Source organism: Variovorax atrisoli (genome assembly GCF_014195185.1).
Classification (GTDB): domain Bacteria; phylum Pseudomonadota; class Gammaproteobacteria; order Burkholderiales; family Burkholderiaceae_C; genus Variovorax; species Variovorax atrisoli.
The window spans coordinates 333,454-387,730 of sequence record NZ_JACIBG010000006.1; the positions used below are offsets into that span (position 1 = coordinate 333,454).

The following is a 54,277-nucleotide window of genomic DNA, read 5'->3' on the forward strand; positions in this document are numbered from 1 at the left end:
TGAAGGCAATGTCTGAGAACGCCCGGTATGTCAAAACTTGCTCAGCTAAGTCAGGGTGTTTGTGTAGTTCGTTGGCGTATCCCGCGGCGACTAGCGTGTCTCGCAGCACCAAGCCGCGAGCCATGATCGAGTCCAGATTGGCGACGAGAGTGAAATGCATCAAAGAATTGATGCCTCGTTCGGCCACGTACTCTTGTACTGTTGTTGCCATGAAGCCTCCTGCAAGGCCAATGCTACTGGATGTTTCATCTCAGACGAGCCATCGATTTCCCTTGTGACCCGCAACTCGGGTTCGGATCGGAAAGGATCCTGTTTCCAAAGCGGTGAATATCCGCTTCGCGCCGACTTCTGCCTGCCTCGGCTCGGACTGAGTGACCGAGTTCAGTCTGAACTGCCATGCGAGAGAGGGCTTGGTGACTTGTGCTTGATCGCAAATCTAGGCCCTCGTCGCCGGTGACAACGCAGTACGCTTGATTTCTATGGCCTAACGTTCGCTTTGGCCTGCTTTCGCAGAAATAGCTATGAACCAATCTCAGAAAAGTTTATTCATTGACAGCGGATACCAGCGACTGGAAGTCTTCTATTCAAAGAAGGCGGTTGCTGGCATCGGGGCGAAGGTGCTCGATGAGTTCAAACTACTGAGTTCACAACGAGGAGGACTAGCTTCGGCGAGCTCTCTTCAAAAGCTCCCCGTCTTTCAGCAGATCGGAAAGCTATCCGCGCGGATCAAAGTTCCGGGCCTGCACGAATCGCTGTCCACGCCTGAACTGATCGCCTGCATCACTCGTCTAGCCGGCCGCCCTCCATCAGCGATTCAAGACACCCAATTGCTTCTGTCCCCACCCAACCAAGGCGCTTCGACCCTCGAAAACCTGAACTGGCACGTCGACATCGCCGCAAACCCTAAAGGCCCGCTCCCCGGAATCCAGGCCTTCTTCCTCATCGACGACGTAGCCCCAGGAGGCGGCGCAACGCTGGCACTGGCCGGCTCGCATCGCGTCAACACGCAGGGCATGCCCACGTCCTCACAACTGCGCGAAGCGCTGAAGACCCCCGGCGACCTGAGGGGCAACCTGCATCGGCTAGGCATCGAAATCATCGAAATGTCCGGCCGCGCAGGCGATGTGTTCCTAATGGACTTGCGCGTGCTGCACACCCCATCGGTCAACTCGACGAAGAACGTGCGGATGATGGCCACGACGCGCTTTTTCTTCGACGGGTCTTCGCGCTAGGCCCTTCCGCATCACGACGTTGAACAGGGCACGCCCGCTCTGGCGGCCCTCTCAACCCCAACCCTCAATACCCCCGCCCCGGATCAACCACATCCATCGGCTCTTCCCCCTCCGCCACACGCAAGATATTCGCCGCAATCTGCCGCGCAGACGAGGAGGGAATCGCAACCGAAGCCAGATGCGGCGTGATCAGCACCTGCGGCATGCCCCACAGCGGATCATTGGCCGGCAGCGGCTCGCGCTCGAACACATCGAGCGTCGCGCTGCCGATATGCCCGCTCTGCAGCAGTGCCGTCAGCGTCGCCTGATCGACCAGCGCCCCCCGGGCCACGTTCACGAAGGCGGCACCGGGCCGCAGGCGCTCCAGCCGCGCGCGGTCGAAAAGGCCCTTGGTCTGCGGCGTGAGCGGCAGCATCAGCACGACGATGTCGGCCTGGCCGAGCACGGTGTCCAGCGTCTCCATGCCCGAGAAGCATTCCACGCCTTCGATCAGCCGCTGGCTGCGCGACCAGCCCAGCGTTCTGAAGCCCTGGCGCTGCACTTCGGTTGCGGCCATGGCGCCGAGGTGGCCCAGGCCGAGCACGGCCACCGTGATTTCCTCGGGCGAGCGCGGGTGGCGGTAGGCCCATTCGCCGCGCCGTTGGGCCTGCTCGAAGTGGGGAATGTCGCGCGCATGGCGCAGCACAGCGAACAGCACGTAGCCGGCCATCATGCGAGACATGTTCGGATCGGTGATGCGCGTGATGGGGATGCCTGCCGGCAGGTCGCTGCGCGAGACCAGCGCGTCGACGCCGGCGCCCAGGTTGACGATGAGCCGCAGGTTCGGCATCTGCTGGAAGAAGCCCTCTGGCGGCTTCCACACCATCGCGTAGTGCACGTCCTCGGGCCGCTCGAGGGCGCTGGAGTGGACCACCTGCAGGTCGGGCAGTTGCGCCTGCAGTGCCTTCTGCCATGCACCGAAATCGTCGAAGTCGCTGTAGAAGACCAGAGTGCCGAGGCGCTGCTGCTGTGCCATCTTCAGGCGCTCTTCTGCTGCTGTTCGCTGGCACTGCGAACCAGGCGGGTCACGGCCTCGATCGCGAACTCGTAGCCGTCGCCGCCCAGGCCTGCGATCACGCCATGGGCCGCCTTGGAAATGAAGGAGTGGTGGCGGAAGGGCTCGCGCTTCCAGATGTTGCTCATGTGGGCCTCGATGATCTTGCCGGGGAAGGCCAGCAGTGCGTCGAGTATGGCGATCGATGTGTAGGTGAGGCCGGCCGCGTTGATGACGATGCCGTCGGCCACGCCGCGCGCCTCCTGGATCCAGTCGATCAGCTGGCCTTCGTGGTTGCTCTGCAGAAAGCGCAGGTCCACGCCCAGCGAGGCGGCCTTCTGCTCGCAGCGCGACTGCAGCACCGGAAAGCTGTCGCTGCCGTAGGTCTTGTTGGCGTCCAGGCCATAGAGGTTGGCGTTGGGCCCGTTGAGGAACCAGACCGTGAGGGGAGGAAGCGTGGTGGTGTTGCTCATCGTGGGTGCTCTCAGGCTTCGTGGGGAATGGTGGCCTGCATGGCGGGCAGCTGCGCGAACCCGGCATACCAGCGCGTTGCGGCGGGATGGCTGGCGCGCCAGTCCAGTTCGGGAAAACGGAAGTCGAGGTAGCCCAGGCCGCATCCGATGGCGACTTCGCCAATGGTGGGGCCGGCGGTTGCCAGCTCCGGCGCGATGGCCTCGATGGAGTCAAGGCAGGCCATGACCTTGGTCAACAGTGCCTGGCGCCAGACGGGCCACTGCATTTCGGTAGGCCGCGCCGTGAGTTCGTAGCGCGCAAGCAGCGCGGCGTCGAGCAGGCCGTCGCCCATCGACTGTCGAGTGAGCGCCTTCCAGCGCGCGGGGCCGACCGGCGGAAAGATGCCGGCGCTGCCCAGGCTGTCGATGTATTCGCAGATCACGCGGCTGTCGTAGAGCGACTCGCCGTCGTCCAGTATCAGCGTCGGCACCTTGGCCAGCGGGTTGTGCGCCGCGATGCGGTTGTCGCGGCGCACCGGATGCGCGGCGCTGTCGAGCCACTCGATGCGTTCGGCCTGGCCGCTCAGGTGGGCGCAGACCATGACCTTGCGCACGAAGGGCGAGGTGGGGGCATACAGCAGTCGCATGATGCTCAAGGCTCCAGGACGAGTTTGCCGAACACCTGGCCGCTCTCCAGCAGTGCATGGGCCTGTGCGGCCTGGGCCAGCGGCAGCCGCGCGTGCAGGCGCGGCGCGATGCGTCCGCTGGCGAGCAGCGGCAGCACGTGGCGCGAGATGGCCTGCGCCATGCGTGCCTTCTCGGCATGCGTCTGCGGGCGCATGGTGGACGAATGCAGGCTCAGCTGTCGCTGCATCAGCGTAAGCAGTTCGACCGTAACGGCGGAGCCCTGCATGAAAGACAGGCTCACGTGCCGGCCGCCGAAGGCCATGGCCTGCAGGTTGCGGCGCACATAGTCGCCGCCGACGATGTCCAGCACCACGTCCACGCCGCGCCCGCCGGTGAAGTCGAGGCAGGCCTGAACGAAGTCGGTGGTGGGCCAGCAGATAGCGAGGTCCGCGCCCATGGTTTTCAGATCGGCGAAGCGGGCCTCGTCGCTTGCGGTCGCGACGACGGTGCAGCCGGCCGCATGCGCCATCTGCACCGCGAGCGAGCCGATGCCGCCCGTGGCGCCGTGAATCAGCACGGTCTCGCCCATGGCCAGCCGGCCCAGTTCGAAGAGGTTGTGCCAGACGGTGAACAGCCCTTCAGGCAGGGCCGCGGCCTCTGCGTCGGACAGGCGGGCCGGCACTGCGAACGAATGGTCCACCGCGGCCACGCACCAGGGCGCATAGCCGCCGCCGGGCACGAGCGCCATGCGCCGCGTGCCGCGCAGCGCAGGGTCGACACCCGGTCCGCAGGCGACGACCTCGCCGCAGACTTCAAGCCCCAGCACGTCGGTGACGCCAGGCGCAGGCTTGGCGATGCCCTGGCGCTGCATGATGTCGGGCCGGTTGATGCCGCCGGCCAGCACGCGCAGCAGCACCTCGCCGGGGCGCGGTTGCGGCACGGGCCGCTCGGCCAGAACGAGCACGCTGGCGTCGCCCGGTTCGCGGGCCACGATGGCCTGCATGGTGGAGGGCAGCGCTTCGGTCATGGCGTTCATGGCTGGGGGCTGAAGACGCTCACGCCTTCAGGTGCGAGCGCCAGTCCTGCCACAGAGCCGACCGGCCATTGCCGCATGGCCGTGAGGCCCGGGCTGCGCACGGTGACGATCTGGCGTGCCGTCATCGGCAGGTCGACGTCGACGAAGGTGTTGATGTGGTCACCCTGGAACACGTGGTTGACCACGGTGCCGCTGAGCACCGAGGCCGGGTGCAGGTTTTCCAGCCGCAGGTGCTCGGGCCGCACGTAGACGTCGAGCCGCTCGCCTTCATGCGAGGCGTGCACGAGCCGGTCCTGCGACAGGCTGATGAGGCCCGAGCCCAGGCGCAGCTGCACGTCGCCCGCGCCCTTGCCGTGGTAGTAGGCCGGCAGGATGTTCACGTCGCCCAGGAAGGACGCGACGAAGGGGTCCTGCGGGCTCTGGTAGAGCTCGGCCGGCGGCGCGATCTGGCGGATCACGCCCGCCGACATCACCGCGATGCGGTCGGACATGGCCAGCGCCTCGCCCTGGTCGTGCGTGACGAACACGGTGGTCAGGCCCAGGCGGCGCTGGATTTCGCGGATCTCCACCTGCATGGAGCCGCGCAGGCTCTTGTCGAGGGCCGAGAAGGGTTCGTCGAGCAGCAGCACCTTGGGCTGGATGACGAGCGCGCGCGCCAGTGCCACGCGCTGCTGCTGGCCGCCTGAGAGTTCGCGCGGCTTGCGGTGGCCGAGGCCGTCGAGCTTGACCATGGCCATGGCATCGCGAATGCGCCTTGCCGCTTCGTCGTTGGGCACGCCTTGCATGCGCAGGCCGTAGCCGATGTTGCGCTCCACCGTCATGTGCGGGAACAGCGCGTAGTTCTGGAACACGAGGCCGATCTTGCGCAGGTGCGGCGGGTCGCTGGTGACGGGGCGGCCGTCGATGAAGACCTCGCCGCTGTCGGCCTCGGCGAAGCCTGCGATCAGGTTCAGCAGCGTGGTCTTGCCGCAGCCCGAAGGCCCCAGCAGTGTGAGGAACTCGCCGCGCCGGATCTTCAGCGAGACCTCGCGCAGCACGGTCTGGTCGTGGTACTTCTTGACCACGCCTTCGATGCTGACGGCCACATCGGCCGCATTGGGGCCGAGCTCGGGAGGGACAGGATTCATGGCCGAAACGATAAGTCAATCGGCTGCCATCGGGCATTTGCAGATATTGAGCCGGCCCCTCGGAAAAAACGAAACAGGCGCTTTCTCCAGCGTTGCGCAACGTCTTGCGGGCGTCGCGGCCGCGCTTCGCTTTTTCCTAAGCCTTGCGTCTGAAAAACATGATTTTCAAACGCCATGCCCTTCATCAGACTCGGCCCCCAATCGGTGTGTGGCAGCGCCGGCCTGCCCGGCCGAAACAGCCCCGTCGATCATCCTGAGGAACATCAAATGTCTGTGGAGAAAATCAATACCCTGGTGGTTGGCGCGGGCCAGGCCGGTATCGCGATGAGCGAGCATCTGGCGGCCATGGGTGTTTCACACCTCGTGCTTGAACGCAATCGCATCGCGGAGCGCTGGCGTTCGGAGCGCTGGGATTCGCTGGTCGCCAACGGCCCGGCCTGGCACGACCGCTTTCCGGGGCTGAAGTTCGAGGGCATCTCGCCCGAAGCCTTTCCGCCCAAGGAACGCATGGCGCAGTACTTCGAGGACTACGCAGCCATGCTGAAGGCCCCCGTTCGCACCGGCGTGGAGGTGCAGCGCGTCGAGCGCCATGTCGGCCGACCGGGCTTCAAGGTGAGCACTTCGCAAGGCGTGATCGAGGCGATGAACGTGGTCGCGGCCACCGGCCCGTTCCAGATCCCGGCCTATCCCGCCATCGTGCCGGCCGATGCGCCGGTCGCTCAGCTGCATTCATCGGCCTACAAGAACCCGGGCCAGCTGGCCGACGGCGCGGTGCTGGTGGTCGGGGCGGGCGCTTCGGGCTCGCAGATCGCCGAAGAGCTGCGCCAGGCCGGCCGCAAGGTGTACCTGTCGGTGGGCGAGCATTACCGTCCGCCGCGCTCATACCGCGGCCGCGACTATTGCTGGTGGCTTGGCGCGCTCGGCCTGTGGGACGAAGTCCGCATCAAGCCGAAGAAGAAGCACGTGGCCTTTGCCGTGAGCGGCTACGAGGGCGGCCGCACGGTGGACTTCCGGCGCCTTGCCCACGCGGGCATCGAACTGGTGGGCCTGACCGAGTCCTACGAGGGCGGCGTGATGCGCTTCGCCGAAGGCCTGGCCCGCAACGTGGCCGAGGGTGACCAGGCTTACTTCGACGTGCTGCGCGAAGCCGACGCGTACATCGAGCAGAACGGCCTGCCGTTCCCGCCCGAGCCCGAGGCCTGGGAGCTTCTGCCCGACCCCGCATGCCTGACCGAGCCCACGCTGAGCCTGGACCTGCGCGAGGCCGGCATCACGACCGTGCTGTGGGCCACGGGCTTCAAGTTCGACTACAGCTGGCTGCAGGTCAACGCCTTCCACGAGAACGGCGAGCCGTACCACAAGCGCGGCATCTCGGCCGAAAGCGGCATCTACTTCCTGGGGCTGCCGAACCTGGTGAACCGTGCCTCGTCGTTCATCTACGGCGTGTGGCATGACGCCAAGTACATCGCCGACCACATCCTTTTGCAGCAGGGCTACATGTCCTACGAGAAGAGCTGAGCGCGCACGGTGCGTGAATGGCGGAGGCCGCCGGATCCTGCGATCCGGCGGCCTTCGTCATTCGATGCGCGCCATGGGCTGCGGCATCCCGCGACCCGGCTGCTCTATCTATCCGATCAGCGGCAGAGGAAGTCGACGAGCCCGGCCAGCATGCGGTCGCAGGCCTGCAGCTGCGACAGCTCCACGTATTCGTCGGCCTTGTGCGCCACCGTGATGCTGCCGGGGCCGCATACCAGCACGGGCGTCTGCTGCCAGCTCTGCTGGAACAGGCCGCCCTCGCTGCCGTAGTCGACCTTGGTGGTGGGCGTGCCCTCGGGCAGCAGCCCGCGCAGCAGGCCGACGGCCGGCGCGTCTTCCGGTGTCGACAGGCTGGGGTAGCTGTTCTGCAGCGTGACCTCGGGCAGCGGCGCGTCGGCGTGCTGGGCCTCGCGCTTCACGCGCGCGGCCAGGTTCTGCAGGATGCGTTCGAGGATCTGCGCCGGCTCGTCCTGCGCGACGTTGCGGATCTCGAAGTTCAGCGTGCATTCGCTGGGCACGATGTTGAGTGCGCGGCCGCCCTGGATGGTGCCGACGTGCACGGTGGAGTAGGGCACGCCGTAGCCTTCTTCGCGCGGGCCGCTCTCGGCCAGCTCGCGCTGCACTTCGCGCGCCGAGGCCACGAGGTCGCTGGCCATGTGGATGGCATTGACGAACTGCGGCGCGAGGCCCGAATGACCGGCCTCGCCGCAGCAGACCGCGCGGTAGGCGGCCTTGCCCTTGTGGCCGGTGCCGATGCGCATCAGCGTGGGCTCGCCGACGATGCACAGGTACGGCGCCGGCAGATGGCCTTCGAGCCGGCGCAGCAGATGGCGCACGCCGACGCAGCCGATCTCCTCGTCGAAAGACAGCGCCAGCTGCAGCGGCCTTTTCAGCGGCCGTCCGGCGGCAGCCACCATGGCGGTGACTGCGCAGGCGACGAAGCCCTTCATGTCGGCCGCGCCGCGTCCGTAGATGCGGCCGTCCCTGTGGGTTGCCTCGAAAGGCGGCGATGTCCAGGGCTGCCCTTCCACGGGCACCACGTCGGTGTGGCCTGACAGCAGCACGCCGGGCACGCCCTCGGGTCCGACCGAGGCGAACAGGTTGGTGCGGCGCGGGTCCTCGGGGTCCGGCGCTCGCGTGGAGGCGATGCCGGCGGCCGAGAGGATGTCTTGCACCGCGGCGATGAGCCCGTCGTTGGGTTGCAGCGAGACGGAGGGAAAGGCGATCAGCGTCTCCAGCAGGGAGACGCTGGAGACGCTGGTGGAGCGTTCAGTGGTCATGGTTTTTGCGCGGGTGGCGCGTCTCGCGAGTCTGGCGTTTCTTGCGTCTCGGGCGCCACGGGATGGGGATCGAAGAAGCTGGCCGCGCTCATACCGGGGATGTACTGGTCGGAGATGTAGGCGCGGCAGCGGTCCATGAAGGCCTGGGTCAGTCGCGACTGCTTCATGGGCTTGTACGTGGCCAGCCCCAGGAGCATGGGGCGGTGCTTGCCGGCCAGGCGCACGCGCACCATGCGCTTGCCGTCCAGCGACAGGTTGGACTTGGGCCGAACGTTGAAGAGCGCATAGCCGATGCCGTTGGCGGCCATGGAGCGCACCACCTCTTCCGAACGCGAACGCGCCACGATGTTGGGTGTCAGCCCGACGCTGGCGAACAGCGAGGTGAAGTAGTCGCGGCTCATGGGCAAATCGAGCAGCACGAAGGGCTGCGGGGCGAGCTCCTCGAAGGTGACGGCCTTCTGCTGCGCCAGCGGATGCAGTTCGCTCACCAGCACGTAGGGCGGCAGCGTGGCCAGGCTCTCGAACTCGATGTCGTCGTCCAGGCGCAGGTCATACGTCAGGGCCACGTCGATCTCCAGCGACCGCAGCTTGTTCATGAGCACTTCCTGGTCGCCCTCCACCATCTGCATCTCGACCCGCTCGAAGGCGCGCGCGAAGCGGAAGATGACCTCGGGCGCGATCATGGCCGTCAGCGACTGGAAGCTGCCCACGCGCAGCGGGCCCTGCATCACGTCGCCGGAGTCGGAAGCGATCTCGTAGAGGCGGGAGGAGCGTTCGAGCACGTCCTGGCACTGGTTCAGCACCAGGGTGCCGATGGCGGTGAGCCCCAGTCCCTTGGAGGGATGGCGCACGAACAGCTGGACATTGAGTTCGCTCTCGATGTGCGCGATGGCCGCGGAGATCGAAGGGGAGGAGATGTGGATCTGCGCGGAGGCCGCGGCGATGCTGCCGTACTTGGCCGTCGCGACGAAGTACTCCATCTGGCGCAGGGAGACGCGGTTGAGCATATCGGAACAGGAAGGCGCGCCACGCGCGGCGCGGAAGCGACCGCACCAGTGTAGCGACACCCCTGCGTCAGGGATTGCCCGGCACACCGAAGCTGGGTGCCGCGCGCGGGTCGATCGCCCGCGTGATGTAGGCCTCCTGCTGCGGCGCATAGACCTGCCAGGTGGCGTACAGCGCCTGCACCGGGTCGGCTTCCACCCAGTCCAGCCGCAGGTCGACCACGGGCCAGTTCTGCGTGCCGTAGACCAGCAATCCCGCTGAATGCACGGGGCCTTCCTCACCGCCGGCCGCCTGGCCGGCGAGCATGGCCTGCATCAGGCGCTCGGCGAGCGCGCCCTCGGCCTTCTCGAAGGCCGCCAGCATGGCCGCCGGCACCTCGCGGTTGCGCAGCATGTTGCCGGCGCAGGCCGCGTGCGTGCCCACCACGCTCGCCAGGGTACCCAGTGCGTTGGCCCCGGTGAACACCACCGGCGGGTTGTGCGCGTCGATGGCCATGAGCTGGCGGTAGTCGATGAAGGGGCGCTGCTGCTGCAGCTGCGCCACGGCCTGCGCGGGCGTGTTGCCGGCGGCCATCAGGTCGAGCAGCATCGGTCCCAGGTCGGGGTCGGTGATGTTCTGGCTGGCGGCGGCGCCCACGCCACGGCGGCCGCGCACGCAGCGCGACGCCACGGCGGGCGACGAGGAGGCCACGGCCGCGCCGAACTGGCCGGTGGCGGGGCAGCGCGCAACGATGGAGAAGGTCATGGCGTTCAGTCGGGGATGACGGCGGTGGCGTCGATCTCCACCAGCCATTCGGGGCGGGCCAGGGCCGAGACCACGATGCCGGTGGACACCGGGAACACGCCCTTGAGCCAGCGGCCGACCACGAGGTAGACGGCCTCGCGGTAGCGCGGGTCGATGATGTAGATGGTGATCTTGCAGATGTCCTGCAGTTCGCCGCCGGCTTCCTCCAGCAGCATGGCGATGTTGGACATGGCCTGTTCGGCCTGTCCGGCGACGTCGCCGATGCACACGCTCTCGGAGGTTTCCAGGTTCTGGCCGATCTGCCCGCGCAGGAACACGGTGCGGCCGCGGGCGACGACGGCCTGGCAGAGGTCGTTGTCCAGCTTCTGTTCCGGGTAGGTGACCTTGGTGTTGAAAGGACGGATGCGGGTGTGCTTCATGGTCGCTGCAGGGGAGGCTGGGGGCATGAGACGCCGATGGCGCCGGGACCGGCATGGTCGTCGGCGCCGGCCGTTGGCGCCATTTGTTTTTTCCGTGCGACCGTTTAGGAATTTCCGAGCGGCGGGCGCGCCGGGGCCCTCGGAAAATTTGAGCCACCTCTACGTAAAAGGCGATTAGGCCGCGACGTAAGCCATTCCTATGATCCGGCCCCGTGATGCAGGTGCTGCACGTGCCGAAGGTTTTGCAGGGCGCCCCGCAATCGCAGTACCGGCAGATGTTCAACTTTTACGATCGAGGTTCAATCAATGATTCGCAAGCTTCTGACTTTGTGCGCGCTCTCCGTCACTCTGGGCGGCACCACCGCCTGGGCACAGGACAACGCGCTCGTGGTGAGCACCTGGGGCGGCAGCTTCCGTGACCTCATCGACGACAACATCGGCAAGGAATTCACCCGCCAGACCGGCGTGCCCGTGAAGTACGTGACCGGCGGCACCATCGATCGCCTGAACAAGGCCAAGCTGGCTTCCAAGCCCGAGAGCGACATCACCTTCACGACCTCGCACGTGGGCTGGCTGTATGTGAACAGCAACCTGTTCGAGCAGATCGACACCGCCAAGATCCCGAACTACGCCAACCTGGTGGACCGCGCCAAGATCAGCCCGTACCACATCGGCAGCTGGGCGTACGTCTACTCCATCGGCTACCGCCCCGACCTGGTGCCCGCCAGCATCAAGCTCGAGAGCTGGAACGACCTGTGGAACCCGGCGCTCAAGGGCAAGCTCAGCGCGCCCGACTTCGACCCCAGCCACATCATCGCGGTGTCGGCCATGCTCTCGGGCGGCGACGCCGCCACCTGGGAGAAGGGCCAGGAAAAGCTCAAGGCGCTCAAGCCCAACTTCAAGGCCTTCTACACCAACGACGCCAACGCCCAGCAGCTGATCGCCACCGGCGAGACGCCCGTGGAGGTGATCCTGTCGATGAACGCGTACCACATGGCCAGCCAGGGCGTGCCGATCAAGGTCGTGATGCCCAAGGAAGGCGCCGTGCTCGGCGTGGACACGATGGCCATCATGAAGGGCACGACCAAGGCCGACCTGGCCTACAAGTTCCTGAACATCGCGCTGTCGGCCGACGTGCAGTCGAAGATCGTCGCTTCCAAGAAGGCCAGCCCGGTCGTCACCAATGCCAAGGTCTCGGCCGAGGACGCCAAGCTGCCCGGCGTGTTCACCACCAAGGAGCAGTGGGACACCCAGGCCATCGTGATCGACAACAAGCTGCGCGCCGAAAAGACCGCCGAATGGCGCAAGTGGTTCACCGAGAACATCATGAACTGATCCCGCGCTGGAGCATGCAAGCCGGGGAGACCGGCGCGGCCCTCGCTGCGCCGGTCTCCCCGCGACGATCGAGCATCTGAAGAAGTTGTTGTTGTTGGGAAGGGCAGGAATGCGTTCCGATCTACGGGCCTGGCTGGTGTCCCCGGCCGTCATTGTTGCGGCGGGCATCGCCGTGTCGCTGCTGGCCGTGCTGCAGTTCAGCTTCCGCGCCTTCGTGCCCGGCTCGCTGGACGTGGGCGGCCTCACGCTGGAGAACTTCAGCGGACTGACCAAGTCGATCTATCTCGCCGCTTTCGCCAACACCTTGCTGCTGAGCGTGGAGACGACGGTGTTCTCGCTGCTCGTCGCCTATCCGCTGGCCTATGCGCTGGTGCGCGTGCGCAACCGTGCGCTCAAGTCGTTCATCCTCGTGGTGTCGATCACGCCGCTGTTCCTGGGCGAGATCGTGCGCACCTACTCGTGGATCGCGGTGCTGGGCAGCAACGGCTTCATCAACGGCGTGCTGCGCCATCTCGGCCTCATCGAATGGCCGCTGGAGCTCATGTTCACCCACCTGGGCGTGCTCGTGGCGCTGGTGCACGTGACCATTCCGGTGGTGGTGCTGATGCTGGCCACGGCCATCTCCCATATCGACCGCGACTACGAGAAGGCCGCGCAAAGCCTGGGCGCGGGTCCGGTCAAGACCTTCCTCACGGTCACGCTGCCGCTGTCCATGCCCGGCATCCTGGCCAGCATCACCACGGCCTTCGCCTGGACCTTCAGCGCCTTCGCCACGCCGCAGATGATCGGCGGCGGCCGCGTGCCGACGGTGTCCACGCTGGTCTACCAGCTCGGCTTCTCGTCGATGAATTTCCCGCTGGCCGCGAGCCTGAGCGTGGTCGGCCTGCTGCTGACCGCTGCCGCGCTGCTCGCCCTGGGCCAGTTGACCAGGCGGCTGAAGGCCATCGGAGGCCACTGACATCATGAAGATCAAGAGCGCCCTGCCGCTTCCGCTGCGCATCGCCGGCCCCCTGCTGATCGCCATCCTGCTGGGCTTCGTGCTGCTGCCGGTGGTGGTGGTCACCATCGCCGCGTTCAACGAGAAGGCCATCCTCACCTTCCCGCCCGAGTCGTACTCGCTCCAATGGTTCGCGCGGGTGTTCAGCTATCCCGACTTCCAGCATGGCTTCAAGGCCAGCCTGGTCATCACCGGCTGGTCGTCGTTTCTGGCGCTGGTGATCGGCACCTGCCTGGCCATCGCGGCGAAGCGGATGGAGTTCAAGGGCAAGCAGACCCTGCTGGCCATCCTGCATTCGCCGCTGGTGGTGCCGCACTTTACGCTGGGGCTGGGCCTGCTGATCCTGGTGTCGCAGGCCTCGGTGCAGCGCGGCTGGGGCATCGCCATCCTGTGCCACGTGATGCTGGTGCTGCCCTTCGTGATGCGCAGCGTCTACGTGTCGATGGAGAACCTGGACGAGCGCCTGGAGCAGGCCGCGGCCAGCCTCGGCGCCTCGCCGCTCAAGGTGCTGCTGACCGTGACTGTGCCGCTGCTGGCGCCAGGGCTTTTCGGCGGCTGGCTGTTCGCGGCCATCATGTCGTTCAGCGAGTTCACGGCGTCGCTGTTCGTGACCACGCAGGACACGCAGACACTGCCCGTGGCCATGTACAACTACGTTCGCGAGTTCGCCGACCCGACGCTGGCGGCGCTGTCGGTGGTCTACATCGCGGTCACGGCCACTGTGCTGGCCCTGGCCAACTACTTCCTCGGCCTGGGCAAGATCCTGAACATCGAAGATCGATGAGGGGCCTTGCGCACGTGGCCGGGCGCCGCCGCGAGCGCTCCAGGTCGCGGCGTTGACGGGGCCTGCGAACAGGGCCACCATCGCACAGCGTCACCAATGCCCGATACGGCGGCGCGCCTGTAGAGGCCGCCCGGCTCGCATGCGAGCTGGGTAACTCGAACAGGGCACCCAAGGGCTCTCCAGGGCGCTCCAGTGCGCTCCAGGGCATCCTGGGTACCAGGCAGGTCCAGATTTCAAGGAGCCATCCCATGACCGAAAGCGACAAGCTCTTCGCAGGCTCGATCCCCCGGCTCTACGACACGCTCATGGTCCCCTTGATCTTCGAGGCCTACGCTGCCGACACGGCCGAGCTGGTCGCAGGCTTCTCCCCCGGCGCCGTGCTCGAGACGGCCGCAGGCAGCGGTGTTGTCACGCGGGCCCTGGCGCCAAGGCTGGGCACGGGTACGCGCTACGTGGTGACCGACCTCAACCAGCCCATGCTCGACTACGCCGCCACCCGTCAGGGCAGCAGCAACATCGACATCGAATGGCGGCAGGCCGACGCGCTCAGGCTGCCGTTCGAAGACGCCTCGTTCGACGTCGTCTTCTGCCAGTTCGGCGCGATGTTCTTCCCCGACCGCACCGCCGGCTATGCCGAGGCGCGCCGCGTGCTGAGGCCGGGCGGGCGTTTCGTGTTCACCGTGTGGGACCGCATCGAGGACAACGCCTTTGCGGACGAGGTCACCAGCGCCGTCGCGGAGATCTTTCCGCAAGACCCTCCGCGCTTTCTGGCGCGCACGCCGCACGGCTACCACGACGTGGCGCTGATCCGCCGCGATGTGAGCCGCGCGGGCTTCACGAGCATCGAGATCGAGACGCGCGAGAAGACGAGCCGCTCACCATCGGCGCGCGACGTTGCCACCGCCTATTGCCAGGGAACGCCGCTGCGCAACGAGATCGAGGCGCGCGATGCCGGCGCGCTGCAGGCGGCGACGGACCGGGCGGCGCAGGTCATCGCCAGCCGCCACGGCGAAGGCCCGGTGGCCGGCAAGATCCAGGCGCATGTGATCGTGGCGTCGGGGTAGCCGGGCAGGGCAGGAGGCGAGGGCGCTGTCTTCAGCGCCCGATCGGCCCTTCGATCAAAGCGTCGTGACGACGATGGGCGCGCCCTTGGTGATGATCATCGTGTGCTCGTACTGCGCAGACAGGTTGCCTTTCACGCCCGCAAGCGTCCAGCCGTCGGAAGCCTCGGTGACGATGCGGCTCTTGGTCGACAGGAAGGGCTCGATGGTGATGACCATGCCCTCGTGCAGCGTGCGCGTGTCCGAGGGATCGAAGTAGCCCGGAATGTGCTCGGGCTCCTCGTGCAGCGCGCGGCCGACACCGTGGCTCGCGAGGTTCTCGATGACCTTGAAGCCATAGGCCTTGGCCGTGCGCTCGATGGCGGCGCCGATGCGGTTGATCGGCTGCCCGGCCCTGGCGGTCTTCATCGCTTCGGCCAGCGCGGTGCGGGTGGCGTGGCACAGGCGGGTCTTCTGCGGGTTGGTGGGCGGCACCACCGTGGTTCCGCCGGTGTCGGCGAAGTAGCCGCCGAGCTCGGCCGACACGTCGACGTTCAGCACGTCTCCGGCGCGGATGACGCGGTCACCGGGGATGCCGTGCGCGGCCTCTTCGTTGATGCTGATACAGGTCGCGCCCGGAAAGTTGTAGGTGAGCTTCGGCGCCGACCGCGCACCGTGCTCCTCCAGCAGCCGCTGGCCGATCAGGTCGAGCTCGCGCGTGGTCATGCCGGGCTCCGCTGCATCGAGCATGCGCTGCAGCGTCAGCGAGACGATGCGGCCGATGCGCTGGAGGGCTACCACGTCGTCCTGGGTTTCGATGGTCATGTCTGTCGGTCCTTGAGAAAGAGGGGCGCGGGGCGACGGATGGCCCGCCGGGCAGGCGCCCTTCAATGCAATGGAACGGCGCGGATGGAGTGCATTGTCATATGCACATCGAATTTCCGGGCATCTTTACCGGCCATTCGAATATTCTTGCTGTGGCGCAGCCGCTCCCACTCATCCCTCGTCACCCCTCATTCAGGTGCCGCACCCATGCCCGACCTTCCCCACAGCCCCGCCGCCGAACGCAACAAGCAGCCCATCCTCGACGCATTGACCGGCATCCTCGGCGAAGAAGGCGCGATGCTGGAGATCGCCTCCGGCACCGGCCAGCATGCCGTCTGGTTCGCCACCGCGCTGGGCAGATGGACCTTGCAGCCCACCGACGGGGATGAGCGCGCCTTGCCCGGCATTGCCACGCGTATCGCCCGGGCTGCACTGCCCAACCTTCGGCCGCCGATCCTGCTCGATGTCACGGCGCCTCAATGGCCTTCGCAAGGCTCATCTTTCCCGCAAGGGCAGGACAAGTTCGACGCGATCTACTGCGCCAACATGATCCACATCGCACCCTGGGGCGCTTGCGTCGGGCTGATGCAGGGCGCGGCGCGGCATCTGCGTTCAGGCGGTGTGCTCGTCACCTACGGCCCCTATTTCGAGGACGACGTGCCGACGGCGCCGAGCAATCTGGCCTTCGACGAAGACCTGCGCGGGCGCAATCCTGCGTGGGGGATACGGCGGCTGGAGGATGTGGCGGCGGAGGCGCAGCGGGCGGGGCTTGTGTTGCGGGAGAGGCATGGGATGCCGGCGAACAATATGTTGTTGGTCTTTGGCTTGACTTGAACGCTCCACTGACAGGTCTTGGAAGGCGGGTAGCTTGCCGATCAGCGCGCGGGGCCTCGGAAGAATGGAAGCTCAAACAAATCAAGGGAGGACTCAATGTCGACATCCATGCAGGCGCGTGCCACGCACGCGGGGGTTCGAATTCTTTTCATCGCCGCGGGCGCATTGCTGTTCGGCCTCGTCTCCAATTTCGTCTTGACCGCGATTGGCCATTGGTACGAGATGAACATGGCGCGCAGCGAGTACGACCTCTCCGATTCCTTCATGATCGCCTTGCTGGTCCAGGCCCTTTGTGTTGTTGCCGGTGGAGTGACAGGCAACTGGCTGTATCGGCGCTCGCGCATCAAGAAGGGTGTCGAGCGCTGAAGGGCAATGGGCCTGTTGCACGCGGCGGGCAATGCCTTCGCGTTGCTCGCCCCGATGCCCGATTTCTGCGCACCCCCGTGCATCGATCACGATGTTTCACTTTTGAAACGCATCGGCGCTCCACCGCTTCCCGCGAGCGCGATTACATTCAAGCCCGGTGCGCATTCGCGCCACCGTTTTTTTCCACCATCGATTCAAGCAAGAAAGAACATCCGTTTTGAACAAGACCGACCTCATCGCCGCCGTCGCCACGGACACCAACCTCAGCAAGGCCGATGCCGCTCGCGCGCTCGATTCCGTCATCGACAACCTGTCGCGCGCCCTGGCAAAGGGCGACACGGTGCAACTGATCGGCTTCGGCACCTTCGCCGTGGCTGCCCGTCCCGAGCGTGAAGGGCGCAATCCCTCGACCGGCGAGAAGATGACCATCAAGGCCAGCAAGGCGCCGAAGTTCACCGCCGGCAAGGCGCTGAAGGACGCGGTCAACGCGCCCGCTGCCGAGTAAGCAGCCAGGAAAATAGACCCCAAAGAACGCGCAAGGGGCATGCACAGGCCCCTTGCCCGCAACCCCTCCGTGGCGTCCGCGCCGCAGTGCAGGCCGCGGAGGGCGGCCATCTTCAGGAAACCGTCGCATTCCGCGCTAGAGTTCGTGCAGGTTCACGAGCCCAGCCATCCGACATGTACGACGCGCCTGTGCCGACACCCTCATCCCCCACCACATCGCAGCAGTGGCTGCTTCGGCTTCTTTCGATAGCAGCCTGCCTCCTGTTCATCGGCTGTGCCAGCAGCCCGCCCGGGCCCCGGCAAGGCGGCAGCCCCGGCGCCGTGATCGGCGGCACGAGCCTGCTGACGCCCGAGCAGTCGAACAGCGTCGCGATCCACGCCCTGGGCCTCGTCGGCACGCCGTACCGCTACGGCGGCAACACGCCCGACGGCGGCTTCGACTGCAGCGGGCTCATCGGCTACGTGTATCTCAACAGCGTCGGCGAGGCTCCGCCGCGCACGGTGGCGCGCATGGTGGGCTTCGGCGCCCCGGTACCGATGTCGGAGCTTCGCACCGGCGACCTCGTCCTGTTCGGCGCCTCCACGCCTTCGCATGCGGGCATCTACGTGGGCAATGGCCGCTTCGTGCATGCGCCTTCGACGGGCGGCGTTGTGCGGCTCGACCGGCTCGACGGCGTGTACTGGTCGCGCCAGGTGGTGCAGGCGCGGCGGCCATAGACGCAAGCGCGTCGGCTCAGCCCGGCCTGCTTCTGCCGCTCTTCTTCGCGGGTGAGCCTGCGGCACCTGCAGGTGCTGCTGCACCGGCATTCCCCCCCGCATTCAACTGATCGACCCACGACAGCGCATCGACATACGCCATGAACCGGTTGAGGTACTCCGGCGAGATGTCGCGCATCAGCGTGAGCGAGCGGTGCACGAGGTGGTGCGAGTTGAGCGGGCCGGCGTTCTCGGGCACCTTCGACAGCGACTGCGTCAGGCGCCGGTCGGCACTGAGCCGGGACCACGTGCTCTGGAAGTAGCGGATCGACTTGAGCTCGGGCGGGGGCGCTGCGGGCAAGGCTGCAGCCGCGGCGCCGGCCTTTGCGGGTGCCGGTGCGACCGGGGCATTGCCCGGCACCGGCGCATGTTGCGCGATGTGCTCGACGAGTTCCGCAAGCGCACTCTGTTCCACGGTCGCCGTTTGCTCTTGCGGTTCCGGGCTTGCGGATTGCGACTTCGTCCGATCCTCCTCGTACGCCGCAAGAAGCGCCGCCACCTTGTCGTCCAGCATCTGCCGTGCCTCGCCGCCGTGCGCGGCGGCGCGCCTGGCCATCGCCTCTATGAAGCGGAAGCGCACGGGATCGAAGCGCTGGTCGCCGCGCGCGAGGGCGGCGGCGACCAGCGCGCCGATGTCGCGTGCGGCTTCGTTGCCTTCGGTTTCAGTCACGGGGCTTGGCGTTGGCGTTGGCGTTGCTGGTGCCGCCGTTCGACGGGCGCGGCGTGGGCGCCATTTCCACGCGGCGGTTCTTCGAGCGGCCATCGGCATCGGCGTTCGACGCAACGGGCTGCTCGGAGCCGAATGCCGCCGCGAAGATCGACGACGACGGAACGCCCGATTCGATCAGCGCGCGCGTCACGGTGAGCGCGCGCTGTGCCGAGAGCTCCCAGTTGTCGGCGAACTGGCGCGCGTTGTCGCGCATCTGCCGGTCGTCGGTGAAGCCGCTCACCATCAGGATCTCGTCGCGCGACTTGAGGTAGGCGGTCAGCGGCGCCGCAAGGCTCCTGAGCAGCTGGCGGCCTTCGGGCTGCAGCTCCGCTGAGTTGAAGGCGAACAGCACGTTGCCGCTGATGCCGATGCGACCGTTGGTCAGCGTCACGCGGCCGGCGGCCAGCGGTGCAGCCAATGCCTGTTCGAGCGTCTGCAATCGCTTGGCCTCGGCCTGCCGTTGCTTGACTTCGGTTTCCAGCTTCGACGCGAGCTCGAGCTGCATGCCGATCGCGCAAACGAGGATGAGCACGAAGGCGCCGAGCAGGCCGGCCATGAGGTCGCCGAAGACGGCCCACACGGGCACGCCCGGTTCGTCGAAGCCGGCCTCGATGTCGTCGCGGATCATGCTTCGCTGTCCGCGGGCGCCTGCTGCGGCAGCTGGCGCTGCCGGTCGGCGATCTGCTGCATGTCTTCGACGATCTGCTTCTGCGACATGATGCTCAGGTCGATCACCTCGCGCGCCTGCGCGACGTAGTAGGCCAGCTGCTCGTCGCTGCGCGCGATGGACTTGCCCAGCGCGCCTTCGATGCGCTGCAGGTGGGCCGCAAGCTTGTCGTTCGACTGGCTGAAGAGCTGCACCGCGAGGCCGAAGGCCTCGCCCAGGCTGGCCACTTCGACGGCGCTGCCGGTGATCTGAGCGGCGACCGAGGCCATCTTCTCGGACTCGGCATCGGCCCGCTCGGTGAAGCGGCTGCCCACGCGCTCCAGCATCTCGGCCGACGCCGACACCAGCGTGTCGATGGCGGTGCGCTGCTCGGTGGAGGCGTGGTTCACCGCATCGAGCAGGGTGGAGAGCGTCTCGAGGATGCGGCTGCGCTCCTCCAGCATCGCGTTGTCGCGCGCCATGCCGTCGGCCAGCTTCTGGCGCAGCTCGGTCACCACCTCGGCCGCGGCGCGCGGCGCTTCGGCCGCCGCCTGCAGCAGCTGGGCGATCTCGGCGACGGTGCTCCTGGCATGCGCCTCGGTCTGCGCGGACATATCGCGCGCAGTCTGCGCCATGGTGTCGATGAGCTGCTTCTGCTGGCTCGCGCTGTGCTCGCCGGCCTGCTGCCATTCCTGGCGCAGCGCGGCGGCCATGTCGGTGAGCGACTGCGTCCAGGCCGAGAGGCGCTGCTCGTCGCGCGAGGTCATCTGCGACACGATCTCGGCCGCGGCGCGCGGTGCCTCGGATGCGGCCTGCAGCAGCTTCTCGATCTCGGCGACGGTGTTCTTCGCATGCGCTTCGTTCTGGGCCGACATCTCGTGCGCGGTCTGCGTCATGGCGTCGAGAAGCTGCTTCTGCTGGCTGCTGGTGTGCTCGCCGGCCTGCTGCCATTCCTGGCGCAGCGCGGCGGCCATGTCGGTGAGCGACTGCGTCCAGGCCGAGAGGCGCTGTTCGTCGCGCGAGGCCATCTGCGACACGATCTCTGCCGCGGCGCGCGGTGCCTCGGATGCGGCCTGCAGCAGCTTCTCGATCTCGGCGATGGTGTTCTTCGCGTGCGCCTCGGTCTGGGCCAGCATCTCGCGTGCGGTCTGCGCCATGGTGTCGAGCAGCTGTTGCTGCTGGCTCGCGTTGTGCGCGCCGGCCTGCTGCCATTCCTGCTGCAGCGAGGCGGCCATGGCGGTGATCGATTGCGTCCAGGCGGCAAGGCGCTGTTCGTCGCGCGATGCCAGCTCGGTCTGCAGCGAGGCGTGCGACTTGTCGATGGACTGGAGCAGCGATGCGGAGTGCTGTTCGAAGGCCGCCGCAGCGGTCGACAGGGCCTGGTGCGCGTCACCCGAGAGCTTCTCGCTCACGCGCTGGTGCTGTGCGAGCGCACTGCTCCAGCTGTCGGACACATTGCCGACGGCGCTTTCGAGGCGGGCGGAGACGCTCTCCACCAGCGCGGCGGAGCGCTGCTCGAAGGTCTGCGCGAAGTTGTCGTGGGAGCCGCGCATGTCGCCGGCCAGGGCTTCGCTGGTGCGCTGGTGTTCCGCGAGCGCGCTCTTCCAGGTGTCCGCCACGCGGGTGGTGCTGGCCTCGAAGCGGCTGGAGAGGCCGTCGAGCTGCTGCTGGACCGTCTTCGAGATGGTGTCGTGCAGTGCGACCGTCTCGCGCGCGATGCCGGCCATGGTGGCTTCGACCACGGGCTGGATCGCCGCGCCCGCGACGCGCGCGCTTTCGGTGAGGCTGTGCTTGAGCGACTGGTCGACCGAAGCGGCAAGGTTGCCGTAGACGGCCTCGGCCTTGCTGTGGAAGCTGTCCTGCCCGGCCACGAGACGCTCGTTCAGCGCCTGGCTCTGCCGTTCCATCGCCAGCATCATGGCCTGCAGCTGGCCGACCAGTTCGGGCATGGCATGGGCCTGCTGCTGCAGCAGCCTGAACGATTCTTCGCGCTGGTGGGTCTGCGAGAAGGGGCGCAGCACGGTGGCGATCCTGGTGTCAAGCAGTTGCGCCGCCTGCAGCCTCTCGCGGCGGCTCAGCGCGGAGGCCAGGCCCAGCATGGCCGATGCGGCCACGCCCGCCACCGAGGTGCCGAAAGCCAGGCCCAGGCCCTTGACGGGGGCCGAGAGCGAATCGCGGATGGTCTGCAGGTCGGTCGAGCTTTCGAGCGCGATGCCGGTGCCGCGTAGCGTGACCACCATGCCGATGAAGGTGCCCAGCATGCCCAGCAGCACCAGGAAGCCGGCGAGGTAGGGCGTCAGCGCCGGGCCCGGCAGGCCCACGCGCTCACCCTCGATGCGCAGGCGCACCGGGTTGCGCAGCGAAGGGTGAAGGCCGTCGAGCCACGCGCCGAGGTTCTGGGGCGGCGCGGAGAGGCTGGACACGGCCTGCGTCAGCGTGCCGGTGGCTTGCTGGAAGCGGTGCAGCTCCAGCGCGCCGAGGATGTAGAAGGCACCGACGATCAGGGTGACGGCCAGCGCCAGCGAGTTGGTGCCGATGTAGCCGGCGCCCACCCAGCCGACGACGGCCAGGCCGGCGGCAAACACAGCGTATTGAAGGAATCGGGTCATGGGGTCCTGGTGGCCTGGGTGCGAAGGGCATCGAGCAGCCCTTCGACCGGTTGAAATCGAAAATCAAGTTCGGCGAGCAGCACGTCCTGCGCGTCCTTGCGGAAGGTGTCGAGCCATGCGTCGGAGGGCGGGGCGGCAGGCTGCGCCTCGTCTTCCTCGCTCGCCGCCTCGGCGGCGGCCGCCTTGCGCAGCCGCTCGAAATGCCGCTCCAGCAGCCCCGGAACGGCCGACAGCAGGCTGTGCTCGCGTGCTTCCAGCACCTGCGCCATCACCACGTCGACCGAGGCCAGCCGCGCCATCGCGGGCGACCTGGCGGCCATGGCGGAGCGCAGCCTGCTGCGCAGCGAGCCCACGCCGGCTTCCATGGCCTGCTGCCGGGCGAGGTAGCGGCGGCGGTAGGGGGCGAAGTCGGAGGCTGCGTCCTTGCCGGCGCCGAAGGTGTTGTCTTCGACGATGGCATTGGCCAGCGCGGTACGCACGCGGCTGCATTCGTTTTCTTCGGTGTCGCGGGGAGCCCGGATGCCTGCCTGCGCCATCGCGGGCGCGCCGTCGAGCGCGGCCGACAGCGAGATCGCGTCGGTCCAGCCGAACCATTGGCTCAGCCGGTCGGCGGTGGGATTTGCGGGTTCGCGGACATCAGCCTCGGCCAGTCGGGAAAGCAAGCGAATGAGCGCCGAGCCGTTGAAACTTGTGCGCCTGAAAACTTGCCCCATAACCTCCTGGACGCGTCTGACGGCGCCTGACCGAAAAACCCGGCAGTCTACAACAGCACCCTCAGTCCGAGGCTCTCCGGGCGCCTGTGCGGGGCGCTGGCTGTGTAACGAAATGCCTGTTTTCCATCGCCGAGACCGCTGCCGGAATCAACGCCTGGCGTCCGGCGACCGGACGTGCTCCGGCCGCACCCCCAGCCCCACGGCCCGGGCCGGCAGCCTGCGCAGCAGCGGCCAGCGCGCCAAGAGCTTCAAGGGCAAGGGCAGGGGCAAGGGCAGCGGCGCCTGGCGGTCCGGCGGCTCGCGGTCGAGCACGGCCATGAGCACGTTGTCCTGGATGAAGCGCTGCACGGCCTGGGTGACCTGCACGGGCCACTCACGGCGGCGCTGCAGCTGGGGCAGCAGGGCGTCGATCTCCTTGTCGCTCGCGTCGCCGGCCAGCGCGGCCCACAGCAGGTTGGCGGCGGCCACCGCGTCCTGCACCGCGAGGTTGATGCCGACGCCGCCCACCGGCGACATCGCATGCGCGGCATCGCCGATGCACAGCAGCCCGCGGCAGGACCAGCTCTCGAGCCGGTCGACCGTCACTTCGAGCAGCTTGACCGAGTCCCAGTCGGGCAGCGCCGCGGGCAGCCTGTCGACCAGGAAGGGCGCGATGCGGCCGATCTCCCGGTGGAAGGCGCCGATGCCCCGTGCCTTGAGCGCATCGTGGCCGCCCTTGGGTATGACGAAGGCGCACTGCCAGTAGTCGCCGCGGTTCAGCGTCACGAGGATGCGGCCCCCCGCGATGTGGCCGCCGGTGGACGCCGGGTCTTCCTCGCGGCGCGGAATTGCCATCCAGAGCACGTCGATGGGCGCGCCGTAGCTGATGTGCGGCAGCGCCGCCGCATCGCGCAGCGCCGAGTGCCGTCCGTCGGCGGCCACCACCAGCGAGGCGTGCAGCTCGACCTCGCGCGGCTGGCCGGCGCGGCGGTCGCGTCGCACCTTCACGCCGTTGACGCGGCCCTTTTCCTGCAGCAGGCCGATGGCCTCGGCATCGGTCCAGAGCTCGAAGCCCGGATAGCGCCGCGCCTCGTCGTACATGAAGTCCAGGAACTCCCACTGCGGCATCAGCACCAGGAACCTGCTGTGCGAGGGCAGGTGGGTGAAGTCGGCCACCGGCACGGTGCGGCCCTCGTAGCTGGCGCGCAGCTCGTCGACGCGGTCGTGGGGGCGCTGCAGGAAGGCGTCGAGCAGGCCCAGCTCGTGCAGCACCTCCAGCGTGGACGGGTGCACCGTGTCGCCGCGGAAGTCGCGCAGGAAGTCGAGATGCTTCTCCAGCACGACCACCGGCACGCCGGCACGGGCGAGCAGCAGGCCCAGCACCATGCCGGCAGGGCCGCCGCCTGCGATGCAGCAGCGCGGCGTCGGGGATTCGCTCGCTTGGGCGGTTGGCGTTTCCATGGCTCCGATCGATCGATCCGGTCGCGCCGCGGACGACGTGGCCTGTGTTGCACGGCACCGCCCGATGCGGGGGCTGGGCCCCCGGGGCTCAGGGTTGCGCGAAGGTGACGCTCTGGGCGATGAGCACGCCGTCGACCACGCGGTCTCCGACGACTGTCACGCGCTTGCCGTTGCCCAGGTCCGTGGCGGTGCCGTTGACGAACATGGTAGCGGAGCCGCCGGCATTCACGCGCTGGCCGCGCACGATGAAGTCGGAAGCCGACTGGTAATTGCCTATGGCGCCGATCACCGTGAAGGAAGCCGGCCCGCCCGTGCCCGGCACGTAGCGCACGCGCAGCTTCTTCGCCACCAGTACCTGGCCAGAGAGGAAACCGTCGACCTCGACCTTGACGCCGTTGCCGATGGAGCCGGCTTGGCCGCCGGGTATCTGTGCATTGCGCGCGTCGACTCTGTTGCCGAGCACGCGGAAGTCGCCGAGCGATGCGAAGTCGGTCACGACGCCCGCGAGCTGCAGTGCGATGCCGTCGGCGGTGGGAATGGCGTACCAGCCCTGAACCCTGGTGGCGGTGAAGCGGCCGGCCACCGGCGCCGCGGTGCCGCGCACGCGGACGATGGCGCCGTCGGCCAGGCTGGCGGCGTCGACGCCGGGGTCGAAGGTCGCGCCGCCGAAGTCGACCGTGAGCAGGCCGAGGGTGAATTGCCGGCCGACGCGGTCGAGGTTCTGAACGGTGCCGGTCACCAGCGGTTCGGTGGAGGCAGGCGTGACCTGCACGCGCGTGGCGCGCAGCGTGCCCGGTGCGGCGGGCAGGCCCCAGACCTGGATCACCGCGCCGTCGCGCAGGTCGGCGGGGCCGTTGGCGTCGCCCCAGACGGTGGCGGTGTCGGTGGTCACGCGGCTGCCCATCACGGTGAAGCTGCCGCTCGGCAGGTCGATGGCGGAGACGGCGCCGCGCAGCTCGGCGGCCGAGACCACCTGCGCGGCCAAGCCGCTGGTGAAGTTGGCATCGACCTTGCCGGCCACGCGCGCACTCATGCCGATCTGCAGCTCGGTCGTGTCTTCGAGGCTGAAGGTGGCGCTGTCGGTGTTGTAGCGCAGCCCGTTGAGGATGATGCTGCCCAAGCCGTCCGCCGCGCCGATGCCGGCCGCGTCCGCAGTCACGCCGGTGCCGCCGGAACCCACGCCGGAGCCGTCGCCGTTCGTGTTGCCGGCGGTGGTGGTGCCGTCGCTGCCGCCGGTTCCCGCACCGGTGCCGTTTCCGGTGCTTCCTGAGCCGTCGGCCCCGCCGGTGCCGCCGCCGCTGTTGTCGGCGCCGCCGCTCGCCCCCGTGCCGGTGGAGGTGCCGGAGATGCCGGCCACGCCGGCGCCCGATGTGCCGCCGCCACCGCCGCCGCAGGAAAGAAGCATGGCGATGCCGCCGGCGAGCAGGAGGCTGCGCAGCAGCCCGCGCAGAGGGGCGCGCGTGGGCCGGAGGGAGTGCACCGTGGTGAGGATCGTGTTCATCGTGAGGGCGGCCCGCTCTTCTTCGGCGCGGCTTCGTCGTCTTCGTAGTAGGTATAGATGCCGACGCGGATGCGGGCCTTGCTGTCGGCGGGGGCGCGCTCGACGGCCTCGGTCATCTCGCGGGCCAGTTCGTGGTGCAGCCCGGTCCAGCGCTCGCGTGCGAGGCGCTGGATTTTTTCGCAGTCTTCCAGCGTGAGGCCGCGCGCGTACACCGAGCGCTCCAGCATGCGGGGCGTTTCGCCCAGCGTGTTGGAGACGGCGGCCAGCAGGTGGTCGCGGCCGTTGTCGCCCAGGAAGGCGAGCATCGACTGCAGGTCTTCGACCGGCACGAAACCGTCGGCCATGAGCTCGGCGGTGCCGTTGTCCTCGGCCACCATGTTCAGGCGCACCAGTTCATCCAGGATGGTGCGATGGTGGATGTTGCCGCGGCTGGCCAGCCGGGCCACGCGCTCGAAGGAGGGGGCCTCGTCCTCAGTGGAGACGGGGATGCGGCGAAGGTCCTCGTTCTCGACCGTCATCTGCAGCCAGAGCGTGAAGGTCTTGGCGGCGGCCGACAGCTCGGTGTGCGGCAGCGGGTCGGCGGTGGCGCGGACCTTGGCGGTGACCGCCTTGCGGTTCAGGCCGGTGGTGACCGAGATCTGGCTGAGGTTGGGCCGCTTCACGCCCTGCTGGCGCCAGGAGCGCTGGGCCTCCTCGATGAGCAGGTCGCGCAGGAGTTCTTCCAGGTGCGGGTGCTTGACGCCCATGGCGAGCGCCAGCCGGACTACCGGACGCAGGATGCGAGCGCAGGCGGCGAGGGCCCAATCCAGCCGTTGTTCCATGGGTGCGGTCGTTGCTCCTGGTTCTTTGCGTCCGAGACAAGAAGGGAGAAGGGGCCCGGGCTTCCAGCCGTGCCGGAGCGGATTCCAGCCCCCTTCGCAGCGGGGTATTGTCGTTCGTCCGCGAAGGCCGCCCCGGCCGTGTGCCCGCGGGGAAGGCTAGGTGGCGGTGCAGGTGCCGTCGTTCGACCTCGTGACGTTGGTGCGCCCGGTGGCGCTGATGTTCACGGCGCGCGACTGGTTGGCGCTCGGTGCGCTGCGGCAGATGGTGATCCGGCTCTGGCTGGCGCCCACGCCGGTGGCCTGGAACACGATGGCGCTCGCGCCGCCCGCCTCGCGCAGCAGGTAGCCGGAGGCCGCCGCACTTTCCACGCGCAGCACCTGCGTGCCGCTCAGCACGATCCAGCCGGCTTCCCACTGGCCGTTGGTGCTGCAGCTGGTGCCGTCGGCCGAGGCGCAGAGGGTGACCGGCGCGTTGCGCTTGATGGCCTCGCTGCGCGCGAGTTGGCTGCCCGCCACCAGCGAGGTGGCATAGCTGCTCAGTCGCATGGAAAGCCGGATGCCGTCGAACGAGGGCACGGCGATGGCGACGAGCACCACCAGCACGGCCACCGTGACCATCAGCTCCACCAGCGTGAAGCCGGGGGCGTGGGCAGTGCGGGGCCGGTAGCGCATGTTGCCGGTGCTGCGCATGCTCACTTCTGGATGAACCAGTAGACCCGGCCCTTGGGCTGCTTGAACGCGGCCTTGGGTGCGGTGCCCTTGGGGCTCAGGAACGAGTCGGGGTTGGCGCCGATCACCACGTCGCGCATGCTGCCGTCGTCGAGCTGGACGCGGCCCACCACCGGCGAGGGCGCGAGGCCGCCGCCCACCACGTTCTGGAAGCGGCCGCCGGGGCCCTGGGGTGCGGCGTTGACGTACGACACGTTGTAGACGCGCGCGGTGCCGAGGTCGGCGCGGCACATCTGCGCGTTCGGGTTGCTCGGCGTGTGGGTGTTGAAGGTGGTGGTGCCGTAGGCGGTGACCGAGCTGGTCACCACCTGCTCGCCCGCGGCGAGGGCGAGGTACCAGCCCTTCTTCGTCGCGAGGTCGGAGGAGGTCGGCGTGGAGGTGTCGGTGATGGGCAGCAGCGAAGCCTGGCACAGCAGGCCGTTGCCGGCGCCGCAGTTGCTGGTCTCGCTGCTCAGCCAGGTGCTGTCGGTGGGCTTGTCGACCAGCATGTAGAAGCGGTTGGCCACACCCAGCGCGACGTTGTAGTAGCGCAGGGGCTTCTCGCGGTCGCCCGAGCCCAGCAGGATGACGAAGGCACCGTTGTCCTCCACCACGTCGGGCGCGAACATGAACTTGCGGTTGGGGGTGCAGGTGGTCACCGTGTCGCAGCCCAGCGAGGCGACCTGCGTCATGGTCCAGGCCGCGGGTGCCCCGCTGCCGAGGGCGATGCGATAGACATTGCCGCCCAGGTCGGCCGCGTAGGCGATGCGCGCGATGCCGAGCGAATCGGTGACCACGCTGACCTCGCCCACCACGGGCCGCGCGGTGGGGAACATCTGCAGCCGCGCGCCGGTGTCGGCGTCGAGCACGTAGATGCCGCTGCCCTTCGCTGCCGTGCCGCAGGCCTGGGCTGCGCTGTTGGTGTCGACGTCCTCGCACTTGTCGTAGCCGCCGCCGAAGATCAGCAGCGGGCTGTTGCCGCCGCCGTAGCCGTTGGCGCGCATGACCTTGGGGGCAGACCAGGTCTGGCCGAAGCCCTCGAAGCCGCTGTCGCAGCCGACGTCGTCGCCCTGGTTGGGGCAGCCCTTGCGCCATTTCAGCGTGGGCGAGGCGGCGGAGGAGACGTCGAAGGCGTAGATCAGCCGGCCGCCGCGGCGCATGCTCGCGTAGAGCCAGGCGGTGCTGCCCTGGCGATAGGCCGAGACCGGCCCGTCCATGCCGTAGGGCTTGGGCTCCACCGCACCCGAGGTGACCGGCAGCAGGGGGAAGCTGATGCGCGTGCTGTTGTCGTACAGCCGCTTGATGCTGCCGTAGAACTCCGGCGGCATGAACGACCAGAGCTCGTCGCCCGCCGCGGCCGAGCCGATGGCCGCGGTGCGGTTGCCGTTGACTGCGCGCAGCACGCCGTCGTTGCCGCCGTAGAACACCACCACCTGGGGCGCGGCGTCGGTGCCGTAGTTGATGGCCACCGGCCGCGAGTGCACCACGTCGCCGTGCACCGAAGGGCGCATCGAGGTGGAGGTGACGGGGTTGCCCTGCGCGTCGGGCCGCTCGTCGCCCTTGTCGTCGAGGCCGCGCGCCCAGTTGATGATCAAAGTGCGGTCGGTGTCGGCGGTGACGCCCAGCGCAGCCTTGGTGATGGCGGCGTTGCCGTCGGCGAAGGCGGTGAGTGCCGTGCAGCTGCCCGGCGTGCAGGTCTTCATGTTCCGGTTGGCGACGGCCATGCGGCGCAGCATGTAGCCCTGCGCACCTTTCTCCACCACGTTGCCGTCGGGGCTGTCGGCGGCTTCCTTGCCGATGCAGTCTCCCGAGGGCCGGAAGCTCCAGTACAGGTCGGTGTCGCTCGGCGCGGGCGTCCAGAAGCTGCGGGCGCAGGGAGCGACGAAGCCGGTCTGGTTGTTCACCGCGTTGGCGCCCACCGAGTCCTGCAGGATCAGCTGGTTGCTGCTGTCGAGCCCTAGCTTGTATTGCTTGAGGTTGCCGTTCCAGCGCGCAAAGGCATCCTGGTCGGGGCGGAACATGCCCACGAACACCTGGTTCAGGTAGGTGCCCTGGGTGTTCACGCTCACCGGCAGGCTCACAGAGGAGAACACGCTGTTGACCGACTGGATCTTGCTGAAGATGTCGTCCAGCGCCGCGCCGAGCGCGCTGCCCAGGTCGGGCTTGGAGGAGATGTCGTAGTACTCGCCCTTGCTCTGCGTGGCCATGCTCTTGAGCAGCGAGGTCCAGCCCGGGCCCTGGCCGCCGGTCGCCTTGGCGGCCTCGATGGTGTAGACCTTCACGCCCATGCTCGTCTGCAGGAAGCGCGACCACTCGTCGGCTGTGTTGTCCTGCGAGCCGCTGGGGCTCAGGGCGATCTGCGTCGCGTCGCCGCCCGCAGCGCGCAGGGCGGCGTTGGAGGTCTGGCTGTCGCTGGTGTTGTCCTGCGCCGCGCCGTTGCTGATGTAGATGACGAAGGTGCCGGTGCAGTTCTCGGTGCTGGGGCCGACGTAGGTGGTGGCGGAGAAGCTGCCGAGCGCGTTGCGCGGCAGCGCGTAGATGGCCTTGGAGGCCGCCGTGCCGCTCGTGTTGCCGCTGTAGTCGGCCTTGACCTTGCCGTTGCCGGCGATGGGCGCGCCATTGGCCAGGTATCGGTAGACCTCTGCCATGGTCTTGCCGGCCTTGCCGCCGTTGGACTTGTCCGCCAGTTTGTCCAGGCTGCGGATGAGCGCGCCGTACTTGACCTTGGTGCCGTCGTCCATCGTGCGCACCGCGGCGCGCACGTAGCCGCCGTCGGAGTTGGAGTTGCCCTGGCCGGTCTCGGTGAACATCATCAGGCCGACCTTGAACCTGTTGGACTTCAGGCTTTCGAACGCCGACGCCAGCGCGGTCATCTCGGCGGTGAAGGGCTGGTTCCAGTTGGCCGTGTTGTCCAGCACGAAGAGCACGTTCGGCGTCTGCGCAGCGCTTGGGTTGTAGCCTACGAAGAGGTCGATGTCCTCGGCGTGGGCCGGGCCCGCCGGCATTGCCGTCAACGCAGCGAGCGCGGCGGCTGTCCACAGCGAAGCGAGAAGTTTCCGGGTCATGGTGCGGGCCTGTTCGTCGTCGGGTTGTCGTGGGAGGGCATGCCTAGGAAGCGCAGAACGCTTCGAACTGCGCCTTGTTGAGCAGGGCACGCACGCCCTGGCGCACGGAGGTGGTGGCGCCGCTGGTGTTGCGGGCATCGGTGACCGTGGTGCTGATGTCCCACACGGAGTTGTATTGGTCGGGCAGCGTCGAGAGGCCCGAGCCGCTGCTCGACGCGCCGCCCGTGACGCCGCCCGGGCCAGTGCTGCCGCCGCTGCCGGTGTCCAGCGCCTTGGTGGCGCGCACGCACACCGGCGGCGCGACGTTCACGACGTAGTCGGTGACGCCGTCGTTGTCGATGTCGACCATGCTCACCGTCCGCTGCGGCGGCGCCAGCGTCGGGCTGCCGTCGCTGCCGGGCACGAGCAGGCTGGTGGCGGCTTCCTCGATCGCGCGGTTGGCGGCAGCCACCGCCTCGTTGCGCGTCTGCAGGTTGCCCACCGCCTTGAGGTTGGCGTTGCTCAGGTTGAAGGCGGCCGTGACCACGAGGGTGATCAGCAGCAGCATGATCATCCCGATGAGCAGGGCGGCGCCGCGCTGGCCGGCACCGCGGGCGAGCGGCGCGCGTGTGTTCATGGCGTCTCCCTTCGGCCGGTGACGTTGCTCAGGCGCACGGAGGTGGAGAACGCGTGCCGCTTGTAGTGGTCGTTGAACGGCCCCAGCGTGGCACCGCCGAGCTGGTAGGTGCGTGTGTCGGTGTGGCCCGGCGATGCCTCGGAACTGCGTGCCAGAACGAAGAGCTTGACGGCCACCACGTTGACGAGCTGGTCGGCGGTACAGGCGGGGCTCGTGGTGCAGTGCACGAAGTTGCCGTCGGGGCTGCCGTCGCCGCGGTTGGCCGGCGTGGACTTGTTCGCCGGGTCGGCCCAGGCGATGGCCGTGGTGTAGTCGACGGCGGCGCCGGTCTTGCTCAACGTGTCGAGGCCGAGTTCGACGCGGAAGCCCTCGACGCCTTCGATCAGCGGCGTGGGCGGCTGCTGCGCCAGCGTGCCGCCCACGAAGTCGAAGCGCGAGCGCGCCAGCGTGGGAATGCCGTCGCCCACGGCGTCGGCGTAGTCGCGCACGTAGTAGATGTCGGCCACCAGCTTGCGCTTGGGCGAGGGCGTGGTGCAGTCCTTGCGGAGCATGTTGCCGAAGCCGGCGGTCGACAGGTCGAAGGCCGACGGCTTCTGCGTGCCGCACAGCGACGACTGGAAATACATGGCGCCGGTCGTGTCGGCGTCGCAGTTGGGTGTGCCGGGCAGGCAGGTCTCGGCGTGGCGCACCACGATGATGTCGGTGCCGGCCTTCTTGTTCTTCAGCAGGTCTGTGCAGCTCGCGGGCACGCTGTCGTAGGTCTGCACCGGGATGTCCAGCAGCTGGCGCTTGTAGTCGTCGGTCCAGTTCGCGGCGGAGTAGGGCAGGCACGGGTCGGGCAGCGCGCCGGTGGGCACGTGCGTGGGAGCGCCCGTGACGGTAAGGTCGTCGAACTCGGGCATGTAGTTCTCCCAGAAGCCGGCGTGGGAGATCTCGTTCTCGAGCACGAACGTGCTGAGGCGCCCGGTCTCGATCTGGCGGTTGACCCGCTCCAGCTCGCGCTGGGAGTTGCTCACGTTGAGAAAGAGCGCGAGCAGCGCGGCCACCACGATGAGCGTGATGGTGATGGCCACCATCAGCTCGATCAGCGTCAGGCCGCGCTGGCCGTGCCGCGGAGCGCGTGGGCGGTTCATGAGAGCGACCCGATGCGCACCAGCGTGGTCACGGTGCGGCGGCATTTGTCGCCCGTGCAGGTGGTGCCGCTGTCGTACTGGCCCTTGCCGCAGGCCACGCCGGAAGGCGGCGCCGAGATCGGCCCCAACCCCTGCCATGCGACGGTGACCAGGTACTCGTTGTTGCCCATGTCCTCCACGCAGCCGCGCCCGCCGATCACGGTGCCGAGCTTGCTGCCGCCGGAGATCTCGGCCGCGCCCTGCAGTGCGTTGCACCATTCCTTGGCGTCCACCTGCTGCCGCGTCGCAGTGGCGGTGGGACAGGCGGCGTCGGCGCCCAGCGGCGCGCTGGTGACGTAGCTGGCCGCCGTGCGGCGGTTGGTCGCGATGCGGCTGGCCATGTCGTTCAGCAGGATCAGCGCCTGCGAGCGCTGGTACGACTCCATCTCGGAGGCCTGCATGCGCGCCTGAAGCCCCACGAGTCCGAACAGGCCGATGGCCAGCACGAGCAGTGTGACCAGCACTTCCAGGAGCGTGGCGCCGCGCTGGCGCCGGACGGGGCTGCTCTTCACCATTTGCCTGCCGGCGTCTTCACGCCTTCGCTGGTGAGGCCGAGGTTGCCGTCGCCCGACTGCGAGCCGGTCGGCGTGAAGGTGAGCGTGTAGCCCGGGGCGCCGGAGGTCGAGAGGGTGACGTCGTAGCTGTAGTTCGCCGAGACCTCCGGCGGCAGGCTGTAGCCGCTCGCGGTGAGCGCCGCCTTGTCGGCATAGCCGCGGTTGGCAATGAGGAACTGCTGCTGCCGGTTGGCGATGTCCATCATCTGCGCCTGGGCCGCCGAGCGCTTGGAACGGATGACGTACTGCTGGTAGCTCGGCAGCGCGATGGCCGCCAGGATGGCCACGATCGCCACCGTGACCATGACCTCGATCAATGTGAAGCCGCTGCTGCGTCTGCGTGCCTGCGGATGCTGGTTCATCGTGGCTCGAAAGGAATGTTTCACATTGTTAATTATGTGAATTTATCACATTTAAGCAAGATGCAGGGTCAGGAGGCTCCGCTGTGCGGTGTCTGCCACGGCCGAATCCAGGGTTTTCCATTACGCAAAGCCACGCGCCCGCCCCGCGCGGTCCGACGGATGCGCCGGCGCCCCCGCCCGGCAAAACTCCCGGGTTCAATCCAAGGAGACATCCGCATGCACAGCATCCGACGCCATCTGGTGTGGCTGGTCGTGGCCGTGGTCGGCGCGTTCGCGCTGGGCACCGTGGCCCTGACCCGCGGCGAAAGCGTCAACGCCCTCTGGGTGGTGGCCGCCGCGATCTGCACCTATCTCATCGCCTACCGCTACTACAGCCTCTTCATCGCCGACAAGGTCCTGGGCCTGGACGGCAGCCGCAAGACGCCGGCGCACCGCCACAACGACGGCCTGGACTACGTGCCGACCGACAAGAACGTGCTGTTCGGCCACCATTTCGCGGCCATCGCGGGCGCGGGCCCGCTGGTGGGGCCGGTGCTGGCGGCGCAGATGGGCTACCTGCCCGGCCTGCTGTGGGTGCTGGCCGGCGTGGTGTTCGCCGGCGCGGTGCAGGACTTCATCGTGCTGTTCATCTCCACGCGGCGCGACGGCCGCTCGCTGGGCGACCTCGTCAAGCAGGAGATGGGGCCGGTGCCCGGCATGATCGCGCTGTTCGGCACCTTCATGATCATGATCATCATCCTCGCGGTGCTGGCGCTGATCGTGGTGAAGGCGCTGGCCGAATCGCCGTGGGGCACCTTCACGGTGGCCGCGACCATTCCCGTGGCGCTCTTCATGGGCGTGTACCTGCGCTACATCCGCCCGGGGCGCATCGGCGAGGTGTCGCTGATCGGCTTCGTGCTGCTGATGCTCGCCATCTTCGGCGGCCAGGCCGTGAGCCAGAACCCCGAATGGGCGCCGCTCTTCACCTTCGACGGCAAGGCGCTCACCTGGATGCTGGTGGGCTACGGCTTCGTCGCAGCGAGCCTGCCCGTGTGGCTGCTTCTCGCGCCGCGCGACTACCTCTCGACCTTCCTGAAGATCGGCACCATCATCGCGCTGGCCATCGGCATCGTGTTCGTGATGCCCACGCTGCAGATGCCCGCCGTCACGCAGTTCGCGCAGGGCAACGGCCCGGTGTGGTCGGGCAGCCTGTTCCCGTTCCTGTTCATCACCATCGCCTGCGGCGCCGTCTCCGGCTTCCACGCGCTCATCTCCTCGGGCACCACGCCCAAGATGCTCGACAACGAGCGCCACGCGCGCTTCATCGGCTACGGCGGCATGCTGGCGGAGTCCTTCGTCGCGGTGATGGCGCTGGTGGCGGCCTCGTGCATCGAGCCCGGCATCTACTTCGCGATGAACAGTCCCGGCGCGCTGGTCGGCACCACCGCGCAGCAGGTGGCGGCCACCGTGTCGGGCTGGGGCTTCGTGATCACGCCCGAGATGCTGGTGCAGACCGCCAAGGACGTGGGCGAGACCACCATCCTCGGGCGCACCGGCGGCGCGCCGACGCTGGCCGTGGGCATGGCCCACATCCTTCACCAGGCGATCGGCGGGCAGGCCATGATGGCCTTCTGGTACCACTTCGCGATCCTGTTCGAGGCGCTGTTCATCCTCACGGCGGTCGATGCCGGCACCCGCGCGGGCCGCTTCATGCTGCAGGACCTGCTGGGCAGCTTCGTGCCCGCGCTCAAGCGCACCGACTCGCTGCCGGCCAACCTCGTCGCCACCGCGCTGTGCGTGGCGGCCTGGGGCTACTTCCTGTACCAGGGCGTGGTCGATCCGCTGGGCGGCATCAATACGCTGTGGCCGCTCTTCGGCATCTCCAACCAGATGCTGGCCGCGGTGGCGCTGATGCTGGGCGTGGTGGTGCTGTTCCGCATGAAGCGCGAGCGCTATGCGTGGGTGGCCATCGCGCCGGCCGCATGGCTGCTGGCGTGCACGCTCACGGCGGGCTGGCAGAAGATCTTCTCGTCCGACCCGAAGATCGGCTTCCTCTCGCACGCAGCCAAGTACACCGAAGGCATCGCCAACGGCGTGCTGGTGGCGCCGGCCAAGACGCCCGAAGCGATGTCGCGCATCGTCTTCAACGACCGCCTCGACGCCGCGCTGTGCGCGCTCTTCATCTTCGTGGTGCTGAGCGTGCTGGTCTACAGCATCAAGGCCTGCATCGCGGCGCGCGCGGCCAACCGCCCGACGACGCAGGAAACGCCGTTCGAACCCATGGGCGCCGCCGCCGCGACGCCCGCCCACTGAAGCCATGGGCCTCGCATTGCCGGAAGCCGGGCGCTACTTCGCGCGCTCGCTCAAGCAGTCGCTGCGGCTCATGGTCGGGCTGCCCGACTACGACGCCTACCTGACCCACATGGCGGCCACCCACCCCGAGCGGCCGCCGATGAGCTACGAGGCCTTCTTCCGCGAGCGGCTGGAGGCGCGCTACGGGGCCGGCAAGGGGCGCTGCTGCTGAGCCGAACGCGGGATTGCGTTACAGCTCTTTCCGATCGAAGCCCCGTCCAGCGGGATGGACGGGGCCGATCCCCGGGCCTAGAGTCCCCTCCATGTCCACGGCCCCTGGCTGGCATGGAGGGCGATATGTCGCAGGATCCCTTTGCAGACTTCAAGAACCGGCAGCGCGAGATGTGGTCGACCTTCGCGCCGACCGCCATGTTCACCACGCCGGTGGCCGGGCATCTCGTCCGGTTCGCGCAGATCGCCGAGGGCGAGTCGGTGCTGGACGTGGGCACCGGCACCGGCGTCGTGGCCGTCACCGCGGCCCGCCGCGGCGCACGCGTCACGGGCCTCGACCTCACGCCTGAACTGATCGAGGCCGCGCGCGAGAACGCCGGCATCTCCGGGCACGGCGACATCGCCTGGACCGAGGGCGATGCCGAGAACCTCCCGTACGCCGATGCCTCCTTCGACGTGGTGCTCAGCCAGTTCGGCCACATGTTCGCGCCGCGGCCCGAAGTCGCCGTGGCCGAGATGCGCCGCGTGCTCAAGCCCGGCGGGCGGATCGCCTTCGCCACCTGGCCGCCCGAGCACTTCGTGGGCCGCATGTTCGCCTTCATCGGGCGCAACTCGCCGCCACCTCCGGCCGGCGCGTCGCCGCCGCCGCAATGGGGCAACCCCGGCATCGTCACGGAGCGCCTGGGGCCGCACTTCGAGGCGCCGTTCTTCGACCGCGGCACCATGCACTTCCCGGCCCTGAGCATCGGCCACTTCCGCCTGTTCCTGGAGCGCTCGGTCGGCCCGATGCGCAAGCTCGTGGAGGGCCTCGCCGCCGATCCGACGAAGCTTGCCGCGCTGCGGGCCGAATTCGATGCGCTCGCCGAGCCCTACTACGTCGACAACGTGGTGCACCAGAGCTACCTGCTGACGCGCGCGCGGGCACGCTGACCGCCCGCGGTGAAGCCGGCTCAGCCTGCGCCTGAGGCCGGCTGCGCCAATTCCAGCTTTTCCGATCGGCCCGGCAGCGCGACGATGCCTCCACGACAACAACATCCGTGGAGCGCATCGATGCCATCCGAACAACTCGACCTCGGCCGGATGACCGGCCTCTCGCTTCGCCTGCGTGTGGTGCTCTCGGGCGTGCTGATGCTGGCGGCCGCGATCAGCGCGGCGCGTCCTTCGGGCGCGGACATCGACCTGCAGGCCGAGCAGCGCTTCCAGCTCGCGCTCGAGGCCCAGGCCGCGCGCGACTACCGCGCCATGCTCCAGCACCTGCGCGACGCCGCCACCGACGGCCACGCCGAGGCACAGGAGATGCTGGGCATGGTGCTGATGACCGGGCCCGCGCTCTACGGCAGTGCCGTGAAGGCCGACCGCTGCGAGGCCGGCGAGTGGATGCGCCGCGCGGCAGTGCAGGGCAGCGAGACGGCGAAGGTGCAGCTGACCTTCCTGAACCGCCTGCGCAGCTCGCCCGACGGCCGGCGCGCCTGCGGCTGAAGGGCCGGGCGCCCGATCGCGGGCAAAGGCGCCGTCTGACGTCGGCCTGCCGGGGAGGCCGCTAGGCTGGGGCTCTTCCATCGGAGGCACGAGCAAGATGAAGAGACACCCGAAATATCCACTGGCCGGCCCGGCTCTTGTCATCGCGGCAGGCGTGGCGACGATGCTCCTCGTCGCCGGGTGCGCGGTGTCGCCGCCCACCATTCCCACGGCGAAGCAGGTCGACCTGCAGCGCTTCATGGGCGACTGGTACGTGATCGGCAACATCCCGACACGGCCCGAGCGCGATGCCTTCAATGCGGTGGAGTCGTACACGCTGCAGCCCGATGGCCGCATCGACACGCGCTTCCGCTACCGCGAAGGCAGCTTCGACGGCCCGCTGAAGACGATGAACCCTGTCGGCCGCGTGGTGCCCGGCACCGGCAACGCGGTGTGGGGCATGCAGTTCGTGTGGCCGGTGAAGGCGGAGTACGTGATCGTCGACGTCGACAAGGACTACGGTTTGACGATCATCGGCCGCAGCAAGCGCGACTACGCCTGGATCATGGCGCGCACACCCAGCATTCCCGAGCCGGCCTACGAGGCGGCGGTCGCGCGCCTCAAGGGGCTTGGCTACTCGGTGGAGAACCTGCGCCGCGTGCCGCAGCGCTGGCCCGAGGAACAGGCCGGCGCATCGAAGTAGCCGCTACGTTCCGGCTCAGGCCGAGGCCATCGCCTCGAAGCCGCGCGCCAGGTCCGCCATGAGATCCTGCGGCGACTCCAGGCCGATGTGCAACCGCACCACCGCGCCACGCCGGCTCCAGTCCGTCACGCTGCGTGCGGCGCGCATGTTGGTCCAGGCGACGAGGCTCTCGTAGCCGCCCCACGACGAGCCGCGTCCGAAGAGGCCGAGGGCGTCGACGAAGCGCTCCACGGCCGGGTTCGCGATGCCGGGCTTCAGCTCGATGGAGATCAGTCCGTTCGTGCCGCTGCAGTCGCGCTTCCAGATCTCGTGGCCCGGATGCTGCGGCAGCGCTGGGCAGAACACGGTCTCGACCTCCGGGCGCTGCTGGAGCCATCGCGCCACTTCCAGCGCATGCCTCTCGTGCACCTGCAGCCGCGCCGACAGCGTGCGCATGCCGCGCAGCACCAGCCATGCGTCGTCGGGGCTCACGGTCATGCCGAAGGCGTCGCAGCGCTCGTTGAGCGGGCGCCACGCGGCCTCGGTGGTGGCGACGGTGCCCATCATCACGTCGGAGTGGCCCGAGAGGTACTTGGTCGCGGCCATCGTCGAGATGTCGGCGCCCAGCGCGAGCGGGCGGTACTGGACGCCCGAGCCCCAGGTGTTGTCGGCCGCGAGCAGGGCGCCGCGCGCGTGCGCCAGCTCGGCAAGCCTGGGCAGGTCGCACATCTCGTAGACCAGCGATCCGGGGCATTCGGCATACACGAGGCGCGTGTTCGGCTCGAACAGTTCCTCGATGCCGCTGCCGTCCGCCGCGAAGAAGCTGCTGCGGATGCCGTAGGGCTCCAGGAAGGAATGCACGAGGTTGCGCGTGGGCTCGTACACGCTGTCGGACATCAGCACGTGGTCGCCCGGCTTCAGGTACGACAGCAGCACCATGCCGATGGCCGCGAGGCCGGTCGGGAAGAGCCGCGTGCGCCAGGCGCCCTCGAGCTCGCTCACCGCGTCCTCCAGCGCGAAGGTGGTGGGCGTGCCGCGCGCGCCGTAGCTGAAGACGCGCTCCTCGTCGCGGCGCGTGCGTGCGTCGCGCATGGCGCCCACGCTGTCGAAGAGCACGGTGCTGGCGCGCACCAGCGGCGTGTTGACCGGCACGCCGCCGGCATGGGACGGGGCCTTGCCGGTGCGGGTGAGCCGGGTGTCCAGCGTCAGGCCGGATGGAGCGTGGTGCGAGTCGGGCATCGTGTTCTGGCGGGGAAGGGAAAGCAGGGGCCGCTATGTTGCTTCAATCAGTCGGCGCGCGCACCCGAAAGCTTGACGATGCGCGACCAGCGCTCGATGTCCTGCTTCAGCTGCGCCGCGAAGGCCTCGGGCGTGCTCGCCACCACCTCGCTGCCGCCGTCGGTGACCAGCTTGCTCACCTCGGGCAGGCGCAGCGTGCGCACGATGGCTTCGTTGAGGAAGGTCACGCGCTCGGGCGGAGTACCGGCCGGCGCGAAGAAGCCGTACCAGTCCTCGAAGCGCGCGCCGTTGTAGCCCAGCTCTTCCAGCGTGGGCACCTTCGCGAACACGCCGATGCGCCGCGGGCTGGTCACGGCCAGCACGCGCAGCTTGCCGTTCTGCACGAAGCCGGCCACCGAGGCGGTGGATGTGACCATCAGGTCGACCTGCCCGCCGATCAGGTCGGTCAGCGCCGGGCCGGCGCCCTTGTAGGGCACGTGCGTCATCTCCACGCCGTTGTCCTTGGCGAGCACCACGCCCACCAGGTGCGAGAGCGTGCCGTTGCCCGGCGTCGCGTAGGTCACCTTGCCGGGGCTGGCCTTGGCCTTGGCGGCGAGGTCGGCGAAGCTCTTGATGGGCGAGTTGGCCTCCACCACCAGCGCGAGCGGGGCGGCGTTGATCTGCGTGATGGGCACGAAGTTCTTGACCGGGTCGAAGCCCGGCGAGCCATACAGCGTGGGGTTCACCGCCATGATCGACACCTGCGAGGTGAGCACGGTGTAGCCGTCGGGCTTGGCGTCGGCTACCGCCTTGGCGCCGATGTTGCCGCCCGCCCCGCCGCGGTTGTCGACCAGCGCGGCCTGTCCCATGATCTCCGGCAGCTTGGTGGTGACCAGGCGCGCCGTCGCGTCGTTGCCGCCGCCCGGCGGGAAGGGCGAGATGAACTTCACCGGCTGCGACGGAAAGCCGTTGCGCGGCGCCATCGGGTCGGCGGTGGCTGGCTGCAGCGCGAGCGCCGAGAGCCAGGCGGCTGCGACGGCAAGTCGGGCGATGTGGGCGATGTGCGGGATGCGGCTGGCGAACGGCATGACGGAACTCCTGGGGCTGGGAACTGACAAGGACGAACGAAAGGCGGGGGCGGAAGAAGGACGGCTCAGGCGTGGGGCGCCGGCAGCCGGAAGGCGGCGCGCTCCTGCGCGTCGAGTTGGGCGACGAGGCCGGTCTCCCAGGCGAGGTAGCGGCGTGCGGCCTCCTTGTTGCCGTCGTGCCGGTCGTGCACGAAGAACAGGTAGTCGATGCAGTCCGCATCTGCGGGCAGCTCGGGCGTGGCTTCCACCGGCAGGCCGGCGGCGCTCCAGGCGGCCATGCCACCGGCAAGCAGCAGCGGGGCGGGCGAGATGCCCGCGAGTTCGGAGGCGGCGGCCCATGCGGCGAGCGCGGCTTCGTCGGCCACCAGCACGATCTGGCGCGTCTCGCCCTGCAGGTCGGCGGCGAGGCGAGGCCGGATCGACCAGCGCGCCTGCGCGATGTGGCCGGCGCGAAACTGCATGCTGCCGCGCAGGTCGACCACCGCCACGTCGTTGCGCTCGATGCGCGCGGCGAGCGTCTTCGCATCGATGGCGCCGAGCGCGGGTGCGGCAGGCGCTTCGGCCGGCGCAAGGGCGAGCCCGCTCTCCAGCCCGCCTTCGAGCACGCTTGCGTCGTGCCCCATCTGCCGCAGCCAGCTCGCGACGGTGGGTGCGCGCACGCCGTCGCTGTCGAACAGCACCAGCCGCGCACCGCGCACGCCGAAATACTGGTCGCCGGCCTGCATCAGCTGGCCGCCCGGCGTGTGCTGCGCGCCGGGCAGGGTGCCGGCCGCGAATTCCTCCGGCGTGCGCACGTCGCAGAGGAACAGGCTTCGGCTCGCGTCGTCGGCCCACTGGCGCACGGTCTGCGCGTTCACGGTGGGCACGTCGAAACGTGCGGCCAGCGCCTTCGCGGCGGGGCGCAGGTCGGTGTTGCCGCTGTCGTCGGCATAGCGCTGTGTGCCGCCGTGCTCCAGCGTGTGGTCGTTGAGGTACCAGCCCTGCGTGCCGTTCTCCAGCGCATACACCGGGTTGGGCAGGCCGAGGTTGATGAGCGTCTGCGCGCCGATGATGCTGCGCGTGCGGCCCGCGCAGTTGATGACGATGGGCGTGGTGGTGTCGGGCACCAGCCGGCGCACGCGGTAGGCCAGCTCGCCGTTGGGGCAGCAGGTGGCGCCGGGGATGTTCATCTTGCGGAACTCGCTGGCGGGGCGGCCGTCGAGCACCACCACCTTGTCCTTGCGCGCCAGCATGCCGGCCAGCTGGTCGGCGCTGACGCGGGGCGTGTGATAGGCCTCCTCGGCCAGCTCGCCGAAGGTCTTCGAAGGCAGGTTCACGCCCGCGAAGAGCACGTAGCCCGCAGCCTTCCATGCGCGGGCGCCGCCCTGCAGCACGTGCACGTCGGTGCAGCCCAGCGCGGCGAGCCGTGCCGCGGCGCGCTCGGCGACCTCGCTGCCGTCGCCTTCGTCGTAGACCACCGTGCGCACGCCGCGGCGAGGCACCAGGCGCGGCGCGTCGATCTCCAGCCGGCTGAAGGGCAGGGGAATGCCGTAGAACAAATGCGCCTCGCCGTACTGGCCGTGCTCGCGCACGTCGAGCAGCGCGATCTCGCCGCCGTCGTGCAGCCAGGATTTGAGGGTCTTCGGGTCGATGAAGAGAGTCATGAGAGCGAGTCGTTGGGACGAACGAATTCCTGCGAGGCCGCCAGTGCGGCCCGCATGAAGAACGGAAACGAGTGAAAGGAAGAGCGGCTAGCGGCGCGTCTGCACGCCGATGCCCATGGTCTGGTACGTGCCCGCTTCCAGGTCGTAGGCGGTGCGGCTGTTCAGCGTCTCCAGCGCCCGGCCGTACATGTGCAGGTGGCGGATGACCTGTTCGCCCTGGATCTCCACCGAGTGGATGTCTTCCGGCATCAGCGCGATGCCCTTGCCCGGCGCGACGACGACCAGCTCCGTCTGCTTCAGCCTGCCCACGCCCGGCACGCTGCCGTCGTCGGTGCGCTCGTACACGCGGTTGTGCTCGGTGCCTTCCACCGCAGCGATGCAGGCCCAGGTCGTGTGGTTGTGCGGAACGATCTTCTTGCCCGGGCGCATCACGTTCAGGTAGAGCGCGTAGCTCTGGTCCGGGTCTTCGGCGATCAGGTAGCGGGCCTGGTGCTCGCCGGCTTCGGGCGGCGGGAAGTCGGCGGCGCCCCAGTACTCGGTGCGCGCGGCCAGGCCCTGCAGCGCATCGAGCACCACGCCGAGCTTCTCGCGGGTGGGCTCGCCGCCGCCGATGGCCTTCTTCATGGTGGCGATGGACGCCTCGACGGCCTGGCTGCGTTGCTCGGACGGGGTGCTGCTCATTCGGTCTTTCTCCAGTGGGGTTGCCTGTTCGATGTGCGTCCACTGTAGTGACGCAGGCATGACGCAACAATCCAGCTCGCGCAGGAAACACTTCAATAAAATTAATACATGCCCACGCTCGATCTCGAACTGCTGCGCTCCTTCGCGGCCGTCGTCAGCCATCACAGCTTCGCGGCGGCGGCAGTGCACCTGGGGCGCACGCAGTCGGCGATCACGCAGCAGATGCAGCGGCTCGAAGAGCAGATCGGCCACCCGCTCTTCGCCAAGCAGGGCCGCCAGAAGCGGCTGACGGAGCACGGCGAGAGGCTGCTGACCTACGCGCACCACATGCTGGCGCTGAACGACGAGGCGCTGCGCAGCCTGCGGCAGGGGCAGCTCGAAGGCAACCTGCGCATCGGCGCGCCGCACGACGTGGCCGAGACCATGCTGCCGCTGCTGCTGGCAGAGGTGGCGCGCACCTCGCCGCTGCTGCAGCTCGACATCCACATCGGCCGCAGCCCCTACCTGATGACCTCGCTCAAGAGCGGCGAGGTCGACATGATCATCTCCAACCGCGCCGACGCGCAGTCGCAGTTCGAAGGCGTGGTGCTGCGCAACTCGCCCACCGTGTGGCTGTGCGCGGCGAGCTACGTGCACGATCCGACGAAGCCGGTGCCGCTCATCATGGCCGACGGACCCAGCATCTTCCGCCGCATCGGCCACGAGGCGCTCGACACGGCCGGGGTGGCCTGGACGCCGCGCTACACCTCGTCGAGCCTGATCGGCATCAAGGCCGCGCTGCGCGCGGGGCTGGGCGTGACGGCGCGCGGCGTGGAGCAGCTCGATGCAGGCCTGCGCGTGCTGGGCGCGGGCGACGGCATGCCGCGGCTGCCCGACCTGGCCTACTACCTCTACGTGCGCAGCCACGTGGTGAATCCGGTCACGCGGCAGGTGTTCGAGACGCTCAAGAAGCAGCTGCGGCTGCCGCGCACGGACATGCCGGCCTAGGGCCTGGACGCCGCGCCCGACATCTCGGGCATCGCATTCGCCGCGGACATCGCGTGAGTGCCGCGCCCGCCCTGCTTGGCCCGGTACATGGCCTTGTCGGCAGCTGCGAGCAGGTCGCGCGGCGTCTCGCTGCCGTCGCCCAGGGCGATGCCGATCGACACGCCGATCGCCGTGCGTGCCCGGTCCAGCGGCAGCGGCTCGGCGATCGCGTCGATGCACCGCTGCGCCAGCACCTGCGCGCCCTCGTTGGCGGGCTCGTTGAGACCGGTGGCCAGCAGCACGAACTCGTCGCCGCCGATGCGCGCCACCGTGTCCGTCTGCCGTACCAGCGCCTGCAGCCGGCGCGCGATTTCCTGCAGGGCCTTGTCGCCGGCCTCGTGGCCGAAGGTGTCGTTGAGGCCCTTGAATCCGTCGAGGTCGAGGTACAGCACCGCCACCTTGTGCCCCTGCCGGCCGGCGTGGGCCAGCGCCTGCTGCAGCCGGTCGTCGAGCAGCTTGCGGTTGGGCAGGCCGGTGAGCGTGTCGTGATGGGCGATGCGCTGCAGCGCCTCCTGGTTGTCGAGCAGCTTGGCCAGCAGGCGGTTGAAGGCCTGGGTGAGATGGCCGATCTCGTCGTCGCGCACCACCTTCAGCGGTGCGAGCGGGAGTTCGCCACGGGTCATGCGGTCGGCTTCGTCGGCGGCGCGGAACAGCGGCCGCAGCAGCCAGGCCATGACCAAGCCGAGCACGATGAGCACCGCCGACACCGCGGGCCCGCGCTGCTGCAGGATGAAGGACTGCATCCGCCCCACCGGCGCCAGCGCCTCCGCGACGGGCAGCCGCGCCACCACGAACCAGCCGCTCGTCGGCACCGAGGCGATGGCCGAGATTTCGTCGATGCCCTTGGCATTGCGCGTGGTTCCGCTGCCGCGATAGCCCGCCATGGCGCGGTCGTGCAGCAGGTTCACGCCTTCGCGCGGCGTCGGCGTGAGCGACATCGAGACATCCGTGGAGGCGACGAAGAGCCGGTCGCGCGGCGAGATCACGAGAATGCCGCCGCTCTGGCCCACGCGGCCGTCCTGCAGGTGGTCGAGCAGGCCGTCGGCCGTGAGGTCGGCCGTGCCCAGCAGCACCGCGGCCACCTGGCCCGCGCTGTTGCGCACGGGCACCGCCATGGGCAGCGCCGAGTGCCCGGAGGGCGTCGCATGAGGGCGGCCGATCGCGCGGCGGCCGGCGAGCGCGGCGGCGAATTCCGGACCGTCCGCGGCCGGCTGAGCGGCGTCATCGAGCCGCTTGCCACTGGTGTCGGCCACGCTCAGGCCCAGTGGGAAGAGGCCGCCGAGCGCGCCCCGCTCGGCGAGCCAGGCCCGCAGCTGGCCGGGCTGCGCGAGGAGCCCGGCAGGCACGGCGCCCGCCAGCCGTTCGAGGAAAGCCAGCCGCTCGTCCAGGTAGTTGTCGACGTCGCGGGCCACGTAGGCGGCCAGTGCCGTCTGCTGCGCGGCCACCGACTGCGTGAGGTCCTCGCGCAGGAACCGGCTGAGCTGGATGTAGCTGGCGGCGGTTCCGACGAACGCCATTGCCAGACCCATGACGAGCAGACGGAAAACCAGGCTTGTTGCGGATTTTCTGAGGGTCACTCTGGCGTCGGGTCTGGAGGCGGTAGGTGCGGGACTTTATCCGATGCCTTCCCACGGCCCTTCTGCGGGCCTTCGGCCGCTGCCCGGCTTCAGCCCGCGACCCCGAAGAAATGCTGCCGGTAGCGCGGCGAAACGTCGTCCACCCGCAGCATCAGCGGCAGGTCGGCCGTGTTGAAGGCCAGGTCCATCGCGGGCGGCCCGAGCAGCCGCGCGCCGCAGCGCAGGTAGCCCTTGATGAGCGGCGGCGCGGCCGGCGGCGCCGTGTCGCTGTCCGCATCGCTGTCGGCCTCGGCGTCCAGCGGCAGCGCGATGCGCGGCTCCACGCGCCAGCGCTCTTCCACCAGGTGCGTGCGGCACAGCCGCTGCCACAGCCGCGCGGCGGTCGCGCCGTGGTCGTCCAAGCCGATGCTGGCGCAGCCGATCATGGTGTCGAGCGCGTGGTCGACCATGTACTGGCCCAGCGCGGTCCACAGCGCCATGATGACGCTGCCCGATCGCCAGTCGGCGTCCACGCAGGAGCGGCCCAGTTCCAGCGCATTGCCGCGCAGCGGAGCGATCGGGGAGAGGTCGAACTCGGTGTCGGTGTAGAAACCACCCGCGCGCCGCGCCGCGCCCGGCGTGAGCACGCGGTAGGTGCCGATGAGCGGGCCGGGTCCGTTCACCGGATCGACCGCGCGCACCAGCAGGTGGTCGCAGTAGCCGTCGAAGCGGTCCACGTCCAGGCCGGGCGGCGTGCCCGCCGGGGGCGTGAGGTGCGCGCCCATCTCCAGCGCGAACACGCGAAAGCGCAGTCGCTGCGCGTCGCGCACGTCGTCCTCGCAATCGGCCCAGCGGGTCTCCAGCGCGGGCACGGCACCGGAAGAGGTGCCGGAAGACGCACCGCGAGCGGCGAACGAACGGTCGGTCAGGGCTTGCGAGGAGGAGATGTCCATGTGCGTGGAGCCACTCAGTTGGAAGGTGGATAGCGGCTGACCAGGCGGTTCTGCCGCCGGTTGAGCCGAGCGAGTTCGAGCAGGCCGATGGGCCGCACGCCGGCCTTGCGCTGCGCCGCGCCGATGGCGAACAGCAGCCGCTGCTTGGCGAAGACCATGCGCAGGCCCTGGACCAGGCCGATGTCCGGGTCCCATGCCTCGATCGCTTCGGAGCCCGCGCCGTTGACTTCCATGATCGTGAAGCCGCGCCCGGCGGCGAGTTCGCGCAGGCTCTCGTAGCGCACGTCGAAGCGCCCGAAGCGAAAGTCGGGCATGTCGCGCGCGACGGCGTCGATGGCGCGCACCAGCTCCGGCGTGACGAGCGATGCGCCATTGCGGTAGAGACCGCCCACGCGCGTGGAGCCGATGGTGGCCAGCCGCACCTGCTGGCCGGCCGCCGGCACGCTGTCGGGCGGCACGCTGCATCGGTGGCGCGGCGAGCGCGCGATGCGGCGCGCCCGCACGTCGGCCGCCACGAGCTCGGCCACGGTGCTGCGGCCGTCGCCCGTCACGCGCGGAAAGTAGCGCAGCGCCAGGCCGACGACGCGGCCTTCGTCGGTGGCGGGATCGCGTGCGTAGAAGATGCCCGCCTCGCCTTCCTGCGGCAGGTAGCGCTGCAGCACGACCGTCTCGCCTGGCGGAAAGACGGCGAGGTAGTCACGCAGCGCCGCCATGTCGGCCAGCAGCCGCACGCCGTAGCCGCACAGGCCGAGGTCGGGCTTGGCGACCAGCGGAAAGGCAAGGCCCTCCGCGGCGATGGCCTGCCGCAGCGATGCCTCGGTCGCCGTGCCGTCGTTGAACACCGCGCAGTGGTCGGCCGTGACCGAGCGCGCCAGCGGCCCCATGCCCCGGAAGTATTCGAGCTTGCCTTCGCCCGCCATGCCGCCCGAGGTGATGTGCGGGTTGGCTGCGCAGGGCACGGTGGCGCCGCCGTGGCGCAGCGACAGCCACAGCCACTGCACCACCAGCGGCACGCAGATGAGCCACTTGGGCATGCGCTCCAGCAGGCTGCATTCGCGCACCACGGCCAGCCGCGAAGCGTCGGCGCCGCCGAGCTCCAGTTCCGCCGCCATCACACGGCCTCCGGCCTGCGCGTGGCGACGAGGCCCACGGCGGCGATGCGGTCGATGTGCGCGTACACCGGCCGTTCGAGCTCTTCGCCGAAAACGTCGGGGTCGATCTCGGCATACGACCATTCGAAGCCCGGCCCCGCCAGCAGCGGGCGCATCTCGGCGAGGAAGGGGTCTTCGCCGTCGACCATCGCCACGCCGGTGTAGAGCAGCAGCCGCCCGCCCGGCGCGAGCCGCCTGAGCGACTCCGCCGCGATGCGCACGCTCAGCGCCCGCCCGAGCCGCGCGCCGCCGTGGCGGTAGGCGCGCTGCGCGGCGTCGTCGAGGTAGGGCGGGTTCGACACGATCAGGTCGAAGTCGCCCTCGACGGCCGAGAGCGCATCGCCCTGTGCGAGCGTGACCTCGACGCCCGCCACCTGCGCATTGACGGCCGTGTACTGCAATGCGAGCGGGTTGATGTCGTTCATCACGAGCGTCGCGGGCGTGTCGGTGGCGGCCAGCGCACGCGCCACCGCGATGCCGCCCGCGCCGCTGCCGCAGCCCACGTCGAGCACGCGCAGGGGCGTGGACTGGGCCGCATGCTGATCCAATGCGTGCCGGATGAAGCGCGCGAAGCGGCTGGTGTCGGGGCCGAAGAACACGGCCTTCTCCTCGACCGTGGGGTAGGCCGAGTGCAGGAACAGGTCGTCCCCGAGGCTGGCGATGCGCACCGTGCTGCGCAGCAGCGATCCGGTGCGCTGAACGACGCCCGCATGCTCCATCGCGGCCAGCAGCTGCGGCGGCACCGCGCGCGGTTCGAAGGGGAGGTTCCAGCCGAAGATGTCGCGCAGCGTGGTGCCCGGCTCGCGCCCGCGCCGCGCGAGCACGCGCTGGTGGGTGAGCGGCGTCACGGTGGTGAAGTGATAGCCCGTGGCCGCCACCTGGCGCAGCACGCCGGCCGCGTCCATCATGCGGCCAGCTCCTCGGCCTCGCGCAGTTCGGCGGTGTAGCGCTCGAAGCAGCGCTCCCCGCAGGACAGCCGCATCAGCGCGCCTTCGGCGATGAACTGCCCGCAGGCCGGATCGGCCTCGACCAGCGGCCGGATCACCTCGCGCAGCCATGCGCGCGAGTGCGACACGTCGAGCGCCGCATGCAGGTCGAAGTAGGCGCGCGCGCGGCCGCTCAGGCCCAGGCGGCGCATGCCGGCGGCCACCTGCTTCACGCGCCCCGGGGCAGTGAGCTCGATGACGCCGAGCGCGCCGATCGAGTGATAGGCATAGCGCCGCGTGGTCGCCAGCGCGACCATGGTGTTGGCGAGGGCGAGCGACTCCCACACTGTGGTGTCGACGGCCGGATGCAGGTCGAGCTCGCGCACCATCTGCTCCAGCATCTGGCCGTGCATGGCGTTCTGCTTGCCGTGGCCCATCTCGTCCCAGAAATTGCGCGCGCATTCCAGCTTGGGCTGCGGCGGCAGCTTGACCTGGGTGCAGGCCAGCAGGTCCTCGAAGCCCGCCTCGCCCGCGGCCTCCTGCGTGAGGAACCAGCGCATCTGCGGCAGGGTCGCCTCGCTGGCGAGCCAGTCGAAGAGCCGATGGTGCTGGCCGGGCCCGGTCTGCTCCAGCGACTCGAACCACGTGACGAAGTGGGCCGCGTTGCCCGTTGAAGCCGACGCCGCCGCCTGCACCGTGGTGCGCAGCGCTTCGACGAACTCGCCTTCCAGCAGCCGGCAGGCGTGCTCTTCGGCGAGCTCGTCCTTCCACCAGGGCGAAGGGATGCCCGGCCTCAGCCGCGCGGCGTTGAGCCTCGCCAGGCGGCGGTGCAGCTGTGCGCCGGCACGTGTGCTGGTGTCTGCGCTGGCGTCCGGGGTGTCGTCAGTGGACATGGCCGATCCTCGTCATCCGCTGGGCAAAGGGGCAGAGTGCGCCTTTGCGCGGCGGCTGTCCGTCAGACGGGGCCTACAGATTCCACCCCGGTGCAGGGTGCGCGCAGGGAAACGGTCAGGTCGACCAGATGCGCGGCGTGGCCGCCGGCAGCCGCCAGAGCTCCGCGCGCCATGCCTGCCATACCTGGCGCAGCAGCTGCATCGCGGGCTCGACCACGGGCGCCAGCACGCGCAGCACCACCACTTCGGCATGCGGACTGGTGGCGCCGGCGCTCTCGGCCAGGGGGCTGGCCTCCAGCAGCGAGCGTGCATGCGCGAGCAGCGCGTCACGCCGGGCGCGTGCCACCGGCGAGCCCGCGACGAAGAACAGCGACGCCATGCAGCGGTGGCCGCCCAGGCCGATGGGGCTCTGCAGCAGCCGGTGGTCGGCCGCGTCGATGCGTCCGCGTTCCAGCCAGACGCCGGGCACCTCGATGTGCTGCAGGTAGGTGCCGCGCTCGAAAGGCTGGCCGGCGTTGGGCAGGCCCAGCGCGGTCACGTCCCAGCCGATCAGCTCGGCGCCGGGCTCTACCTCGATGCTGAGCCGGTTCTCCGCCCGGCAGCCGCTGTAGCAGATGGCTTCGAGCGGCAGCCATTCGAGCCGCGCGCCGGCAGCGAGGCGGATGCGCGTGCGCTGCAGCGCGAGGTCGCCTTCGGAGCGGTAGAAGCGCGATGCGCCGGGTGTGGTGATGAGGCCGTGGCTGCCATCGGCCCCTTCGATCTCGATGTCGAGCGTGTCGCCGCCCACCAGCCCGCCCGGCGGATGCACCAGCACGTTGTGGCAGACCGCGTCGCCCTCCGGATACAGGCTCTGCAGGATGCGCAGCGGCCCGTCATGGCGGAAGCGGGCGACGGTGCGTTCGGATTCGTGCTGATAGGAGAGATGGAGACGGGCGTGCCAGGACATCCGGCGAGTCTAGTCGGGGTGTTTTCGTGGAACACCAGCGGAACTGGCTCTGCCGGGCCGCAGGTGTTGCCCCTGGAAGGGGGTGGCGAAGCGACACGAAGTGCGCGAAGCCTGGGGGAGAGCCTATTTCCAGGCGCCATCGTGCGCGGCGCTGGCCTCGTCGATGAGCGCCGGCCCGATGCATTCGATCGGATGCGGCGATGCGCGGAACACGTCGCGGCACGACAGCTCGGCGTCGCGCTGGTCCTGCCGCTCTCCGCGGAAGACGCGCAGCCGCTCGGCGTCGATGCCGAACACCACGCGGCCGATGTTCGACCAGAAGATCGCGCCCGCGCACATCACGCAGGGCTCGCCCGACGCATAGAGCGTGGCGCCCGCCAGCTCCTCGCGCGAGAGCCCGCGCCCGGCCAGCGCGCGCAGCGCGTTGACCTCGGCATGGGCGGTGCAGTCGCCGGTCTCGGCATTGCTGTTGGCGGCCTCGGAGAGCACTTCGCCGGCGGCCGAGACGATGACGCAGCCGAAGGGGCGGTTGCCCCTGCGCCGTGCCGCGTGCGACCACACGATGGCCTTGCGCAGGTAGCGCCCGTCGCGCTCGTCGAGCGCGGTCTCCGGCGGATAGGAGGTGCTGTTGTTGTCGATTTGGTCGTTCATGCCTTGGAGGACTTGGGAAGAGTGCGTTCGCTGCGCGATGGAAGCATGGAGGTGTTGAAGATGGCGTCGGACGCAGGCTTGACCTTCAGGCCGAAGACATCGGCCACTTCGTCGACCTGCTGCTCCAGCGTGAGCTTCCTGATGTCGCCGAGGCCATGGCCCTGCGTGTCTGCCGCGCCCACGTACTGAGCGGTGATGCCCCAGCGCTCGATCTCGATTTTCTCATCGAGGATGGGCTCGCGCTGCCGCATGGCCGCGATGCTCGGCGCCGGGTTGGCGAAGGTCTCGACGATGGCGCGATTGCTCGCGCGCAGGAAGGCGGCCACCACCTTCGGGTTCTGCGCGATGAGGTTGCTGCCCGCGAGGATGGCGTTGCCGTACAGGTTCACGCCCGCGTCGGCGTACTTGAGCACCGACAGCTCCTCGGGCTTCATGCGCGCGAAGAGCGAGACGGCCGAGTCGTGGAAGTAGGTGGCGGCATCGACGTCGCCGCGCACCATGACGTTGTCGCGCGCGCTGAAGTCGGTGGTCTGCCACTGGAAGGCGTCGGGGCGCATGCCCTGCTTGCGCGCCACCAGCGGCCAGGCGCGGCGCGTCGATTCGACGGCCGCGGCCGCGACTTTCTTGCCCGCGAGGCTCTTGAAGTCGGCGGTCACGCCGCGGTCCTTGCGGCCGATGATCGCGAACGGTGCGCGGTTGTAGTACTGGTAGACCGCCTGCACCACCGGCGTGCCGGGGTTCTGCGCGTTGAACTCGATCAGCGAGCTGATGTCGCCCAGCCCCAGCTGGTAGACGCCGCTCGCGATGCGCGTGATGGAGGCCACCGAGCCGGCGCCGGTGTCGATGGTCACGTCCAGGCCTTCGTCCCTGTAGTAGCCCTTGGCCAGCGCGAGGAAGAAGGGAGCGGTCTGCCCGTTGATGCGGAAGTCGAGCGTGAACTTGAGCGGGGTGAGCTTGCCGCCCTGCGCGAGCACGGCGGGGGCGGCGATGGCTGCAATGGTTGCGGTAGTGGCCGCAAGGAAGGATCGACGTTGCATGTGGGGCCTCGGAAGCTTCGTGTCTTGGATCCGTTCGCACTGACCCCGAGGAAGATCTTCGGGAAGAGGGCGGCGGGCGTCTCAAGAGCAATTTCCGGGCGGGCGCACAGTCGTGGTGCGTGCGCTGCTGAACGCTTCTACTCTTGCGCCCGGTGATGCACGAGGCATGCCAAGGGCTTTGGTCGGGCATTGGCGATGGGGCTTGGTGCGGCGGGCCCGAGGCGCCACAATCCGGGCGCGCAACTTGCAAGGCAGTCTGCGCAGAGTAGAAGCGTTCAGCCGCGCGGTGCCCCACGCATCCCGGCGGGAAATTGCTCTTTCACGTTCGTCCCCCACGACCACAGAAGGAGTCCGCGCATGCTCGTCACCCGTCAACCCGTCTTCCGCAAGTTCTGGCATGCCGTCATGCCGCTCACCGAACTGGCCAACGGCCCGAAGCCCTTCAGGCTGCTCGGCGAAGACATCGTCCTCTTCATCGATGCCGACGGCCAGCCCGCCGCCCTGCGCGACCGCTGCTGCCACCGCACCGCGAAGCTCTCCAAGGGCTGGTGCGTGGACAGCGAAGGCCAGGCCTGCGGCACCGGCGCGATCCAGTGCGGCTACCACGGCTGGACTTACGACCGCAGCGGCCAGGTCATCCGCATCCCGCAGTACGAAGCCGACCGCAAGATCTCGCCCGAGTACCGCACCACGGCCTACCGCTGCGCAGCCCGCTACGGCTACGCGTGGGTGGCTCTTGAAGAGCCCATCGCCGACATCCCCTCGATTCCGGAGTTCGACGACCCGGGCTACCGCACCATCTTCCAGTTCTACGAAGAGTGGCAGACCAGCCCGATGCGTGCGCTGGAGAACTCCTTCGACAACTCGCACTTCAGCTTCGTGCACCGCGCCACCTTCGGCGTGGCCGCGAGCCCGAAGCCGAGCAAGTACGAACTGGTGGAGAACGACACGGGCTTCTACGCCGAGACGATCATCGAGGCGACCAACCCGGTGAAGTTCCACGCGATCAGCGGCGTGACCGACCCGATCACCACGCGCCACATGCGCAACGCCTACTTCCTGCCGTTCTCGCGCCGACTCGACATCGAGTACCCGAGCGGCGTGCGCCACATCATCATCAACTGCTTCACGCCCATCGACGACGGCCGCATGCAGCTGTGCCAGTGGCTCTTCCGCAACGACACCGAGGCCGACTGCACCGCCCAGATGCTGATCGACTTCGACGAAGCCGTGACGCGCGAGGACAAGGACATCCTCGAATCGACCGACCCCGACGCGCTGGTTGATACCCGCCGGCGCGGCGTGGAGTATTCGATGGAGTCGGACCGGCCGGGGATGCTGATCCGCAAGCACCTGATGCAGCTGCTTGCGAAGCACGGGGAGGCGGAGGTCTATCGCGGGATGGACGAGAACGCCGTGATTCCCATCGCGAAGGCTGCCTGAAGGCTGCTTGGGTCCGGGGGCGGACTTCGCGCAGGCCCGCCCGCTCCCCGCCCTCGTTCTCAGGCGGCGGCGGTAGCAGGGCGCGGCGTTCCGGCGCGCGAGGAGCCTGCTTCGTAGCGGTCCATCGCCAGGCCGTCGGTGCGGATCTCGGGGCGCTGGCCCATCACCATGTCGGAGATGAGCTTGCCCGAGCCGCAGGCCATGGTCCAGCCCAGGGTGCCGTGGCCGGTGTTCAGGTAGAGGTTGGGGTAGCGCGTGCCGCCGACGATGGGGGTGCTGTCGGGCGTCATCGGGCGCAGGCCGGTCCAGAAGGTGGCACGGGGCACGTCGCCGCCGGGGAAGAGGTCGGTGACCACCTTCTCGAGCGTGGCGCGGCGTGCCGGGTTCAGGCGCAGGTCGAAGCCGCCGAGCTCGGCCATGCCACCCACGCGGATGCGGTTGTCGAAGCGGGTGACGGCCACCTTGTAGGTCTCGTCGAGCACGGTCGATTGCGGCGCGAGTGATTCGTCGACGAGCGGCACCGTCAGCGAGTAGCCCTTGACCGGGTACACCGGGATGTCCAGGCCCAGCGAGGCGATGGCGGCGCGCGAGTAGCTGCCGAAGGCCATCACGTAGCGGTCGGCCGTGAGGATCTTGCCGGAGGTGGTGCGCACGCCGGTGATGCGGCCGCCGTCGGTCTCGAGCGCGGCGATGGTCTGGCCGAAGCGGAAGTCGACGCCCATGCCACGTGCGATCTCGGCGAGGCCGCGGGTGAAGAGGTGGCAGTCGCCCGTTTCGTCGTTGGGCAGGCGCAGGCCGCCGGTGAGGCGGTCGCGCGCGCCGGCCAGCGCGGGCTCGATGCGGGCGAGGCCGTCGCGATCGAGCAGTTCATAAGGGACGCCGCATTCCTCGAGCACGGCGATGTCGCGTTCTACCGCGTCCAGCTGGGCCTGCGTACGGAAGAGCTGCAGCGTGCCGCCGGTGCGCTGCTCGTACTGCAGGCCGGTGTCGGCGCGCAGCTGTTGCAGGCAGCCGCGGCTGTATTCGGCCACGCGCATCATGCGCTCCTTGTTCACCGCATAGGCCTCGGGCGAGCAGTTGCGCAGCATGGCGGCCATCCAGCGCAGCTGGAACAGCGTGCCGTCAGGGCGGATCGACAGCGGCGCGTGCTTCTTGAACATCCACTTGATCGCCTTCAGCGGGATGCCCGGTGCGGCCCAGGGCGTGGAGTAGCCGGGCGACACCTGGCCGGCGTTGCCGAAGCTGGTTTCCTCGGCGGGGCCCGCCTGCCGGTCGAGCAGGGTGACCTCGGCGCCCGAACGGGCGAGATAGTAGGCCGTGGTGGTGCCGATCACGCCGCCGCCGAGAACGATGACTTTCATGGTGTATTCGCCGATTCAAATGGAATGAATGGAATCTAAAGTCCTCGAGGCAGTGGATTCCACTGATTTATTCGATTCAGCAGTGGAATACACTGCCAAAAACCTTCCCATGCCGCCGCCGGAGTGAAATGCCCGAACTCGACCGCATAGACCGCAAGATCCTCGACGTCCTGCAGCGCCAGGGCCGCATGTCCATGACCGAACTGGCCGAGCA

Annotated in this window: 55 protein-coding genes (2 of these 55 running past the window's edge); 18 read left to right on the forward strand and 37 right to left on the reverse strand. The window is 68.8% G+C overall.

Annotation, left to right across the window (positions count from 1 at the left end; genetic code table 11):
- Positions 1 to 211, reverse strand: the 5' portion of a protein-coding gene (locus tag FHY06_RS22160; RefSeq protein WP_260310575.1) for a DarT1-associated NADAR antitoxin family protein. It extends 188 nt beyond the left edge of the window; 211 of the gene's 399 nt are visible here — the first part of the coding sequence; the start codon lies at positions 209 to 211; its stop codon lies off the left edge, out of view.
- 310 nt (positions 212 to 521) lie between these two features.
- Between FHY06_RS22160 and FHY06_RS22165 the strand changes: the two genes are divergently transcribed.
- On the forward strand, positions 522 to 1,232 hold the full coding sequence (locus FHY06_RS22165) for a phytanoyl-CoA dioxygenase family protein (protein WP_184606308.1): 711 nt from the start codon (positions 522 to 524) through the stop codon (positions 1,230 to 1,232).
- Positions 1,233 to 1,296: 64 nt separating this feature from the next.
- Here FHY06_RS22165 and FHY06_RS22170 read toward each other — a convergent pair whose 3' ends face one another.
- From FHY06_RS22170 to FHY06_RS22190, 5 genes are read right to left on the reverse strand one after another with little or no spacing between them, the layout of a single operon-like run.
- Positions 1,297 to 2,253 (reverse strand): 2-hydroxyacid dehydrogenase, encoded by a 957-nt coding sequence (locus FHY06_RS22170; RefSeq protein WP_409327464.1) that lies wholly within the window; start codon positions 2,251 to 2,253, stop codon positions 1,297 to 1,299.
- Positions 2,250 to 2,738 (reverse strand): type II 3-dehydroquinate dehydratase, encoded by a 489-nt coding sequence (locus FHY06_RS22175; RefSeq protein ID WP_184606310.1) that lies wholly within the window; start codon positions 2,736 to 2,738, stop codon positions 2,250 to 2,252. The genes FHY06_RS22170 and FHY06_RS22175 overlap by 4 nt, the downstream gene beginning before the upstream one ends.
- A gap of 11 nt (positions 2,739 to 2,749) precedes the next feature.
- Entirely contained in the window at positions 2,750 to 3,364 is a 615-nt protein-coding gene (locus FHY06_RS22180; RefSeq protein ID WP_184606311.1) for a glutathione S-transferase, read from the reverse strand.
- 5 nt (positions 3,365 to 3,369) lie between these two features.
- The gene (locus tag FHY06_RS22185) at positions 3,370 to 4,380 is read right to left on the reverse strand and encodes an NAD(P)H-quinone oxidoreductase (protein WP_260310576.1); all 1,011 of its coding nucleotides are present in this window, start codon (positions 4,378 to 4,380) and stop codon (positions 3,370 to 3,372) included.
- Positions 4,377 to 5,507, reverse strand: a complete 1,131-nt coding sequence (locus FHY06_RS22190; RefSeq protein WP_184606312.1) for an ABC transporter ATP-binding protein — start codon at positions 5,505 to 5,507, stop codon at positions 4,377 to 4,379. Before FHY06_RS22190 ends, FHY06_RS22185 begins: the two co-directional genes overlap by 4 nt.
- 267 nt (positions 5,508 to 5,774) lie before the next feature.
- On the opposite strand from FHY06_RS22190, the gene FHY06_RS22195 reads away from it, so the two are divergent.
- A complete protein-coding gene (locus FHY06_RS22195; RefSeq protein WP_132800973.1) occupies positions 5,775 to 7,025 on the forward strand; it encodes a flavin-containing monooxygenase in 1,251 nt (416 codons plus the stop codon).
- A 116-nt stretch (positions 7,026 to 7,141) separates the two neighbouring features.
- Here the strand turns inward: FHY06_RS22195 and argE are convergent, their stop codons facing one another.
- From argE to FHY06_RS22215, 4 genes are all read right to left on the reverse strand, one after another.
- Positions 7,142 to 8,323 (reverse strand): acetylornithine deacetylase, encoded by a 1,182-nt coding sequence (gene argE, locus FHY06_RS22200; RefSeq protein ID WP_184606313.1) that lies wholly within the window; start codon positions 8,321 to 8,323, stop codon positions 7,142 to 7,144.
- The gene (locus tag FHY06_RS22205) at positions 8,320 to 9,330 is read right to left on the reverse strand and encodes a LysR substrate-binding domain-containing protein (RefSeq protein WP_019656929.1); all 1,011 of its coding nucleotides are present in this window, start codon (positions 9,328 to 9,330) and stop codon (positions 8,320 to 8,322) included. Before FHY06_RS22205 ends, argE begins: the two co-directional genes overlap by 4 nt.
- 67 nt (positions 9,331 to 9,397) lie before the next feature.
- A complete protein-coding gene (locus FHY06_RS22210; protein WP_126183240.1) occupies positions 9,398 to 10,072 on the reverse strand; it encodes a DUF1028 domain-containing protein in 675 nt (224 codons plus the stop codon).
- Between the two features lie 5 nt (positions 10,073 to 10,077).
- Entirely contained in the window at positions 10,078 to 10,491 is a 414-nt protein-coding gene (locus tag FHY06_RS22215) for a RidA family protein (protein ID WP_019656931.1), read from the reverse strand.
- A 306-nt stretch (positions 10,492 to 10,797) separates the two neighbouring features.
- Between FHY06_RS22215 and FHY06_RS22220 the strand changes: the two genes are divergently transcribed.
- From FHY06_RS22220 to FHY06_RS22235, 4 genes are all read left to right on the forward strand, one after another.
- Positions 10,798 to 11,826, forward strand: a complete 1,029-nt coding sequence (locus FHY06_RS22220; protein ID WP_019656932.1) for an ABC transporter substrate-binding protein — start codon at positions 10,798 to 10,800, stop codon at positions 11,824 to 11,826.
- 109 nt (positions 11,827 to 11,935) lie between these two features.
- Positions 11,936 to 12,784 carry an ABC transporter permease gene (locus FHY06_RS22225; protein ID WP_184606314.1) on the forward strand — a complete coding sequence of 283 codons (849 nt, stop codon included), beginning with the start codon at positions 11,936 to 11,938 and terminating at the stop codon, positions 12,782 to 12,784.
- A gap of 4 nt (positions 12,785 to 12,788) precedes the next feature.
- Positions 12,789 to 13,607 (forward strand): ABC transporter permease, encoded by an 819-nt coding sequence (locus FHY06_RS22230; protein ID WP_019656934.1) that lies wholly within the window; start codon positions 12,789 to 12,791, stop codon positions 13,605 to 13,607.
- Positions 13,608 to 13,855: 248 nt separating this feature from the next.
- Complete coding sequence (locus FHY06_RS22235; protein ID WP_184606315.1) at positions 13,856 to 14,671, forward strand: class I SAM-dependent methyltransferase; 816 nt, start codon at positions 13,856 to 13,858, stop codon at positions 14,669 to 14,671.
- 54 nt (positions 14,672 to 14,725) lie between these two features.
- Here FHY06_RS22235 and map read toward each other — a convergent pair whose 3' ends face one another.
- On the reverse strand, positions 14,726 to 15,472 hold the full coding sequence (gene map / locus FHY06_RS22240; protein WP_019656936.1) for a type I methionyl aminopeptidase: 747 nt from the start codon (positions 15,470 to 15,472) through the stop codon (positions 14,726 to 14,728).
- Between the two features lie 207 nt (positions 15,473 to 15,679).
- Here map and FHY06_RS22245 point away from each other — a divergent pair, with 207 nt between their 5' ends.
- The 4 genes from FHY06_RS22245 to FHY06_RS22260 all read left to right on the forward strand — a co-directional run bounded on the left by FHY06_RS22245 (position 15,680) and on the right by FHY06_RS22260 (position 17,893).
- Positions 15,680 to 16,306, forward strand: coding sequence for a DUF938 domain-containing protein (locus FHY06_RS22245; protein WP_184606316.1), 627 nt, complete (start codon positions 15,680 to 15,682; stop codon positions 16,304 to 16,306).
- A 108-nt stretch (positions 16,307 to 16,414) separates the two neighbouring features.
- Positions 16,415 to 16,672, forward strand: coding sequence for a hypothetical protein (locus FHY06_RS22250; RefSeq protein WP_019656938.1), 258 nt, complete (start codon positions 16,415 to 16,417; stop codon positions 16,670 to 16,672).
- A 217-nt stretch (positions 16,673 to 16,889) separates the two neighbouring features.
- The gene (locus FHY06_RS22255; RefSeq protein ID WP_019656939.1) at positions 16,890 to 17,177 is read left to right on the forward strand and encodes an HU family DNA-binding protein; all 288 of its coding nucleotides are present in this window, start codon (positions 16,890 to 16,892) and stop codon (positions 17,175 to 17,177) included.
- Between the two features lie 173 nt (positions 17,178 to 17,350).
- On the forward strand, positions 17,351 to 17,893 hold the full coding sequence (locus FHY06_RS22260) for a C40 family peptidase (protein ID WP_184606317.1): 543 nt from the start codon (positions 17,351 to 17,353) through the stop codon (positions 17,891 to 17,893).
- A 16-nt stretch (positions 17,894 to 17,909) separates the two neighbouring features.
- Here the strand turns inward: FHY06_RS22260 and FHY06_RS22265 are convergent, their stop codons facing one another.
- From FHY06_RS22265 to FHY06_RS22325, 13 genes are all read right to left on the reverse strand, one after another.
- The gene (locus FHY06_RS22265) at positions 17,910 to 18,602 is read right to left on the reverse strand and encodes a DUF2894 domain-containing protein (RefSeq protein ID WP_184606318.1); all 693 of its coding nucleotides are present in this window, start codon (positions 18,600 to 18,602) and stop codon (positions 17,910 to 17,912) included.
- Positions 18,595 to 19,266: an OmpA family protein gene (locus FHY06_RS22270; protein ID WP_184606398.1), complete on the reverse strand. Its 672-nt coding sequence runs from the start codon at positions 19,264 to 19,266 to the stop codon at positions 18,595 to 18,597. The genes FHY06_RS22265 and FHY06_RS22270 overlap by 8 nt, the downstream gene beginning before the upstream one ends.
- Positions 19,266 to 21,896, reverse strand: coding sequence for a DUF802 domain-containing protein (locus FHY06_RS22275; protein WP_184606319.1), 2,631 nt, complete (start codon positions 21,894 to 21,896; stop codon positions 19,266 to 19,268). Before FHY06_RS22275 ends, FHY06_RS22270 begins: the two co-directional genes overlap by 1 nt.
- Positions 21,893 to 22,609, reverse strand: coding sequence for a DUF3348 domain-containing protein (locus tag FHY06_RS22280; protein WP_184606320.1), 717 nt, complete (start codon positions 22,607 to 22,609; stop codon positions 21,893 to 21,895). The genes FHY06_RS22275 and FHY06_RS22280 overlap by 4 nt, the downstream gene beginning before the upstream one ends.
- A 147-nt stretch (positions 22,610 to 22,756) precedes the next feature.
- A complete protein-coding gene (locus FHY06_RS22285; protein WP_184606321.1) occupies positions 22,757 to 24,049 on the reverse strand; it encodes an FAD-dependent oxidoreductase in 1,293 nt (430 codons plus the stop codon).
- A gap of 88 nt (positions 24,050 to 24,137) precedes the next feature.
- Complete coding sequence (locus FHY06_RS22290; protein ID WP_184606322.1) at positions 24,138 to 25,550, reverse strand: DUF5666 domain-containing protein; 1,413 nt, start codon at positions 25,548 to 25,550, stop codon at positions 24,138 to 24,140.
- Entirely contained in the window at positions 25,547 to 26,371 is an 825-nt protein-coding gene (locus tag FHY06_RS22295) for a DUF6502 family protein (protein WP_019656947.1), read from the reverse strand. Before FHY06_RS22295 ends, FHY06_RS22290 begins: the two co-directional genes overlap by 4 nt.
- A gap of 156 nt (positions 26,372 to 26,527) precedes the next feature.
- Positions 26,528 to 27,061, reverse strand: coding sequence for a GspH/FimT family pseudopilin (locus FHY06_RS22300; protein WP_184606399.1), 534 nt, complete (start codon positions 27,059 to 27,061; stop codon positions 26,528 to 26,530).
- A gap of 2 nt (positions 27,062 to 27,063) precedes the next feature.
- A complete protein-coding gene (locus tag FHY06_RS22305; protein ID WP_260310579.1) occupies positions 27,064 to 30,144 on the reverse strand; it encodes a pilus assembly protein in 3,081 nt (1,026 codons plus the stop codon).
- 43 nt (positions 30,145 to 30,187) lie between these two features.
- Positions 30,188 to 30,760 (reverse strand): hypothetical protein, encoded by a 573-nt coding sequence (locus tag FHY06_RS22310; RefSeq protein WP_145761934.1) that lies wholly within the window; start codon positions 30,758 to 30,760, stop codon positions 30,188 to 30,190.
- Positions 30,757 to 31,893: a PilW family protein gene (locus FHY06_RS22315; RefSeq protein WP_184606323.1), complete on the reverse strand. Its 1,137-nt coding sequence runs from the start codon at positions 31,891 to 31,893 to the stop codon at positions 30,757 to 30,759. The genes FHY06_RS22310 and FHY06_RS22315 overlap by 4 nt, the downstream gene beginning before the upstream one ends.
- Entirely contained in the window at positions 31,890 to 32,447 is a 558-nt protein-coding gene (gene pilV, locus FHY06_RS22320; RefSeq protein WP_019656952.1) for a type IV pilus modification protein PilV, read from the reverse strand. Before pilV ends, FHY06_RS22315 begins: the two co-directional genes overlap by 4 nt.
- Positions 32,441 to 32,848, reverse strand: coding sequence for a type IV pilin protein (locus tag FHY06_RS22325; RefSeq protein WP_126183255.1), 408 nt, complete (start codon positions 32,846 to 32,848; stop codon positions 32,441 to 32,443). Before FHY06_RS22325 ends, pilV begins: the two co-directional genes overlap by 7 nt.
- A 216-nt stretch (positions 32,849 to 33,064) precedes the next feature.
- On the opposite strand from FHY06_RS22325, the gene FHY06_RS22330 reads away from it, so the two are divergent.
- The 5 genes from FHY06_RS22330 (at position 33,065) to FHY06_RS22350 (ending at position 37,511) form a co-directional block, all read left to right on the forward strand.
- Positions 33,065 to 35,140 carry a carbon starvation CstA family protein gene (locus FHY06_RS22330; RefSeq protein WP_184606324.1) on the forward strand — a complete coding sequence of 692 codons (2,076 nt, stop codon included), beginning with the start codon at positions 33,065 to 33,067 and terminating at the stop codon, positions 35,138 to 35,140.
- A gap of 4 nt (positions 35,141 to 35,144) precedes the next feature.
- Positions 35,145 to 35,351, forward strand: coding sequence for a YbdD/YjiX family protein (locus FHY06_RS22335; RefSeq protein ID WP_019656955.1), 207 nt, complete (start codon positions 35,145 to 35,147; stop codon positions 35,349 to 35,351).
- 125 nt (positions 35,352 to 35,476) lie between these two features.
- Positions 35,477 to 36,280: a class I SAM-dependent methyltransferase gene (locus tag FHY06_RS22340; RefSeq protein WP_132801006.1), complete on the forward strand. Its 804-nt coding sequence runs from the start codon at positions 35,477 to 35,479 to the stop codon at positions 36,278 to 36,280.
- 150 nt (positions 36,281 to 36,430) lie between these two features.
- Complete coding sequence (locus FHY06_RS22345) at positions 36,431 to 36,829, forward strand: SEL1-like repeat protein (RefSeq protein ID WP_019656957.1); 399 nt, start codon at positions 36,431 to 36,433, stop codon at positions 36,827 to 36,829.
- A gap of 97 nt (positions 36,830 to 36,926) precedes the next feature.
- A complete protein-coding gene (locus FHY06_RS22350; protein WP_311733715.1) occupies positions 36,927 to 37,511 on the forward strand; it encodes a lipocalin family protein in 585 nt (194 codons plus the stop codon).
- A 15-nt stretch (positions 37,512 to 37,526) separates the two neighbouring features.
- Here the strand turns inward: FHY06_RS22350 and metC are convergent, their stop codons facing one another.
- From metC to FHY06_RS22370, 4 genes are all read right to left on the reverse strand, one after another.
- Positions 37,527 to 38,729, reverse strand: a complete 1,203-nt coding sequence (metC, locus tag FHY06_RS22355; protein WP_184606325.1) for a cystathionine beta-lyase — start codon at positions 38,727 to 38,729, stop codon at positions 37,527 to 37,529.
- Between the two features lie 47 nt (positions 38,730 to 38,776).
- The gene (locus FHY06_RS22360; protein ID WP_145761939.1) at positions 38,777 to 39,796 is read right to left on the reverse strand and encodes a Bug family tripartite tricarboxylate transporter substrate binding protein; all 1,020 of its coding nucleotides are present in this window, start codon (positions 39,794 to 39,796) and stop codon (positions 38,777 to 38,779) included.
- 65 nt (positions 39,797 to 39,861) lie between these two features.
- Positions 39,862 to 41,439 carry a rhodanese-like domain-containing protein gene (locus tag FHY06_RS22365; RefSeq protein WP_184606326.1) on the reverse strand — a complete coding sequence of 526 codons (1,578 nt, stop codon included), beginning with the start codon at positions 41,437 to 41,439 and terminating at the stop codon, positions 39,862 to 39,864.
- Between the two features lie 87 nt (positions 41,440 to 41,526).
- Positions 41,527 to 42,120: a cysteine dioxygenase family protein gene (locus FHY06_RS22370; protein WP_019656962.1), complete on the reverse strand. Its 594-nt coding sequence runs from the start codon at positions 42,118 to 42,120 to the stop codon at positions 41,527 to 41,529.
- A gap of 108 nt (positions 42,121 to 42,228) precedes the next feature.
- On the opposite strand from FHY06_RS22370, the gene FHY06_RS22375 reads away from it, so the two are divergent.
- On the forward strand, positions 42,229 to 43,107 hold the full coding sequence (locus FHY06_RS22375) for a LysR substrate-binding domain-containing protein (protein WP_019656963.1): 879 nt from the start codon (positions 42,229 to 42,231) through the stop codon (positions 43,105 to 43,107).
- Here the strand turns inward: FHY06_RS22375 and FHY06_RS22380 are convergent.
- The 8 genes from FHY06_RS22380 to FHY06_RS22415 all read right to left on the reverse strand — a co-directional run bounded on the left by FHY06_RS22380 (position 43,104) and on the right by FHY06_RS22415 (position 51,259).
- Entirely contained in the window at positions 43,104 to 44,663 is a 1,560-nt protein-coding gene (locus FHY06_RS22380; RefSeq protein ID WP_260310581.1) for a GGDEF domain-containing protein, read from the reverse strand. The two genes, FHY06_RS22375 and FHY06_RS22380, sit on opposite strands and share 4 nt — an antisense overlap.
- A gap of 149 nt (positions 44,664 to 44,812) precedes the next feature.
- Positions 44,813 to 45,655, reverse strand: a complete 843-nt coding sequence (locus FHY06_RS22385; RefSeq protein WP_184606328.1) for a GNAT family N-acetyltransferase — start codon at positions 45,653 to 45,655, stop codon at positions 44,813 to 44,815.
- 14 nt (positions 45,656 to 45,669) lie between these two features.
- Positions 45,670 to 46,767 (reverse strand): hypothetical protein, encoded by a 1,098-nt coding sequence (locus tag FHY06_RS22390; protein ID WP_184606329.1) that lies wholly within the window; start codon positions 46,765 to 46,767, stop codon positions 45,670 to 45,672.
- Positions 46,767 to 47,714 carry a methyltransferase gene (locus FHY06_RS22395; RefSeq protein WP_184606330.1) on the reverse strand — a complete coding sequence of 316 codons (948 nt, stop codon included), beginning with the start codon at positions 47,712 to 47,714 and terminating at the stop codon, positions 46,767 to 46,769. The genes FHY06_RS22390 and FHY06_RS22395 overlap by 1 nt, the downstream gene beginning before the upstream one ends.
- The gene (locus tag FHY06_RS22400; RefSeq protein WP_184606331.1) at positions 47,711 to 48,625 is read right to left on the reverse strand and encodes an iron-containing redox enzyme family protein; all 915 of its coding nucleotides are present in this window, start codon (positions 48,623 to 48,625) and stop codon (positions 47,711 to 47,713) included. The genes FHY06_RS22395 and FHY06_RS22400 overlap by 4 nt, the downstream gene beginning before the upstream one ends.
- Before the next feature lie 115 nt (positions 48,626 to 48,740).
- A complete protein-coding gene (locus FHY06_RS22405; RefSeq protein ID WP_019656969.1) occupies positions 48,741 to 49,571 on the reverse strand; it encodes an urease accessory protein UreD in 831 nt (276 codons plus the stop codon).
- 123 nt (positions 49,572 to 49,694) lie between these two features.
- The gene (locus tag FHY06_RS22410; protein ID WP_019656970.1) at positions 49,695 to 50,222 is read right to left on the reverse strand and encodes a nucleoside deaminase; all 528 of its coding nucleotides are present in this window, start codon (positions 50,220 to 50,222) and stop codon (positions 49,695 to 49,697) included.
- Positions 50,219 to 51,259 (reverse strand): ABC transporter substrate-binding protein, encoded by a 1,041-nt coding sequence (locus FHY06_RS22415; protein ID WP_126183268.1) that lies wholly within the window; start codon positions 51,257 to 51,259, stop codon positions 50,219 to 50,221. The genes FHY06_RS22410 and FHY06_RS22415 overlap by 4 nt, the downstream gene beginning before the upstream one ends.
- Before the next feature lie 357 nt (positions 51,260 to 51,616).
- Here FHY06_RS22415 and FHY06_RS22420 point away from each other — a divergent pair, with 357 nt between their 5' ends.
- On the forward strand, positions 51,617 to 52,702 hold the full coding sequence (locus FHY06_RS22420) for an aromatic ring-hydroxylating dioxygenase subunit alpha (RefSeq protein ID WP_019656972.1): 1,086 nt from the start codon (positions 51,617 to 51,619) through the stop codon (positions 52,700 to 52,702).
- A 59-nt stretch (positions 52,703 to 52,761) separates the two neighbouring features.
- On the opposite strand, the gene FHY06_RS22425 is transcribed toward FHY06_RS22420, so the two are convergent.
- On the reverse strand, positions 52,762 to 54,063 hold the full coding sequence (locus FHY06_RS22425) for a D-amino acid dehydrogenase (protein ID WP_126183269.1): 1,302 nt from the start codon (positions 54,061 to 54,063) through the stop codon (positions 52,762 to 52,764).
- Between the two features lie 128 nt (positions 54,064 to 54,191).
- Between FHY06_RS22425 and FHY06_RS22430 the strand changes: the two genes are divergently transcribed.
- A protein-coding gene (locus FHY06_RS22430) for an Lrp/AsnC ligand binding domain-containing protein (RefSeq protein WP_019656974.1) crosses the window boundary here: on the forward strand, positions 54,192 to 54,277 show its start. It continues 382 nt past the right edge of the window; the window shows 86 of its 468 coding nt (coding positions 1-86); it begins with the start codon at positions 54,192 to 54,194; the stop codon falls past the right edge of the window.

What these genes read in the sequence shown, in the direction of transcription:
- FHY06_RS22165 (WP_184606308.1), top strand. Translation starts at nt 522, where the DNA reads ATGAACCAATCTCAGAAAAGTTTATTCATTGACAGCGGATACCAGCGA.
- FHY06_RS22175 (WP_184606310.1), bottom strand. Translation starts at nt 2,738, where the DNA reads ATGAGCAACACCACCACGCTTCCTCCCCTCACGGTCTGGTTCCTCAAC.
- FHY06_RS22180 (WP_184606311.1), bottom strand. Translation starts at nt 3,364, where the DNA reads ATGCGACTGCTGTATGCCCCCACCTCGCCCTTCGTGCGCAAGGTCATG.
- FHY06_RS22185 (WP_260310576.1), bottom strand. Translation starts at nt 4,380, where the DNA reads ATGAACGCCATGACCGAAGCGCTGCCCTCCACCATGCAGGCCATCGTG.
- FHY06_RS22190 (WP_184606312.1), bottom strand. Translation starts at nt 5,507, where the DNA reads ATGAATCCTGTCCCTCCCGAGCTCGGCCCCAATGCGGCCGATGTGGCC.
- FHY06_RS22195 (WP_132800973.1), top strand. Translation starts at nt 5,775, where the DNA reads ATGTCTGTGGAGAAAATCAATACCCTGGTGGTTGGCGCGGGCCAGGCC.
- argE (WP_184606313.1), bottom strand. Translation starts at nt 8,323, where the DNA reads ATGACCACTGAACGCTCCACCAGCGTCTCCAGCGTCTCCCTGCTGGAG.
- FHY06_RS22205 (WP_019656929.1), bottom strand. Translation starts at nt 9,330, where the DNA reads ATGCTCAACCGCGTCTCCCTGCGCCAGATGGAGTACTTCGTCGCGACG.
- FHY06_RS22210 (WP_126183240.1), bottom strand. Translation starts at nt 10,072, where the DNA reads ATGACCTTCTCCATCGTTGCGCGCTGCCCCGCCACCGGCCAGTTCGGC.
- FHY06_RS22215 (WP_019656931.1), bottom strand. Translation starts at nt 10,491, where the DNA reads ATGAAGCACACCCGCATCCGTCCTTTCAACACCAAGGTCACCTACCCG.
- FHY06_RS22220 (WP_019656932.1), top strand. Translation starts at nt 10,798, where the DNA reads ATGATTCGCAAGCTTCTGACTTTGTGCGCGCTCTCCGTCACTCTGGGC.
- FHY06_RS22225 (WP_184606314.1), top strand. Translation starts at nt 11,936, where the DNA reads ATGCGTTCCGATCTACGGGCCTGGCTGGTGTCCCCGGCCGTCATTGTT.
- FHY06_RS22230 (WP_019656934.1), top strand. Translation starts at nt 12,789, where the DNA reads ATGAAGATCAAGAGCGCCCTGCCGCTTCCGCTGCGCATCGCCGGCCCC.
- FHY06_RS22235 (WP_184606315.1), top strand. Translation starts at nt 13,856, where the DNA reads ATGACCGAAAGCGACAAGCTCTTCGCAGGCTCGATCCCCCGGCTCTAC.
- map (WP_019656936.1), bottom strand. Translation starts at nt 15,472, where the DNA reads ATGACCATCGAAACCCAGGACGACGTGGTAGCCCTCCAGCGCATCGGC.
- FHY06_RS22245 (WP_184606316.1), top strand. Translation starts at nt 15,680, where the DNA reads ATGCCCGACCTTCCCCACAGCCCCGCCGCCGAACGCAACAAGCAGCCC.
- FHY06_RS22250 (WP_019656938.1), top strand. Translation starts at nt 16,415, where the DNA reads ATGCAGGCGCGTGCCACGCACGCGGGGGTTCGAATTCTTTTCATCGCC.
- FHY06_RS22260 (WP_184606317.1), top strand. Translation starts at nt 17,351, where the DNA reads ATGTACGACGCGCCTGTGCCGACACCCTCATCCCCCACCACATCGCAG.
- FHY06_RS22275 (WP_184606319.1), bottom strand. Translation starts at nt 21,896, where the DNA reads ATGACCCGATTCCTTCAATACGCTGTGTTTGCCGCCGGCCTGGCCGTC.
- FHY06_RS22280 (WP_184606320.1), bottom strand. Translation starts at nt 22,609, where the DNA reads ATGGGGCAAGTTTTCAGGCGCACAAGTTTCAACGGCTCGGCGCTCATT.
- FHY06_RS22285 (WP_184606321.1), bottom strand. Translation starts at nt 24,049, where the DNA reads ATGGAAACGCCAACCGCCCAAGCGAGCGAATCCCCGACGCCGCGCTGC.
- FHY06_RS22290 (WP_184606322.1), bottom strand. Translation starts at nt 25,550, where the DNA reads ATGAACACGATCCTCACCACGGTGCACTCCCTCCGGCCCACGCGCGCC.
- FHY06_RS22295 (WP_019656947.1), bottom strand. Translation starts at nt 26,371, where the DNA reads ATGGAACAACGGCTGGATTGGGCCCTCGCCGCCTGCGCTCGCATCCTG.
- FHY06_RS22300 (WP_184606399.1), bottom strand. Translation starts at nt 27,061, where the DNA reads ATGCGCAGCACCGGCAACATGCGCTACCGGCCCCGCACTGCCCACGCC.
- FHY06_RS22305 (WP_260310579.1), bottom strand. Translation starts at nt 30,144, where the DNA reads ATGACCCGGAAACTTCTCGCTTCGCTGTGGACAGCCGCCGCGCTCGCT.
- FHY06_RS22310 (WP_145761934.1), bottom strand. Translation starts at nt 30,760, where the DNA reads ATGAACACACGCGCGCCGCTCGCCCGCGGTGCCGGCCAGCGCGGCGCC.
- FHY06_RS22315 (WP_184606323.1), bottom strand. Translation starts at nt 31,893, where the DNA reads ATGAACCGCCCACGCGCTCCGCGGCACGGCCAGCGCGGCCTGACGCTG.
- pilV (WP_019656952.1), bottom strand. Translation starts at nt 32,447, where the DNA reads ATGGTGAAGAGCAGCCCCGTCCGGCGCCAGCGCGGCGCCACGCTCCTG.
- FHY06_RS22325 (WP_126183255.1), bottom strand. Translation starts at nt 32,848, where the DNA reads ATGAACCAGCATCCGCAGGCACGCAGACGCAGCAGCGGCTTCACATTG.
- FHY06_RS22330 (WP_184606324.1), top strand. Translation starts at nt 33,065, where the DNA reads ATGCACAGCATCCGACGCCATCTGGTGTGGCTGGTCGTGGCCGTGGTC.
- FHY06_RS22335 (WP_019656955.1), top strand. Translation starts at nt 35,145, where the DNA reads ATGGGCCTCGCATTGCCGGAAGCCGGGCGCTACTTCGCGCGCTCGCTC.
- FHY06_RS22340 (WP_132801006.1), top strand. Translation starts at nt 35,477, where the DNA reads ATGTCGCAGGATCCCTTTGCAGACTTCAAGAACCGGCAGCGCGAGATG.
- FHY06_RS22345 (WP_019656957.1), top strand. Translation starts at nt 36,431, where the DNA reads ATGACCGGCCTCTCGCTTCGCCTGCGTGTGGTGCTCTCGGGCGTGCTG.
- FHY06_RS22350 (WP_311733715.1), top strand. Translation starts at nt 36,927, where the DNA reads ATGAAGAGACACCCGAAATATCCACTGGCCGGCCCGGCTCTTGTCATC.
- metC (WP_184606325.1), bottom strand. Translation starts at nt 38,729, where the DNA reads ATGCCCGACTCGCACCACGCTCCATCCGGCCTGACGCTGGACACCCGG.
- FHY06_RS22360 (WP_145761939.1), bottom strand. Translation starts at nt 39,796, where the DNA reads ATGCCGTTCGCCAGCCGCATCCCGCACATCGCCCACATCGCCCGACTT.
- FHY06_RS22365 (WP_184606326.1), bottom strand. Translation starts at nt 41,439, where the DNA reads ATGACTCTCTTCATCGACCCGAAGACCCTCAAATCCTGGCTGCACGAC.
- FHY06_RS22370 (WP_019656962.1), bottom strand. Translation starts at nt 42,120, where the DNA reads ATGAGCAGCACCCCGTCCGAGCAACGCAGCCAGGCCGTCGAGGCGTCC.
- FHY06_RS22375 (WP_019656963.1), top strand. Translation starts at nt 42,229, where the DNA reads ATGCCCACGCTCGATCTCGAACTGCTGCGCTCCTTCGCGGCCGTCGTC.
- FHY06_RS22380 (WP_260310581.1), bottom strand. Translation starts at nt 44,663, where the DNA reads ATGGCGTTCGTCGGAACCGCCGCCAGCTACATCCAGCTCAGCCGGTTC.
- FHY06_RS22385 (WP_184606328.1), bottom strand. Translation starts at nt 45,655, where the DNA reads ATGGACATCTCCTCCTCGCAAGCCCTGACCGACCGTTCGTTCGCCGCT.
- FHY06_RS22390 (WP_184606329.1), bottom strand. Translation starts at nt 46,767, where the DNA reads ATGGCGGCGGAACTGGAGCTCGGCGGCGCCGACGCTTCGCGGCTGGCC.
- FHY06_RS22395 (WP_184606330.1), bottom strand. Translation starts at nt 47,714, where the DNA reads ATGATGGACGCGGCCGGCGTGCTGCGCCAGGTGGCGGCCACGGGCTAT.
- FHY06_RS22400 (WP_184606331.1), bottom strand. Translation starts at nt 48,625, where the DNA reads ATGTCCACTGACGACACCCCGGACGCCAGCGCAGACACCAGCACACGT.
- FHY06_RS22405 (WP_019656969.1), bottom strand. Translation starts at nt 49,571, where the DNA reads ATGTCCTGGCACGCCCGTCTCCATCTCTCCTATCAGCACGAATCCGAA.
- FHY06_RS22410 (WP_019656970.1), bottom strand. Translation starts at nt 50,222, where the DNA reads ATGAACGACCAAATCGACAACAACAGCACCTCCTATCCGCCGGAGACC.
- FHY06_RS22415 (WP_126183268.1), bottom strand. Translation starts at nt 51,259, where the DNA reads ATGCAACGTCGATCCTTCCTTGCGGCCACTACCGCAACCATTGCAGCC.
- FHY06_RS22420 (WP_019656972.1), top strand. Translation starts at nt 51,617, where the DNA reads ATGCTCGTCACCCGTCAACCCGTCTTCCGCAAGTTCTGGCATGCCGTC.
- FHY06_RS22425 (WP_126183269.1), bottom strand. Translation starts at nt 54,063, where the DNA reads ATGAAAGTCATCGTTCTCGGCGGCGGCGTGATCGGCACCACCACGGCC.